Source organism: Streptosporangium sp. NPDC049046, assembly GCF_040649155.1.
In the GTDB taxonomy this organism is placed as follows: domain Bacteria; phylum Actinomycetota; class Actinomycetes; order Streptosporangiales; family Streptosporangiaceae; genus Streptosporangium.
Genome location: NZ_JBEZEZ010000021.1, coordinates 88,239 through 145,909 on the forward strand (window position 1 = coordinate 88,239; position 57,671 = coordinate 145,909).

At 71.4% G+C, this 57,671-nt stretch carries 46 protein-coding genes and 1 tRNA gene (1 of these 47 only partly in view); 29 read left to right on the forward strand and 18 right to left on the reverse strand.

The genetic code is table 11. The features are described from left to right. The 6 genes from AB0B96_RS27635 to AB0B96_RS27660 form a co-directional block, all read left to right on the forward strand. Positions 1–1,253: WD40 repeat domain-containing protein (locus AB0B96_RS27635; protein WP_362903172.1), on the forward strand; the 1,253-nt coding region annotated here is incomplete at its 5' end. Between the two features lie 199 nt (positions 1,254–1,452). Next, on the forward strand, positions 1,453–2,271 hold the full coding sequence (locus tag AB0B96_RS27640; protein WP_350949079.1) for a PIG-L family deacetylase: 819 nt from the start codon (positions 1,453–1,455) through the stop codon (positions 2,269–2,271). A 167-nt stretch (positions 2,272–2,438) separates the two neighbouring features. Then, a complete protein-coding gene (locus AB0B96_RS27645; protein WP_362903174.1) occupies positions 2,439–4,067 on the forward strand; it encodes a penicillin-binding transpeptidase domain-containing protein in 1,629 nt (542 codons plus the stop codon). Positions 4,068–4,105: 38 nt separating this feature from the next. Then, entirely contained in the window at positions 4,106–4,696 is a 591-nt protein-coding gene (locus AB0B96_RS27650) for a phosphoribosylanthranilate isomerase (RefSeq protein WP_362903176.1), read from the forward strand. A gap of 147 nt (positions 4,697–4,843) precedes the next feature. Next, positions 4,844–5,416, forward strand: a complete 573-nt coding sequence (locus AB0B96_RS27655) for a carboxymuconolactone decarboxylase family protein (protein WP_362903178.1) — start codon at positions 4,844–4,846, stop codon at positions 5,414–5,416. Positions 5,417–5,486: 70 nt separating this feature from the next. Then, positions 5,487–6,047 (forward strand): DUF4396 domain-containing protein, encoded by a 561-nt coding sequence (locus AB0B96_RS27660; RefSeq protein ID WP_362903180.1) that lies wholly within the window; start codon positions 5,487–5,489, stop codon positions 6,045–6,047. A gap of 65 nt (positions 6,048–6,112) precedes the next feature. On the opposite strand, the gene AB0B96_RS27665 is transcribed toward AB0B96_RS27660, so the two are convergent. Next, positions 6,113–6,715, reverse strand: coding sequence for a class I SAM-dependent methyltransferase (locus AB0B96_RS27665; protein ID WP_362903182.1), 603 nt, complete (start codon positions 6,713–6,715; stop codon positions 6,113–6,115). Between the two features lie 184 nt (positions 6,716–6,899). Between AB0B96_RS27665 and AB0B96_RS27670 the strand changes: the two genes are divergently transcribed. Both AB0B96_RS27670 and AB0B96_RS27675 read left to right on the forward strand, forming a co-directional pair. Beyond that, on the forward strand, positions 6,900–7,694 hold the full coding sequence (locus AB0B96_RS27670; protein WP_362903184.1) for an SDR family oxidoreductase: 795 nt from the start codon (positions 6,900–6,902) through the stop codon (positions 7,692–7,694). Positions 7,695–7,707: 13 nt separating this feature from the next. Then, positions 7,708–9,633 (forward strand): FUSC family protein, encoded by a 1,926-nt coding sequence (locus AB0B96_RS27675; RefSeq protein ID WP_362903186.1) that lies wholly within the window; start codon positions 7,708–7,710, stop codon positions 9,631–9,633. A 39-nt stretch (positions 9,634–9,672) separates the two neighbouring features. Here the strand turns inward: AB0B96_RS27675 and AB0B96_RS27680 are convergent, their stop codons facing one another. From AB0B96_RS27680 to AB0B96_RS27690, 3 genes are all read right to left on the reverse strand, one after another. Then, positions 9,673–11,046, reverse strand: coding sequence for a gluconate:H+ symporter (locus AB0B96_RS27680; RefSeq protein WP_362903188.1), 1,374 nt, complete (start codon positions 11,044–11,046; stop codon positions 9,673–9,675). Further along, a complete protein-coding gene (locus tag AB0B96_RS27685; protein ID WP_362903190.1) occupies positions 11,043–11,678 on the reverse strand; it encodes a gluconokinase in 636 nt (211 codons plus the stop codon). The genes AB0B96_RS27680 and AB0B96_RS27685 overlap by 4 nt, the downstream gene beginning before the upstream one ends. 436 nt (positions 11,679–12,114) lie before the next feature. Then, on the reverse strand, positions 12,115–12,930 hold the full coding sequence (locus AB0B96_RS27690) for an SAM-dependent methyltransferase (RefSeq protein WP_350949070.1): 816 nt from the start codon (positions 12,928–12,930) through the stop codon (positions 12,115–12,117). Positions 12,931–13,545: 615 nt separating this feature from the next. On the opposite strand from AB0B96_RS27690, the gene AB0B96_RS27695 reads away from it, so the two are divergent. Continuing rightward, positions 13,546–13,881, forward strand: coding sequence for a YciI family protein (locus AB0B96_RS27695; RefSeq protein ID WP_362903193.1), 336 nt, complete (start codon positions 13,546–13,548; stop codon positions 13,879–13,881). A gap of 48 nt (positions 13,882–13,929) precedes the next feature. After that, positions 13,930–16,101, forward strand: a complete 2,172-nt coding sequence (locus AB0B96_RS27700) for a sigma-70 family RNA polymerase sigma factor (protein ID WP_362903276.1) — start codon at positions 13,930–13,932, stop codon at positions 16,099–16,101. 24 nt (positions 16,102–16,125) lie between these two features. On the opposite strand, the gene AB0B96_RS27705 is transcribed toward AB0B96_RS27700, so the two are convergent. Beyond that, on the reverse strand, positions 16,126–17,094 hold the full coding sequence (locus tag AB0B96_RS27705; protein ID WP_362903195.1) for an aldo/keto reductase: 969 nt from the start codon (positions 17,092–17,094) through the stop codon (positions 16,126–16,128). Positions 17,095–17,485: 391 nt separating this feature from the next. Here AB0B96_RS27705 and AB0B96_RS27710 point away from each other — a divergent pair, with 391 nt between their 5' ends. Continuing rightward, positions 17,486–18,799, forward strand: a complete 1,314-nt coding sequence (locus tag AB0B96_RS27710) for a hypothetical protein (protein ID WP_362903197.1) — start codon at positions 17,486–17,488, stop codon at positions 18,797–18,799. 230 nt (positions 18,800–19,029) lie between these two features. On the opposite strand, the gene AB0B96_RS27715 is transcribed toward AB0B96_RS27710, so the two are convergent. Continuing rightward, positions 19,030–19,485, reverse strand: coding sequence for a MerR family transcriptional regulator (locus AB0B96_RS27715; RefSeq protein ID WP_362903199.1), 456 nt, complete (start codon positions 19,483–19,485; stop codon positions 19,030–19,032). 100 nt (positions 19,486–19,585) lie between these two features. Here AB0B96_RS27715 and AB0B96_RS27720 point away from each other — a divergent pair, with 100 nt between their 5' ends. Further along, on the forward strand, positions 19,586–20,635 hold the full coding sequence (locus AB0B96_RS27720) for an aldo/keto reductase (protein WP_362903201.1): 1,050 nt from the start codon (positions 19,586–19,588) through the stop codon (positions 20,633–20,635). A 223-nt stretch (positions 20,636–20,858) separates the two neighbouring features. On the opposite strand, the gene AB0B96_RS27725 is transcribed toward AB0B96_RS27720, so the two are convergent. From AB0B96_RS27725 to AB0B96_RS27750, 6 genes are all read right to left on the reverse strand, one after another. Further along, positions 20,859–22,388, reverse strand: coding sequence for an N-acetylmuramoyl-L-alanine amidase (locus tag AB0B96_RS27725; protein WP_362903203.1), 1,530 nt, complete (start codon positions 22,386–22,388; stop codon positions 20,859–20,861). Positions 22,389–22,555: 167 nt separating this feature from the next. Continuing rightward, entirely contained in the window at positions 22,556–22,789 is a 234-nt protein-coding gene (locus tag AB0B96_RS27730) for a zinc-ribbon domain-containing protein (protein WP_350949062.1), read from the reverse strand. Between the two features lie 95 nt (positions 22,790–22,884). Beyond that, complete coding sequence (locus tag AB0B96_RS27735) at positions 22,885–23,772, reverse strand: carbohydrate ABC transporter permease (RefSeq protein ID WP_362903206.1); 888 nt, start codon at positions 23,770–23,772, stop codon at positions 22,885–22,887. Further along, positions 23,772–24,881, reverse strand: coding sequence for a sugar ABC transporter permease (locus AB0B96_RS27740; RefSeq protein ID WP_362903208.1), 1,110 nt, complete (start codon positions 24,879–24,881; stop codon positions 23,772–23,774). The genes AB0B96_RS27735 and AB0B96_RS27740 overlap by 1 nt, the downstream gene beginning before the upstream one ends. A gap of 69 nt (positions 24,882–24,950) precedes the next feature. Then, a complete protein-coding gene (locus AB0B96_RS27745) occupies positions 24,951–26,222 on the reverse strand; it encodes an extracellular solute-binding protein (protein ID WP_350949059.1) in 1,272 nt (423 codons plus the stop codon). A gap of 51 nt (positions 26,223–26,273) precedes the next feature. Continuing rightward, the gene (locus AB0B96_RS27750) at positions 26,274–27,488 is read right to left on the reverse strand and encodes a LacI family DNA-binding transcriptional regulator (protein ID WP_350949058.1); all 1,215 of its coding nucleotides are present in this window, start codon (positions 27,486–27,488) and stop codon (positions 26,274–26,276) included. A gap of 176 nt (positions 27,489–27,664) precedes the next feature. On the opposite strand from AB0B96_RS27750, the gene AB0B96_RS27755 reads away from it, so the two are divergent. Further along, the gene (locus AB0B96_RS27755; RefSeq protein WP_362903211.1) at positions 27,665–29,809 is read left to right on the forward strand and encodes a glycogen debranching N-terminal domain-containing protein; all 2,145 of its coding nucleotides are present in this window, start codon (positions 27,665–27,667) and stop codon (positions 29,807–29,809) included. 195 nt (positions 29,810–30,004) lie between these two features. Here the strand turns inward: AB0B96_RS27755 and AB0B96_RS27760 are convergent, their stop codons facing one another. Then, positions 30,005–30,934 (reverse strand): dienelactone hydrolase family protein, encoded by a 930-nt coding sequence (locus AB0B96_RS27760; RefSeq protein WP_362903213.1) that lies wholly within the window; start codon positions 30,932–30,934, stop codon positions 30,005–30,007. A gap of 367 nt (positions 30,935–31,301) precedes the next feature. On the opposite strand from AB0B96_RS27760, the gene AB0B96_RS27765 reads away from it, so the two are divergent. The 6 genes from AB0B96_RS27765 (at position 31,302) to nrfD (ending at position 39,355) form a co-directional block, all read left to right on the forward strand. Next, entirely contained in the window at positions 31,302–32,291 is a 990-nt protein-coding gene (locus AB0B96_RS27765) for an AraC family transcriptional regulator (RefSeq protein WP_362903215.1), read from the forward strand. Between the two features lie 231 nt (positions 32,292–32,522). Then, entirely contained in the window at positions 32,523–33,746 is a 1,224-nt protein-coding gene (locus AB0B96_RS27770; RefSeq protein WP_362903217.1) for a styrene monooxygenase/indole monooxygenase family protein, read from the forward strand. A gap of 9 nt (positions 33,747–33,755) precedes the next feature. Next, positions 33,756–34,250 (forward strand): flavin reductase family protein, encoded by a 495-nt coding sequence (locus AB0B96_RS27775; protein WP_362903219.1) that lies wholly within the window; start codon positions 33,756–33,758, stop codon positions 34,248–34,250. Positions 34,251–34,288: 38 nt separating this feature from the next. After that, positions 34,289–37,480, forward strand: coding sequence for a formate dehydrogenase (gene fdh / locus AB0B96_RS27780; RefSeq protein ID WP_362903221.1), 3,192 nt, complete (start codon positions 34,289–34,291; stop codon positions 37,478–37,480). Continuing rightward, complete coding sequence (locus AB0B96_RS27785) at positions 37,473–38,264, forward strand: 4Fe-4S dicluster domain-containing protein (protein ID WP_362903223.1); 792 nt, start codon at positions 37,473–37,475, stop codon at positions 38,262–38,264. The genes fdh and AB0B96_RS27785 overlap by 8 nt, the downstream gene beginning before the upstream one ends. After that, positions 38,261–39,355: an NrfD/PsrC family molybdoenzyme membrane anchor subunit gene (gene nrfD / locus AB0B96_RS27790; protein ID WP_362903225.1), complete on the forward strand. Its 1,095-nt coding sequence runs from the start codon at positions 38,261–38,263 to the stop codon at positions 39,353–39,355. The genes AB0B96_RS27785 and nrfD overlap by 4 nt, the downstream gene beginning before the upstream one ends. Positions 39,356–39,487: 132 nt before the next feature. Here nrfD and selD read toward each other — a convergent pair whose 3' ends face one another. After that, on the reverse strand, positions 39,488–40,534 hold the full coding sequence (selD, locus tag AB0B96_RS27795; protein ID WP_362903227.1) for a selenide, water dikinase SelD: 1,047 nt from the start codon (positions 40,532–40,534) through the stop codon (positions 39,488–39,490). Positions 40,535–40,619: 85 nt separating this feature from the next. Between selD and AB0B96_RS27800 the strand changes: the two genes are divergently transcribed. After that, a tRNA-Sec gene (locus AB0B96_RS27800) sits at positions 40,620–40,712 on the forward strand. Between the two features lie 110 nt (positions 40,713–40,822). On the opposite strand, the gene AB0B96_RS27805 is transcribed toward AB0B96_RS27800, so the two are convergent. After that, complete coding sequence (locus AB0B96_RS27805) at positions 40,823–44,125, reverse strand: glycoside hydrolase N-terminal domain-containing protein (RefSeq protein ID WP_362903229.1); 3,303 nt, start codon at positions 44,123–44,125, stop codon at positions 40,823–40,825. Positions 44,126–44,591: 466 nt separating this feature from the next. On the opposite strand from AB0B96_RS27805, the gene selA reads away from it, so the two are divergent. From selA to fdhA, 3 genes are all read left to right on the forward strand, one after another. Further along, positions 44,592–45,890 (forward strand): L-seryl-tRNA(Sec) selenium transferase, encoded by a 1,299-nt coding sequence (selA, locus tag AB0B96_RS27810; protein WP_362903231.1) that lies wholly within the window; start codon positions 44,592–44,594, stop codon positions 45,888–45,890. Between the two features lie 12 nt (positions 45,891–45,902). After that, positions 45,903–47,936 (forward strand): SelB C-terminal domain-containing protein, encoded by a 2,034-nt coding sequence (locus AB0B96_RS27815; RefSeq protein ID WP_362903233.1) that lies wholly within the window; start codon positions 45,903–45,905, stop codon positions 47,934–47,936. 174 nt (positions 47,937–48,110) lie between these two features. Continuing rightward, entirely contained in the window at positions 48,111–49,334 is a 1,224-nt protein-coding gene (fdhA, locus tag AB0B96_RS27820; RefSeq protein ID WP_362903235.1) for a formaldehyde dehydrogenase, glutathione-independent, read from the forward strand. A 152-nt stretch (positions 49,335–49,486) separates the two neighbouring features. Here the strand turns inward: fdhA and AB0B96_RS27825 are convergent, their stop codons facing one another. Further along, the gene (locus AB0B96_RS27825; protein ID WP_362903237.1) at positions 49,487–49,972 is read right to left on the reverse strand and encodes a ribosomal protein L7/L12; all 486 of its coding nucleotides are present in this window, start codon (positions 49,970–49,972) and stop codon (positions 49,487–49,489) included. A gap of 402 nt (positions 49,973–50,374) precedes the next feature. On the opposite strand from AB0B96_RS27825, the gene AB0B96_RS27830 reads away from it, so the two are divergent. The 4 genes from AB0B96_RS27830 to AB0B96_RS27845 are packed head-to-tail and all read left to right on the forward strand — an operon-like array spanning position 50,375 to position 55,320. Then, positions 50,375–51,484 carry a BMP family ABC transporter substrate-binding protein gene (locus tag AB0B96_RS27830; protein ID WP_362903239.1) on the forward strand — a complete coding sequence of 370 codons (1,110 nt, stop codon included), beginning with the start codon at positions 50,375–50,377 and terminating at the stop codon, positions 51,482–51,484. 1 nt (position 51,485) lies between these two features. Beyond that, the gene (locus AB0B96_RS27835) at positions 51,486–53,216 is read left to right on the forward strand and encodes an ABC transporter ATP-binding protein (RefSeq protein WP_362903241.1); all 1,731 of its coding nucleotides are present in this window, start codon (positions 51,486–51,488) and stop codon (positions 53,214–53,216) included. Further along, positions 53,213–54,397 carry an ABC transporter permease gene (locus AB0B96_RS27840; RefSeq protein WP_362903243.1) on the forward strand — a complete coding sequence of 395 codons (1,185 nt, stop codon included), beginning with the start codon at positions 53,213–53,215 and terminating at the stop codon, positions 54,395–54,397. Before AB0B96_RS27835 ends, AB0B96_RS27840 begins: the two co-directional genes overlap by 4 nt. After that, positions 54,394–55,320, forward strand: a complete 927-nt coding sequence (locus AB0B96_RS27845) for an ABC transporter permease (protein ID WP_362903245.1) — start codon at positions 54,394–54,396, stop codon at positions 55,318–55,320. Before AB0B96_RS27840 ends, AB0B96_RS27845 begins: the two co-directional genes overlap by 4 nt. 41 nt (positions 55,321–55,361) lie before the next feature. On the opposite strand, the gene AB0B96_RS27850 is transcribed toward AB0B96_RS27845, so the two are convergent. Next, complete coding sequence (locus AB0B96_RS27850; protein ID WP_362903247.1) at positions 55,362–55,796, reverse strand: metalloregulator ArsR/SmtB family transcription factor; 435 nt, start codon at positions 55,794–55,796, stop codon at positions 55,362–55,364. A 163-nt stretch (positions 55,797–55,959) separates the two neighbouring features. On the opposite strand from AB0B96_RS27850, the gene AB0B96_RS27855 reads away from it, so the two are divergent. After that, positions 55,960–56,154 carry a DUF1918 domain-containing protein gene (locus AB0B96_RS27855; protein ID WP_350949038.1) on the forward strand — a complete coding sequence of 65 codons (195 nt, stop codon included), beginning with the start codon at positions 55,960–55,962 and terminating at the stop codon, positions 56,152–56,154. Between the two features lie 75 nt (positions 56,155–56,229). Continuing rightward, the gene (locus AB0B96_RS27860; protein WP_362903249.1) at positions 56,230–57,207 is read left to right on the forward strand and encodes an aldo/keto reductase; all 978 of its coding nucleotides are present in this window, start codon (positions 56,230–56,232) and stop codon (positions 57,205–57,207) included. Between the two features lie 35 nt (positions 57,208–57,242). Here the strand turns inward: AB0B96_RS27860 and AB0B96_RS27865 are convergent, their stop codons facing one another. Beyond that, positions 57,243–57,671 carry the 3' portion of a BTAD domain-containing putative transcriptional regulator gene (locus AB0B96_RS27865; protein ID WP_362903251.1) on the reverse strand. 3,120 nt of this gene lie beyond the right edge of the window, so only the last 429 of its 3,549 coding nucleotides appear in the window; the start codon falls outside the window, past its right edge; its stop codon occupies positions 57,243–57,245.

The window sequence follows — 57,671 nt, forward strand, 5'->3', positions numbered from 1 at the left end:
GGGAGGCCGACGGTGGTGAGCGGGCCGCTCTGACGGGGCATGCGGGGGTGGTTCGTCAGGTGGTGATCTCTCCCGACAGCACCTGGCTCGCCGCCTGCTCTGACGAGGGGACGATCCGGATCTGGCAGTCGGAGCGCGCCCCGAGGCAGAGCCGCAGGGGGAGGACCGGGACGGTCCGCCAGGTGACGATCTCTCCCGAGGGGAGCTGGGTCGCCACCCACTCCGGTGACGGATCGGTGAAACTCTGGAACGAGGACAGGATAGAGGAGGCGACCCTCGCCGTTCCCTTGGAAGACGGCCACCACGGCGTGGTCTCACCGGACAAGACGTGGCTCGCCGTCTGGTCCACCGATCACGTCGTGCGGATACGCGGGGCCGGTGGCCGCAGGCGAGCCATCCCGACGGGGCACGCCGGACGCCTGCGGGGGGTGGCGATCGCCCCCGACAGCACCTGGCTCGCGACCTGGTCGGCCGATCGGGCCGTACGACTGTGGGGTGCGGGCGGCAGCAGGAGGGCGGTGCTGAACGGTCACACCGGGCCGGTGCGCGAGGTGGTGATCGCTCCCGACAGCACCTGGCTCGCCACCTGCTCCGAAGACGGCACCGCCCGCGTGTGGTGGGCCGACGGCACCGAGCGCGCCGTCCTGGTCGCGAACATCAGGGCGACGGCACACCTCCTCGTCTCCCCGGACGGCGGCTGGCTCGCCACGCTGTCCATCTACGGGAAGATCCAGCTCTGGAAGCCGGACGGTGCCAGGTACGCCACGCTGAGAAGCAGGGTGGAGGCGATCGAGGAGATCACCGTGGCGCCGAACGGCAGGTGGTTCGCCATCTTCTCCGCCAACGGCACGGCCGGCCTGTGGGGAGCCGACGGCAAGTCGCGGGCCTCGCTCAAGGGATGCCCCGGCCCCGCCCGGGGGGTGACGATCGCCCCCGACGGCACCTGGCTCGCCGCCTGCTTCGACGACGGCGGCGCCCGCGTCTGGTCGGCGGGTGGCACGGAGCGGGCGAGGCTGTCCGGCGGCGAGGGAAGGATCCGCGCGGTGGCCATCTCGCCCGACAGCAACCTGCTCGCCACCTGCTCCGACGACGGCACCATCCGGGTGTGGGACAGGTACGGCGACTCGTTCGCCGCCGGGGCACGGGTCGAGGCGGGCCTCAACTGCCTCGCCTGGTTTCCCACCGGGTTCGCCATAGCCGCCGGCGGCGATCAGGGCCTGTACGGGTTCGACCTCTACCCCCCGCCCGGATAGCGGCCGGCGCGGCGTACCCGACGAGGGTGGACCCGCGACGCGGGACGCGGGGTGGGCCGCTCGCCCAGGAGTGTTCAGGGTCTGGACGCCTCCCGCCCGGAGACGTCGTTCCAGGTGATCCGCCTGTCGTGCTCGGCCTCTCGGCGGCGGTCGTAGAGTGGGCCGGTCCGCATGGCTTTTTGCGAATAGGTGGAAAATCATGGATGAGAAGTTGACGCTGATGGCCGTGCACGCCCATCCCGACGACGAGGTGATCAGCACCGGCGGGATCCTCGCCAGATACGCGGACGAGGGTGTCCGTACCGTATTGGTGACCTGCACGAACGGCGAGCAGGGCGACGGTCCCGGCGGGGTGAAGCCGGGGGAGGCCGGCCACGACGCGGAGGCGGTGAGAGCGTTGCGGCTGGAGGAGCTCCGCGAGTCGGCGACCCATCTGGGGATCTCCCACGTCGAGCTGCTCGGCTACCAGGACTCGGGCATGGTCGGCTGGGCGGCCAACGAGGCGCCGGACTCCTTTGCCAACGTGCCTTTCGAGCAGGCCGTCGGCAGGCTCGTCGAGCTGATGGAGCGCTATCGCCCGCAGGTCGTCGTCACCTACGACGAGAACGGCGGTTACGGCCACCCCGACCACATCCAGGCCCACCGGATCGCGGTGGCCGCCACCGAGGCGAGCGGCATTCCCCGCAAGCTCTACTACACCGCCGTGCCCCGGGAGCGGACGGCCGAACTGTTCGCGTATCTCCGCTCGATCGGCGCCGGTCCCGAGGACGTCGAGCTTCCCGACGACTTCGGCGTTCCCGAGGAGCAGATCACCGCCGTGGTCGACGTGTCCTCCCAGGTGGAGCGCAAGCGCAAGGCGCTGGAGGCGCACGCGAGCCAGGGCGACAGCATCTTCCTGCTGCGCATGCCCGCGGAGGCGCAGCACCAGGTGTTCGCGCAGGAGGCCTTCATCCGTCACATCAACCACGTTCCCGCCGCGGGCGATCGAGAGGACGACCTTTTCGACGGTCTCCGTTAGGGAGAGGGCCCCGGCAGGGGAGAGGTGACCTGTCGTGGAGCTCCCCCGATTGCGCCGTGGGATACGGTGTCATACCGAAGTCGGGAAAAATCTGGTTCGCCGCTTCTTGTCGCCTTTACGATCTTTTCTCTGGTATGCAACTCTGCACACCCGGGGGAGTAGACGGTATGCGTGATCGACGGCTCCTCGCACTGGTCATCTCGGCGGCCACGATCCTCCTCTTCGGCGTGTACGCGGTGGTGGCCGCGCCGGGTGCCGTCGTTGCCTCACCGCCCTCGCCGGCCGGTGACCCCGACGTCAGGACGAACGCGGTACGGGCGGGGGAGTCGCCCAACCCGGTGCCCGCCTCACCGCCGGCGAACCTGGTCACGCTGACCCCGGCCACACCGAACCCGAACAGCGGTCCCGAGACGACCGCGACGAACTATCTCACCGCCTGGCAGGGGGGTGACCTCGCCGCGATGGAGGGCATGGTCGTCGACCCCCCGGCCGACTTCGGCCCGCGGCACCGCGGCTTCGACGGCGACCTGCGGATCTCCTCGCTCTCCCTCACCCCCGGCGACCTGCGTCACCGAGGTGAGGACGCGGCCGAGATGTCCTTCAACGGGGTACGGCAGGTCACGGGGCTGGGCGAGTGGCCGTTCGCCTCCGTCCTGCATTTGGAGTCGCGGTTCGGGGTGTGGAAGGTGCGCTGGACCCCCGAGACGATGCACCCCTCGCTCAAGAACGGCGGGAGCGTGCGGTTGGAGGAGACCGAGGTCCGGCGGCCGGCCACGGTGACCCGTGAGGGAGTGCCGTTCCCCCAGGACAGCAGGGCGGAGGACTACTTCACCGGGCTGGGCGACACGGCGGTCATCCTGAAAGTCCGGGAGGAGCCTTCCGGCCAGGTGCTGCGGGAGTCACCGCTCCCGCCGACCTCGGGGAAGAAGACCACGATCTCCCAGCCCGTGCAGGCGGCCGCGGCCCGTGCCCTGGACGGTGTCCCCCAGCCCGCCGCGATCGTGGCCGTGGACGTCGGGACGGGCCAGGTGCGAGCGGTGGCGGACACGCTGGACGGGCGGGAGGCGTTCAACGGGCTCTACCCGCCAGGCTCGACGTTCAAGGTCGTGACCGCCGCCGCGCTGCTTCGCGGTGGCCTCACCCCCGACTCCCAGGTCGCCTGCCCCGCCGGCTACACGATCCCCAACGGCAGGAGCTTCAGCGACTCCGACGGCGTCGACCACGGCGGCGTGGCCTTCACCACGGCCTTCGCGCTCTCGTGCAACACCACCTTCGCCCAGCAGGCGTACGAGCGGCTGCGCGACGGCCAGCTGCGCGCCGAGGCGGCCGACCGGTTCGGTTTCCGGGAGAAGCCAGGGCTGAGCTCCTGCCGGATCCAGCCGCCCGGAAACCCGGACGAGCTGGGCTCCGACGCCATCGGCCAGAACTCGGTGCAGGCGAGCCCGCTCTGCATGGCCGAGGTCGCCGCCGCGGTGGCGAGCGGTGTCTGGAAGCCCGCGATCACGACCGACGAGCCTCCCGCGGACTCGCCCGCCCCGGTGCCGCTGGACGAGGGGGTGGCCGCGGGGCTGCGGACGATGATGAGCGCCGTGGTCGCCCGGGGAACGGCCGCCCAGGCCGGGCTCCCGCCGGACACCGCGGGCAAGACCGGCACCGCCGAAGTCGCCGGCGGCGGGGACCACGCCTGGTTCATCGGCTACCGGGGTTCCCTCGCCTTCGCGGTCTTCATCCGGCACGGCGGTGCGGGAGGCAAGGTCGCGGCGCCGATCGCCGCGAGGTTCCTGAACGCCCTCTGAGGCGTTCCGGGTGGGGGAGACGGGCTACCGTACACAGGGTGTACGTGAAGATCTGCGGGCTGCGCGAGCCCGGACATGTGACGGCCGCCGTCGAGGCGGGGGCCGACGCCATCGGGTTCGTCCTCACCAGGAGCTCGCGGCGGGTCACCCCCGCGCGGGCGAGGGAGCTGGCCTCGGCGGTGCCCCCGCACGTGCTGACCGTCGGGGTCTTCGCCGGAGAGCCCTCCGAGGAGGTGAGGGCGGCCACCCTGGAGGCGGGACTGCGCGCCGTCCAGTTGCACGGTGACCACCCGCACGAGGACTTCACCGCGTTGAAGGACCTCGGCGTCACGCTGGTCCGCGCCGGGGCCGCGAGCACCGACCTGCGCTGCGGCGCCCTCGACGAGGACCTGCTCATCGTCGACGCGCCCAGGCCCGGTTCGGGGGAGCCGTGGGACTGGGCGGCCGTGCGCGGGCGCCCGGCGGGCCGCTGGATGCTGGCCGGGGGACTGGCCCCGTCGAACGTGGCCGAGGCGATCGTCGCCGCCCGGCCCTGGGGAGTCGACGTGTCGAGCGGTGTGGAGGTCGCGCCAGGGGTGAAGGACCCCGGCCTCATCAGGGACTTCATCACCGCCGCCCGCGGCGGCTGAGCCTCGCGGGCCCGCGTCCGGGGGCGGTCGTTGCCAAAGTCGTCAACCTCGTTTACTATATAGACAACCACGTTGACGATGCCGCCGTGACGTGCGATCGCCGAACCCGTGTTCCGAGGGCTCGGAACACCCAGAGAGAAGGCTCCCGTGACCACTGACGTCCACCCCCTCTTCCCCACCCACACCGCCGAGAGCGCTCCGGCCGACGCCCGCTCCACCGTCGAGAACGTGAAGCGGAAATTCGGCTACGTCCCCGCGCCGGTCGGCCGGATGGCCACCTCCCCGCAGTTGCTCAAGGGATTCCTGGCGGCGAGCGCCACCTTCGAGCAGACCACCCTCGATCCGATCGACCGCGAGATCGTCGTCATGACGGTCGCCACCCGCAACGGCTGCCACGTCTGCGTGGCGATGCACACCGCCACACTGGTCAGGTTGGAGGCCCCGTCCGAGGTCGTCGAGGCGCTCCGTGCCGGGAAGCCGCTCCCGGACGGGCGCGCCGAGGCGCTCCGGTCGTTCACCCTCGCCGTCATGGACCATCACGGCGCGGTCGGCGACGAGGAGACGCGGGCGTTCCTCGACGCGGGCTACAGTGCGCAAAACGCCCTTGAGGTCGTCCTCGGCGTCGGCGCGTACACGATCTCGACCTTCGCCAACCGTCTGATCGACGCGCCCCTCGACCCGCCGTTCCACGCCTTCGCCTGGGACGGCGACGACAGATAGGGGCGACCGGTTCGCCCTCCGGGCTCTCTGGCCGTTGTCATATACCCCCTATGGGTATAAATTGAGGCTCTTGCCAGAGAGCTACGAGGAGGTCGTGATGTCCGAACCGGCACGGCACGCGAGTCACGCCGACGACGGGGCCGACCATGGATCCGGCCACGGGTCCGATCACGGGGCCGGCCACCATCCGCCGAAGGCCACCTGGCGGGTCGCCGCGTCGGCGACCCTGCACTGCCTCACCGGATGCGCCATCGGCGAGGTGCTCGGCATGGTGATCGGCACGGCTCTGGGATGGCCGAACGTGTCCACCGTCGTCCTCTCCATCGTGCTGGCCTTCTTCTTCGGCTACGCCCTCACCCTGCTCGGGTTGCGCAGGGCCGGCGTCGACTGGCGCAAGGCCGTACGGCTGGCGCTGGCGGCCGACACCCTGTCCATCCTCGTCATGGAGATCGTCGACAACACCGTCATGATCGCGGTTCCCGGCGCGATGGACGCGGAACTCACCTCCGGCCTCTTCTGGGGCGCCCTCGCCTTCGCCCTCCTGGTGGCCTTCCTGGTCACCACGCCCATCAACAAGTGGATCATCGGCCGAGGCAGGGGACACGCCGTCGTCCACTCCTACCACCACTGAGGGACCGTCTTCGACTCCGGCGCCACTCGGAACCGACGCGACCGCGCCGTATGCCGAGCAACGGGCTAAAGGGGGCGGCGAACTCCGATGACGGTGCTGAGATCACCTGACAGGGGGATGTCGACGGCGCGAAGCGCCGGATGGTCCAGCCAGTGGACACGGGCGGAGTCGGGTCGTCCGAGATGCTCCGGCGGCCAGGTGGCCGACGGTGTGAAGTCGTCGACGACCAGCACGCCGCCGGGGGTGAGCAGCCGTTCGGGGTCGGCGGCGGCCTCGCCGTTCTTACCCTGGCCGCCCCCGTCCAGCACCAGGAGGTCATAGGGCCCGTACGCGTACACCTCGGTCCAGTCGGCGTGCAGGACGCGAACCCCCGGGATGCCGACGAAGATCTCGGCGGCGCTTCTCGCCCTGTGCTCGTCCCGTTCGACACCGATCATCTCGACCCCGGGTCGCGCACCGGTGGCGAGCCACGCCAGACCCACCCCGTACCCCGTGCCCGTCTCGGCGATCCGGCGGGTGGCGCCGCCCGCGAGGGCGCGCAGCAGGCGGCCCTGCTCCGGGAGGCAGGAGAACGCGAATCCGTGCCGCTCGGCCACCGCGACCGCGTGGGCCACCAGCGGTGGAAGACCGGTCTCGCTCCGGTACGCGTCGGTGCCGAACAGGGACATGAGCGCATTATCGGGAAAAGCGTCGTCATGCGGACCGGTTCTCTGCAAATGATCGCTGCCCGCGCGTTCCACCTCGATGGGCGCGGGAACGAACACCGGATCAGCTGGACGACGTATCACCAGGTCGTGATGGTCTCGCCCGCGCCGATGGGCGGCTCCGCACCGGGTTCCAAGGACGTGACGCATGCATATCGATCTCACCGGCAAGACGGCGCTGGTCACCGGGTCCACCCAGGGCATCGGGGCCGCCATCGCCGTCGGTCTCGCGCGGGCGGGCGCGACGGTGGCCGTCAACGGCCGCACACCCGACAAGGTCCAGGCCGCCGGCGAGGCGCTGCGCGCGCAGGTCCCCGGTGCGGAGATCGTCCCGCTCGCGGCGGACCTCGCCAGCGAGGAGGGCGCGGAGCACGCGGTGGACCTCCTGCCGGAGGTCGACATCCTGGTCAACAACCTCGGGATCTTCGGAGCGAAGGACGCCCTGGAGATCACCGACGACGAGTGGCGCCGCTACTTCGAGGTGAACGTCCTGGCGGCGGTTCGCCTCACCCGCGCCTACCTGCCGGGGATGGTGGCACGCTCCTGGGGCCGCGTCCAGTACATCGCCAGCGACTCCGCGATCGTCACCCCCATCGAGATGATCCAGTACGGCATGTCCAAGACCGCGCTCCTGGCCGTCTCACGCGGCTTCGCGAAGAAGGCCGCGGGCAGTGGCGTCACCGTGAACTCCGTCATCGCCGGCCCCACCCACACCGGTGGCGTGGAGGAGTTCGTCTACGAGCTCGTCGACCGTGACCTGCCCTGGGAGGAGGCCCAGCGTGCCTTCATGCGAGAGCACCGCCCGCAGTCGCTCCTGCAACGGCTGATCGAGCCGGAGGAGATCGCCAACATGGTCGTCTACCTCAGCTCACCACAGGCCTCCGCCACCACGGGTGGTGCCCTGCGCGTCGACGGTGGATACGTCGACGCCATCATCCCCTGAGCGACGGCGAGCGATGCCCTCGCTCTTCCGGCGGACCGCCGACCGGCTGGCCGACGCCGCTCCCGGCTGGCTGGTCGAGACGGTCAGGCCCGCACCCGCGCCGCTGCGGTGGTGGCCGATGCTACGCATGGCCGTGGCGGTGACCGGCCCGCTTCTCGTGGCACTCGTCTCCGGGAACGTCGTGGCCGGTCTGCTGCCCGCGATGGGCGCGACGAACGCCGGTCTGGCCGACCGGGGTGGCCCCTACCTGGTCAGGATCGCCAGAATGGGCGCGGCCGGTGTCGCGGGGGCGCTGGGATATCTCATCGGGGCCGCGGCCCACGGCCACGGCTGGTGGACGGTGCCGGTCGTGGTGGCGGTCGCCGTGCTGTCCGCGCTCGTCAGCACGAGCGGGGCGACGGGCTCGGCGGCCGGGCTGCAGCTGCTGGTGATGACCGTGATCGCCACCGGGGTGAAGCTGCCGGGGGCGCCGGGCGCGAACGCGCTGGCGTTCCTGCTGGGCGCGCTCTGGGTGATCGTGCTGGGGGTCGCCGACTGGCCGTTCCACCCCCGGGCGCCGGAGAGGGCCGCCGTGATCGCGGTCTACGAGGCTCTCGACAGGCTGTTCACCGATCACGACACTCTCGCGCTGAGGACGTTCGACACCACTCTCAAGAACGGCTACGACGTCGTGCTCGGCGCCCGCTCCCTGGCCGGAGGGCTGGACCCGGAGCGCACCCGCCTGGTCGCCCTGCTGAACCAGGCCTCGCTGATCCGCAACGCCCTGCTCTCGCTGCGCTACGAGGAACGCGGGCTGCCCGAGCCGCTCGTGCGGCCCGCCTCCGCCCCGGGGGCCGTCGCCGCATCGCTCGCCGGTGGACCCGCGCCCCGGGTGCCGTCGTGTTCCTGCGAACGAGGCGACCCGCCCGTCACGCGCGCCCTGTGTCTCGCGGTGCGGGGGGCCGTCGAGCTGGTGTCCGGCGGTGAGGTCGCGAAGGACCAGCTGCCGTACGAACGGGTCGGCTACCGTTCCCGGCTCCGTGACGTGCTGGAGCAGATGTGGCGGGGCCACCTCGCCCGCGTCTACACGGTCAGGCTCGCGCTGTGCATGGGTGTGGCCACCACGCTCAGCGAGTTCGGCTGGTTCGAGCGGTCCTACTGGATGATGCTCACCGTCGCGTTGGTGCTCAAGCCCGACTTCGGGTCGGTGTTCGCCCGCGCCGTGCAGCGCGTGCTCGGCACCCTCGTGGGGACGCTGATCGGCACCCTCGTACTCGTCCTGGTGCCGTACGGCCCGCTGCTCCTGGCTCCCATCGCGGTGTGCGCGGCGCTCCTGCCCTACGGTCTGCAACGCAACTGGGGCCTGATGTCGGCCTTCCAGGCGCCGCTGGTGCTGCTCCTGGTGGACCTGCTCACCCGCGGGGGACCCGAGCTGGGGAGGATCCGGCTGGTGGACACGCTGGTCGGGTGCGTGATCGTCCTGGTATTGGGCTACCTGCCGTGGTCGTCGAGCTGGGAGGCGCCGGTCGGGCCGAGGTTCGCCGACGCGGTGACGGCCACCGCGAACTACCTGCGGCACGCGTTCGACGGCGGGCACGCAGGCGGGACGCGACTGCACCGCGGGGCGTACGACGCCCTGGCCGACCTGCGGACGGTCTTCCAGCGGGCGCTGTCCGAACCGCCGGTGATCAGCAGGCGTGTCACCACCTGGATGCCCGCGATGGCCGCGCTGGAACAGGTGGCCGACGCGACCGCCACCACCGTCGCGCGCACCGGGCGCGGCGCGCCGCCACCTCCGAAGGAGGCCGTCCGCGCCCTCGCGGACTCCCTGGAGAAGATCGCCCAGGATGTCCGCGAGGGGCGCGAACCGGCCGGTCCCGGGCCCGATGACGAGGAGAGCCTGGAGCGGGTCGCCTCCGCCGTCCGCTGCCTGCGCGACACGGTCTCCGGACACCACTGACCGGTCCCGGGCCGCGCGAAGACCGCGGGTCTCGCGGGACTACAGGAAGAGGCTCAGGATCAGGACGAAGACCAGGCCGGCCACCGAGATGACCGTCTCCATCACCGACCAGGTCTTGATGTTCTGGCCCACGGTGAGCCCGAAGTACTCCTTGACCAGCCAGAAGCCCGCGTCGTTGACGTGGGAGAAGAACAGCGAACCCGCGCCGATGGCGAGCACGAGCAGCGAGGTCTCCCCGACGCTGAGGTTGGCGACCAGCGGGGCGAGGATCCCCGAGGCCGTGACGGTCGCGACGGTCGCCGAGCCCGTGGCCAGCCGGATGAGCACGGCGACCAGCCAGGCGAGCAGCAGCACCGACAGGCCGCTGTTCTCCACCCACGTGGCGATGAGGTCGCCGATCCCGGTGTCGATCAGCGTCTGCTTGAAACCACCGCCCGCGGCGACGATCAGCAGGATGCCCGCGATCGGCGGCAGCGACTGCTCCAGGGACTTCGCGACCGCCTTCCTGTCCATTCCGGCGCCGAGGCCCAGGGTGAACATCGCGACGAGGACGGCGATGAGCAGCGCCACCAGCGGCGTACCGAGGAAGTCGAGCACGGTGCGCAGGACGTTGCGCTCGGCGAGGAGGATGTCGGCGAGGGCCTTGCCCATCATCAGCACGACCGGCAGCAGCACGGTGGCGAGCGTGACGCCGAACGACGGGCGCCGGGTGTCCTCCGCCGAGGGCCGGGCCTCGTAGAGCTCCGGCGCCGGTACGTCCACCCAGCGGGCCGCGTACTTGGCGAACAGCGGCCCCGCGATGGCGACCGTCGGAATGGCGACGAGCACGCCCAGGCCCAGCGTGATGCCGAGGTCGGCGTTGAGCGCGTCGATGGCGACCAGCGGGCCAGGGTGCGGGGGAACGAGCCCGTGCATCACGGAAAGGCCCGCGAGCGCGGGTATGCCGACCCGGATCAGGGAGAGGCCGGAGCGGCGCGAGACCAGGAAGATGACCGGCATCAGCAGGACGAGGCCGATCTCGAAGAACATCGGCAGGCCGATCAGCGCGCCCACCGCGGCCATCGCCCAGGGCAGGGATCGGGGGTTGGACCGGCCGACGATCGTGTCCACGATCTCGTCGGCCCCGCCGGAGTCGGCGAGCAGCTTGCCGAACATCGCGCCGAGCGCGATGAGCGTGCCAACACCGGCCGCGGTGCTGCCGAACCCGTCGCTGAAGGCGGCGATGGTGTCGGTCATCGCGAGGCCCGCGACGGCTCCGACCGCGAGCGAGCCGAGGGTGAGGCTCAGGAAGGGGTGGAGCTTGAAGTACGTGATCAGTACGACGATCAGCGCGATGCCGACGAGCGCCGCCGGGATGAGTCTTCCGGGGGAGGTGTCGGCGGGCGCGGCGAGGGTGGTGAGGAGGGGGCTCACCTCGGGCTCCCGGCCTCGTCGTCCGGGTCTGAGGTCCGGGACGCGGCCGGGGCGGTGGAGTCGGCGGGGGGCGGGTTCGTTTCCGTTCCGGGGGCGGACGTCGTCTGGGCGGTCGCGGCGAGGTAGGCGTCCACGAGTTCGTCCACGGAGGCGGAGAAGTCGAGGACGATCCCCTGCTCGTCGGGCTCCAGGGGCTCCAGCGTCTTGAACTGCGACTCGACCAGCGAGGTGGGCATGAAGTGCCCCGGGCGGCCGGCCACTCTGCGGCGTACGGCGTCCACCTCGCCGTGGAGGTGGACGAAGCTCACCGTCGGCGCGGCCTCGCGCAGGATGTCGCGGTAGCTCCGTTTGAGCGCTGAGCAGCTCGCCACACCGCCGGTGGCGGCGTGCTCGCTGAGCCAGGTGCCGATCGCGCGCAGCCAGGGCAGCCGGTCCTCGTCGTCGAGGGGGATCCCGTCCGACATCTTGGCGATGTTGGCCTCGCTGTGGAAGTCGTCGGCGTCGGCGAACGGCACCCGTAGCCGCTGGCCGAGGGCGGCGCCCACGGTGGTCTTGCCGGAACCGGTCACCCCCATGACGACGATCAGTGCGGCGCCGGGGGGCGGTGAGGCGGGGTCGTGAGCGGGGTTCATGGAGACGACCTCCCATGTCGATCTTCGTTGATCTTCGCGACGGCCTGGCCGGATGAGTGGTGCGCGATCCGGGGTCGGCGTTACAAAAACATCCTTTTGTGGAGATATGTCACTGTTTATCGCAGTTGGTTGCTGCGGGAGGCAACGAGCGGACGACTATGGGACTGCACCGGAGCGTCCTGAATAAACCCGGTTCGGGGGCCGTGTCTGACGATCTCCGCTGAATCTTCTCGCCGGTCGGGCGCCCAGGCTTGGGCACTCCGCCCCCTGGCGGGGGCGCGGGAGGGCTCTCCGTGACGCGCCGCGCCATCGAGGGGGCGCGATCCGGCCCCCACAGGGGACGTACGGGGCGACGTACCGGCAATCGGAGCACCGAAGCCGGTGCGCACCGAGAGGCCGGAAGGACGCAAACGACAAAAAGCCGGAGAAGGACTTGTCAGGGCTTACGGGCGACACCGCAGAACTGGGACACCTCAGGAGAATCGCCCCACGGGGTGCGTTCCGAACGCCAGCGTGAACAGGAGACCACGCCGGGCTCCAGGAGTTCCAGGCCGTCGAAGAACGAGGCGACATGGTGGCGGTCGCGGGCCACGATCGGGGTGCCGCCCCGCTCCATGAACTGTCGCATCGCCTCGTGCATCGCCTCGCCGTGAACCTCGGCGGTGGCGTGCGCGATCACCAGGTGGCTGCCCGAGGGGACGGCGTCGACCAGTTCCCTCACGACCTTTCCCGCCTCCTCGTCATCGGTGAGGTGGTGCAGGATTCCCAGCAGCATCAGCGCGACGGGCCTGGTGAGGTCGAGGGTCTCCGCCGCCGCCCGCAGGATGTGCTGGGGGTCGCGCAGGTCGGCGTCGATGTAGTCGGTGGCACCCTCTGAGTTGCCGACGAGCAGTGCGCGGGCGTGAACCAGGACCAGCGGATCGTTGTCGACGTAGACGACCCTGGACTCCGGGGCGATCCGCTGAGCCACCTCGTGCGTGTTGTCGGCGGTGGGAAGGCCCGTGCCGATGTCGAGGAACTGGCGAATCCCGGCCTCGGCGACGAGATATTGCACGCAGCGGCCGAGGAACGCCCGGTCGGCCCGCGCCGAGTCGACGATGCCGGGGATGAGTTGCTCGACCATGTCCCCGGCCTCGCGGTCGGCGGGATAGTTGTCCTTTCCGCCCAGCCAGTAATTCCAGATACGGGCCGAATGTGGCCGACCGGCATCGAGCTCCACGGGCTGCCAGCCGGATTCGCGAGAGGTGCTCATGGGGGTCAGGTCCGTTCATGAGGAATTCGCATCGAATGAGACAGGAGGTAGTTGATCACAATGGTGATGTTCACGGCAAATCTCCCAGGGATCATAGCGGTCACCGAGGTGATCCACACGATTCCGGAACGCGGGTGACCGGAAGGTGGACGGCACCCTCGCGGCGTCCTCGCTGAGACGGAAACGCGACGATCGTGGGCGGGAATTCGCTCGTCGCGGAACGTGTGCCCGTTTCTGCCGGGCCTCGTCGCGAGGTCCCGTTCTCTCACCGCGGAGGTGCAGGATATCCGGGGAGAATACGCCGATGTCGCGATCGTTAAAAAGCTTATGACTTTATTGAGGTTTCCCTAGGACGAATGCGTGGGCCAGGCGGACCAAGGGGGGAGGCGTTGATTCGCCGGCAGCCGACCGGTGAGCGCGCCGCCGCCCGAGTCGCGAACACGCCGCGAACACGGAATCGGCCCGCGCCTCCCCGTACCGCCGCATCGCATTCCCTGTCACATCCGGGCTACTGTCCTGGTCAGAGGGTGCGTGTCGATTTCCCGCCGATCCGTTCGACGCGTAGCCGAGGACCGGCGAGGATCGGTCACCTGACCACCCGAAGGAGATATGACGATGCGATTTCTGATGACGACCAGGGGCAGCGACGACATGGCACCCCCGACCGAGGCGATGCACGCCGAGATGGCCGCCTTCGTCCAGGAGATGATCCAGGCGGGAGTGGTGCTCGCGACCGGTGGCCTGGACCCGGCCGGCACCCACATCTCCTCCTCCGCCGGGGAGATCACCGTCACCGACGGGCCGTTCACCGAGGCGAAGGAGGCGATCGTCAGCTTCGCGCTCGTCGAGGTGCGCTCCAAGGAGGAGGCGATCGAGTTGTCCCGGCGCTTCTGGAAGATCGTCGGCGACGGCGAGGGAGACATCCAGCAGGTCTTCGGCCCGGAGGACTGATCGGATGCTTGCGTACCCGGCCGGGCGAATGCTCTGATCGAGCGCGTGATGTCCGGGGACGCCCACCGCGCGGTCGACGCGGTCTGGAAAATGGAGTCGGCGAGGATCGTCGCCGGGCTCGTCCGGATGGTGGGCGACGTGGGGATGGCCGAGGAGCTCGCGCAGGACGCGCTCCTGGCCGCCCTCGAACAGTGGCCGGGGGCCGGCGTCCCGGACAATCCGGGCGCCTGGCTCATGGCCGTCGCCAAGCGCCGCGCCGTCGACCACCTGCGCCGGGAGAAGCGGCTCGACCTCAGGCACGAGGAGCTCGCCCACGACCTCGCCACCCGGCAGGACACCGCCGGGGCCGACGTCGACGCGGCCCTCGACGACGAGGTGCGTGACGACGTCCTGCGCCTGATGTTCGTCTCCTGCCACCCGGTACTGCCCGCCGAGTCCCGGGTGGCTCTGACGTTGCGACTGCTCGGGGGCCTGCGCACCGACGAGATCGCGCGTGCCTTCCTCGTCTCGGAATCGACCGTCGCGCAGCGCGTCGTCCGGGCCAAGCGCACCCTCGCCGCCCTCCGGATCCCGTTCGAGGTCCCGGAGGGTCCGGACCGGGCGGCGCGCCTGTCGTCGGTCCTCGAGGTCGTCTACCTGGTGTTCAACGAGGGGTACGCGGCGAGCGCCGGTGACGACTGGATGCGCCAGGACCTCTGCCAGGAGGCGCTGCGCCTCGGCCGCCTGCTGGCCGCACTCGCGCCGGGCGAGGCGGAGGCGCACGGCCTGGTCGCGCTGATGGAGCTCCAGGCATCGCGGTCGGCGGCCAGGACGGGGCCGTCGGGAGAGCCCGTCGCGCTGCACGAGCAGAATCGCGGACGCTGGGACCGTCTCCTCATCGACCGGGGGATCGCGGCCCTGCTGCGCGCCAGGCGGTGTGAGGCGCCTCTCGGCCCGTACGTGCTGCAGGCCGCCATCGCCGTATGTCACGCGCAGGCCCGTACGGCCGAGGAGACCGACTGGCGGCAGATCGCCGCCCTGTACGCGGCGCTCGTCCGGGTGCTGCCCACTCCGGTCGTGCAGCTCAACCGCGCGGTCGCGCTGGCGATGGCCCACGGTCCCGAAGCGGGTCTGGCGCTCGCCGACACGCTCGTCGGAGCACCCGCGCTCAAGGGCTACCACCGCCTGCCCAGCGTGCGCGGCGACCTGCTGGCCAGGCTCGGCCGCCACGAGGAGGCGCGGCGGGAGTTCGAACGCGCCGCGGCCCTCACCCTCAACGTGCCGGAACGCACGATCCTCACGCGACGCGCCGCGGCCTGCGCCGACATCGCCGCACGGAGAACACCCGGAACGGCGGGCTCGCAGGGGGCGGCCGGCACCCCGGCCGGCACATCGGGAGGAGCCGGGCAGAAAGCGGGCCTCACCCTGGCCGAGGCCGCCATCGCCTTCCTCGCCCGTGGCGACCTGGACGCCGCGACCGTCCGCTCCTACCGTCAGACCATGAACCGGCTGCGCCGAGATCTCGGAGACGACATCCCGCTGTCGGACGTGAGCTCCGCGCGGGTCGCGGAGGTCTTCACCGACGCATGGGGCAACGCGGCCCCCGCCACATGGAACCGCCACCGCGGGGCCGTCCGCTCCTTCGGCACCTGGATCGCCGCCCGGGGCACACCGGTCGGTGGGCCGGGGGACGGCCCGGAGTGGGGCCCGCTCGACGGGCCGGATCGCAGGCCGGCCGGTCAGGCGGGCAGCGGGCAGTCCGGCGACCTGACCGGCGGTGTGCCCCGCGACCTGGCCGCCGCGCTCGGGCGCAGGCCCGAGCCCAGGGGACGCACCCGTCCCATCGACAGGCCGCACATCGAGGCGCTCTGGGAGCGCCCGGACATCGCCCCGCGCGAACGCGCCCTGTGGTCACTGCTGTACGAGAGCGGGGCCGGGGCGGGCCCGGCGCTCTCACTCAACGTCGAGGACCTCGACCTGGCGGGGATGCGCGGCAAGGTGACCACCGGGTCCGGCTGGATCCACTGGCGTTCCGGCACCGCCGAACTCATCCCCGCCCTCGTCGCGGGCCGGCGCCGGGGCCCGCTGTTCCTGTCCGACCGCAGACCCGGCCCCGGCCGACCTCCCGCACCCGCCGACCTGTGCCCGGAGACCGGTCGCCGCAGGCTCTCCTACGAACGGGCCGAATACCTGTTCAAGCGGGCCACCGGCTACACCCTCAACCAGCTCAGGACCCGATAGGGCCCCATCCGCGCTCCGTCGCCGTCAGCTCCAGGGCAGTGCGCCGCGCCGCGCCCAGTAGCCTTCGGGGTCCTCCTCCAGGCCGGCGAGCCGCTCGTCCAGCTCCGCGTCCCACTCGATCTCGGCCGCGCCGAGGTTGTCGCGCAGCTGCCCGGCCGAGACCGCGCCGCTCAGCACCACGCCCGCCCACGGCCTGGCGAGTACGGCCGCCAGCGCGAGCGCGTCCGGCGTGGTGTCCCGCTCACGCGCGACGGCCGCGAGCGCGGCGGGTGCCGCGCGAGCGGTCAGCCGGCCGTTCGCCACGCCCTCCTTGACGATCACCCCCATTCCCGCCTCGTGCGCCCGCCCGAGCGCCTCGCCGGCCGAGCGTTCCAGCAGGTTCCACGTCGACTGCACCGTGTCGAAAAGCCCGGCCCCGATCGCCCGCTCGATCGTGTCCGCCTGGCGCGGCCCGCTCGTCGACAGCCCGACCGCGACCCCTTCCGCCCGCAGCGCGCGCAAACCGTCGAGCACGCCCTCGTCGTCGAGCACCCCGCTCTCGATCGTGGCCGAGTGGATCTGGTAGAGCGACAGGTGCTCACCGAGCAGCGCGCGCGTCTGTTCCAGCTGGGCGCGGAGCCGGTCGGCGGTGAGTTCCTTCACCTCGTGCCGCTCGGCGTCCAGCCGCCAGTCGCCGACGTAGGCGTATCCCCACTTCGAGCCGACCACGACGCCTCCCGGGGCGATCCCGCGCTCGCGCAGCCACCCGGCGAGGAACTCCTCGGCCCGCCCGTACGAGCGCGCCGTGTCGAGATAGCGCACGCCCGCCGCCCACGCGGCGTCGAGCACGGCCCAGGTGCGTGACCGCATCGTGGTGACGTCCCGTCCTTCGCCGAGGTCCTCGGCGCGGCCGAGCGTGATGTAGGCGGGACGGCCGAGGGCCGCCAGGCCCAGGCCGAGCGGCGTCACGGACAGGGAGGTCTGGCCCAGAGGGCGTCGGACCAGCGCGTTCATTGCACCCAATATAGCGACCACGGCGCTCGGGGGCTTTCGGAGCGTTCGGGCACGGGGAGTCCACGATCTCCGGCACGCCGCCCCGAACCGCGGCGCACCGGGTCATCGGCCGCCGTCTCCATCGCACCGTGTCGCACCGGCGGCGGTTGTCATCGCCGAGGCCGCCCACGGCTTTATATATCGAAATGGTGTTATATCTTCTTTTTTCCCTTGTGGAGGTTTAGTTGCTTATTGAAAGTCTGTCATCCCGTGGAGTGGGGGAGTCTTGACCTGCTTTCTTTGAAAATCATACGATTTCTAGACTTATAAGGATGTGGGGCCAAAGGCGGAAAACAGTCGGCTCCACAGGGATACGGGGAAATGCTCCGGCCGGAGTGGTTCTGGAGGGCGTATGGGGAAGTGGCGGGCCGCGATCGTCGCGGTGCTGGCGCTGTTGGTCCTGGGCGCGGGAGCGCCGTTCCAGGAGGCGGCCGAGAAGTCGTACGAGGTGTGGCTCGTCGACCAGTCCAATACCAACGGGCTCGTCCACGGTGGCACCGTCAGCGTGTACTCCGGGCGTGACGTCACCAAGCAGTTGTCGTCGGCGCGGCCCGTCCACGTCATAGACCTGGGCGGCGCGACCTCGTCCCTCTGCCTGGCGAGGACCGGCAGCGTGCCCGTACGCCCGCACATGATCGTTTTCAACAAGGCCGACACCCACGCCGCGCTCGCCTTCGTCGCCAGCGGCCACGTGGTCGTCTTCGACGCCCGCACCCGGCAGCCGCTCACCTGCCTGCTCACCGAGGTCGGAGCGGGAGGGGCACGACAGGCTCACGCCCTCTGGCCCACCGAGGACGACAGATACCTGATCGTCTCCAACCAGAACGGCAAGAAGCTGGAGCGCGTCAGCACCGACTACGCCTCGAACACCTTCGTTCAGCAACCTGCCGCGACGATCGACCTGGCCGGTTGCACCACCCCGAACGGCGTGCCGTGCCAGTCGCCCGTGCTCCGGCCGGACAACGCGCCGATCTGCCCGTTCATCGCCTCGGACAACGGCCCGGTCTTCGTCAGCCTGCGGGGCGGCGGGATGCTCGTGGTCGACTGGCACACGACGCCGATGTCGATCGTGGGGGAGTACGACGCGACCAGGATCCCGGCGAACGGATGCGGGTTCATCGAGGCGAAGGGCACCGTCTTCGGCAACGGGGGCGGGGGCACGCCCGCCAACCTCGACCAGTTCAGCGTCTTCAGGTTGCCGATGGGCGGCTACTCGCCCGCCAACCCGCCCAACACCCCGGCGGTCCAGGCGCTCTTCGACGACGACTCGCCCGAGCGCGACGCCCACGGCGTCCTCGCCTCCGCCGGGGAGCGTCACGTGTGGGCCGGTGACCGTGACGCCAACGTCGCGGAGGTCTTCGACGGGGCGAGCGGCGCCCACGTCGGCACCGTCGACCTCGTCTCGCCGTTCAGCGCGGATCCGACGGTCGACCTCTTCGCCGTCTCCCCGGACCACAAGTGGGCCTTCGCCTCAACGCGGGGGCCGAACCCGCTCTCCGGGGACCCGCACTCCTCCCACGGGAGCGACCCGGGGATGCTCATCCTCAAACTGACCGGCAACGGTAAGAAGGGCACGGTCGAGGGCCTGATCCGGATCTCCAACGTGGACGCGGGCGGTGTCCAGCGGGCCGACGCCCACGGCATCCGCGTGCGGCGTACGGACTGACCGGACCCGAGCGGCTCCTCGGCGCGGTGTCGCCGGACGGTCCGGGAGGACGCTCCCGGGGGGGCGTACGCCATCGTGCTCGCGAGCTGTCACGCGCGGGAGGGGCCGAGCCGGGGGGTGGACGTACGCCATCATGCGCGCGAACTCTCACGCGCGGGAGCTGTTCCTCGCCCTGTTTTCCCTTTCCCCGGAATTTCCTCGGAACCGCTCTCCCTCGGAACCGCTCTCCCTCAGGACCGTTCCGCGCGCCCCGGCTTGCTCTCCGGCTTGTTCTCCGATGACGGCGGCGCGACGCACTCGTGGCCGGCGCCTCCCCGGTCGACGATGTCCTCGTACACCCCGACCTTGTGGTTGATCAGGTCCAGGCAGCGGGAGAGCTGGTCGATCTGGGCGGCCACCCGCTCCCGGTGCAGGCACAGGAGGGCGAGCCGCTCCTCCTCGTTTCCGTCTCCCCGCCTCACCATCTCCGTGTACTGGCGGATCGCGGGCAGGGGCATGCCGGAGGCGCGGAGAATGACGCAGAGGGTGAGCCACTCCACGTCGTCCTCGCCGTAGACGCGGCGCCCGCCGGGGTCACGCCGGACGGGATTGGCCAGGATGCCCTCGCGCTCGTAGAAACGCAGCGCGTGAACGCTCAACCCCGTGCGCTCGGCGACCTGCCCGATGCTCAGACCCGTTGTGCCCATGCCGACCAGAATACGGACTTGACCTAGAGTCGACTCTAGATCCTACGATGCGGGGCGTCGCGACACCACGTCCGGAACGACCATCAAGGGAGCACGACCCATGCGTTATCGCGTCCTCGGCGGCACCGGTATCGAGGTGAGCGTCCACTGCCTCGGAGCCATGATGTTCGGCGCCGTCGGCAACCCCGACCACGACGACTGTGTCCGCATCATCCACGCCGCCCTCGAGCAGGGCGTCAACTTCGTCGACACCGCGGACATGTACTCCGCCGGAGAGTCCGAGGAGATCGTGGGAAAGGCGCTCAAGGGGCGCCGTGACGACGTCGTGCTCGCCACCAAGGTGCACTTCCGGATGGGGAAGGGCCCCAACCGGAGCGGCAACTCGCGGCGCTGGATCATCAAGGAGGTCGAGGAGAGCCTCCGGCGGCTGGGAACCGACTGGATCGACCTCTACCAGGTCCACCGCCCCGACCACTCGACCGACATCGAGGAGACGCTCTCCGCGCTGAGCGACCTCGTGCACCAGGGGAAGATCCGCGCCTTCGGCTGCTCGACCTTCCCGGCCGAGGAGATCGTCGAGGCGCACAACGTCGCCGAGCGCCGCGGGCTGCAGCGCTTCAGGACCGAGCAGCCGCCCTACTCGCTGATCGCCCGGGGAGTCGAGGCCGCCGTCCTGCCGGTCTGCCTGCGTTACGGGATGGGGGTGCTGACCTGGAGCCCGCTCGCCTCGGGGTTCCTCACCGGCAAGTACCGGAAGGGGCAGCCCGTCGACCTCTCCACCGGCCGCGCCTCGCTCACGCCCGCCCGTTTCGACCCCTCGATCCCCGAGAACGCCGCCAAGCTCGACGTCGTCGAGAAGCTCGTCGAGCTCGCGACGGACATCGGCTGCTCGCTCCCCGAGCTCGCCGTGGCCTTCGCCGCGGCGCATCCCGCCGTCACCTCGGTGATCACCGGGCCGCGGACCATGGACCAGCTGGAGGGGCTGCTGAAGGGCGCCTCGCTCACCCTCGACGACGCGACCCTCGACCGGATCGACGAGATCGTGCCGCCGGGGACGAACCTGTACCAGCCCGACGGAGCCTGGCGCCCGCCCTCGCTGACCGACACCGCGCGGCGGCGGCGCCCGCTCACGGAACGCGCGGCGGGTTAGCCCCGGACGCGCCCGGGGCGCACCGCTATTGACACGGCAAGGCCGCCGAGCAGTTCAAGACCGAGACGGGCATCGCCGTCACCATTGCTGCGCCGGATCGTCTGGCCGCTGCTGACGCCCCTCACCAACGGCCTCGTGGGAACCGTCAAGGGGTGATCCCTCCCGGGCAGGGCGGCCCACCGCACCGGAGTGGGCCGTCCTGCCCGGGGGAGCCCCGGGGAGTTCAGAGCCGGGTGAGGCGTACGGCGTCGGCGACGATCAGTCCCGTGCCGGAGGTCCAGCGGCTCACCCCGACGGCGTTGTACGTCCCGGCCTTCAGGGCGAACGTCCCGATGCTCCGCCAGGCGCCGCCCCCGGCGCGCTGGTCCACGTAGACCGTCTTGCTGCCGGAGGAGGTGGCGACGATGTACGGGGCGGATACGTTGTGGCCGGGGGCGGCCGGATACCAGACCTCGACCTGGTAGGTGGCCGCGGCGGGGACGGTGAACCGGTACCAGGCGACGTCACTGGAGGTCACCGGCGTGGTCTGGCGGTGGTCGGGGCCGTGGCGCCCGGCCGCCTGGGTGGAGGTGGTCCAGTTCGCGCTCGCGGTGAACGCGCCGGCGGTGGAGTTGTCGACGGTCGCCGACCAGGGCGCGGTGTCCCCGGTGACGTAGCGCATGTACTTGGCCCAGTCCCAGTGGGAGCCGGGGTCGGTGTGCGTGGCGCCGGGAACCTGCTTGTGCCCGATGATGTGCGAGCGGTCCTTGGGAATGCCGTACTTGTCGCAGAGGGCGCGGGTCAGGGCCGCCGAGGCGCGGTACATCGCGTCGGTGAACCAGGAGGCGTTGTTGACGAACCCCTCGTGCTCGATCCCGATCGACCTGGCGTTGTACGAGCTGTTCCCCGCGTGCCAGGCGACGTCCTTGTCGCGGACCATCTGGGTGACGTCACCGTCGGAGGAACGGACGACGTAGTGCGCGGAGACCTTCGCGGCGGGGTTCTGGAACCAGGAGATCGTGCCCGCGTACGCCCCCTGGGTGACGTGGATGACGACTCGATCGATCTTTGAGCTTTTCGGCCTGTTCGCGACGGCCCGGTTGCCGGCGTGGGCGGCCACCCAGCTCGCGGCGGGGTAGTCGGGGCTCGGGGCCTTGGCGGCGAGTTCCCGCACGCCCTCGTAGGCGCCGCGATCCACCTGCAGTTCCACGGCCGCGACCGTGACGACCTCGCCGCCCGCGACGGTGGCCACAAGGCCCTTGCCGAGGAGGTCGTAGACGGTGTCGGCGTACAGCCTGGCCGTCTCCGAACCGGAGGCGTTGCCGTACCTGGCCACGGCCGGGTACCACAGTCCGGCGTCCTTCCTGGCGCCTGCGTCGAGGCCGAGCGCGTCGGCGTAGGAGCGCAGCACCGCGGCGCCGCCGAGGATGTTGGCCGCGTCGTCCCTCTTCAGGGTCGCCGCCGGTGTGCCGGTCAGCTCGGCCGCGCGTTCCAGGACGCGTACGGCGGGGGTGCTGAGAAGGTGCATCACCCCGTACCCGCCGCTCGCGCTCGGCTCGCCGCCGTGCCCGTCGAGGTGCGTCTCCGCGTACGCGAGGGCGACGAGCAGGTCGCGTGGCACGTCGTAGCCGGCGGAGGCTCGGGCGAAGGCGTCCGCCAGGGGGCCCGCGGACCGGGCGCTCGCCGCCTGGGCGGGCGCGAGGAGCAGGAAGGCGAGAACGGCGGACAGGATCGCGGCTGACCGGCGGTGCGGGCGCGGCCGGGCGTTCTGCACGGAGTCTCCTCAGGAATCGGGGGTCCGGGTCCCCTTCGGACACCGGCTGATTCGGCACCGTAAAGCAGAAACGCGACAAGTGTAAATAATTAACACTTCTTTGTTTGTTTCAGACAAATCCCTTCTTTTATCTGATAGGTCGATATATGTGCAGGTGAAGAAGGGGGTCAGTGGGCCGCCAGCCGGTTCGCCTCGTCCTTGGTGATGGCGTACGAGGCCGCGCAGAAGGTGCACTGCATCCCGTATCTCGTCCGTACCGGAAACAGCGGGACGAAGAACAGGCTGAACTTGGTGACCCGACGCGACAGCACCTGCGCCGCCGTGTTGCCGCAGTTGCGACAGGTCAGGGTTACCACCCCGAGCCGATGGGCCACCGTACGCAGACCGAAGATGAGCATCATCCAGACATACCCGGTACGAGCGCGCTATGCCTCCCCGTGTCACCCGACGGAGTCTGCCGGGCGCTCAGGCCCGGCAGACTCCCTGTCCCGCCTCCTCACCCCTTGTCCGCGCCCTCGTTGGCGCCCCGGATGAAGTAACGCTGGAAGATCACGAAGATGATCGCGACCGGGATGGTGGCGAGCACCGCCGCGCCGAGTTTGAGCGGATACTGGCTGCCTTTTCCGAGGGAGCCGCTGACCAGGTCGGCGAGGCCCCGCGGCAGGGTGAACAGGCTGGGATCCTGGACGGCCACCAGGGTGTGCGGGAACTCGTTCCAGCTGCTCTGGAAGGAGATTATCGTCAGGGTGATCACGGCGGGCCGCCCCATCGGCAGCACCACCGACCAGAAGGTGCGGAAACGGCCCGCGCCGTCGATCCGCGCCGCCTCCTCCACGCTCACCGGTATCGACTCGAAGAACTGCTTCATGATGAAGACCCCGGCCGCGTCCGCGATGATCGGCAGGATCAGCGCGGTGTAGCTGTCGTAGATGCCGAGCTGGTTCAGCACCAGGAACTTCGGGATGAACAGCACCACCCCGGGGACCGCCATGATCGCGACGATGGAGGTGAAGAGCGCCTTGCGTCCCCGGAAGCGCAGCCGGGCGAGCGCGTATCCGGCGAGGGAGTCGAAGAACACCCGGCCGACGGTGATGACGACGGTCACCAGCAGCGAGTTGCCCAGCCACAGCGGCATGCCGGTGTCGACGAACACCCGCTCGAAGCCTGCCAGCGTCGCCGGGTCGGGGATCGGCGAGAGCGGGTTCGCCGCGGCGTCGGGCTCGGTCTTGAACGAGTTGGCGACCTGGATGACGAACGGGTAGAGGAAGACCAGCGAGAAGAAGACCAGGACGGCGTACCCGCTGAAGGTGGAGAACAGCGAGCGGAGCACACCCGTCCTCCCCGGATCCTCGGCGCGGGCGGGAGGGGTTCTGGCCGCGGACATCATGCCCTCCTTCGGTGCGGCGCGCGGCGTTTCGCGACCCCGCCGCTCCCGGCGTCCCTGTCGCGCATGACCCACCGCTGGAACGCCGCCAGCACCACGATGAGCACGAAGAGAACGAACGAGATGGCGGCGCCGGAGCCGTAGTCGAGCTCCTTGAAAGCCGTCTGGTACGACAGGAAGGCCGGGGTCAGGGTGGTCTTCGCGGGTTTGCCCTGGCTCATCACGTACACCTGGTCGAAGACCTGCCAGGTGGCGATCAGGCCGAGGGTGAGGACGAGGAACAGGGTCGGCTTGAGCATCGGCAGCGTCACGTAGCGCAGGCGCTGACGGGAGGTGGCGCCGTCCAGCTTGCTCGCCTCCTCCAGGGTCACCGGGATGTCCTGGAGCGCGGCGAGGAACATCAGCATGAACGTGCCCGAGGTGGTCCAGACGACCAGGATGATGATCGTGCACATGGCCACGCTGGGACCGGACAGCCAGTCCCACCACGAGAGCCCGAACGGGCCGCCGCCGGTGAGCGCCTCGGGAGGTGCCTCCGGGTCGACGAGGCCGACGGAGCCCAGCAGCAGGTGCAGTACGCCTCGCGCGTCGGAGAACCACGGGGGCCCGTTCACGCCGGCGAACGCGAGCAGCCTGTTGACCGCTCCGGAGTTGCTGAAGATGAACAGGAACAGGACGCTGATCGCCACCGAGCTGGTCACCGAGGGAAAGAAGAAGGCGGTGCGGAAGAAGGTCTTTCCCCTCAGCATCCGGCGGTTGACGATCAACGCCAGGCCGAGTGCGAGGATCGTCTGGGCGGGCACCACGATCAGCACGTAGTAGAAGTTGTTGCGAAGGCTCGTCATGAAGTTCAGGCGGGTCAGGTTGTCCCGCGCGAACAGCTCGGTGTAGTTGTCCACGCCGACGAACGGCACCTGCGCCCGGAACGGGCTGCCCTGCCCGTTCCAGTCGGTGAGGCTCACCCACAGTGCCATCAGGATCGGCAGCAGCATGAAAAGGGTGAGGATCACTACCACCGGCGCCACGAAGAGCCAGCCCGCGATGTTCTCCCTGGTCCTGTCACCAAGGCGGCGCGCGGGTCGCCGTGATGCGGTCGTTGTCTCGGCCACGTAAGTCTCCCTCATGCCCGGTGCGCGGCCCCGGCCCTGTCCCGGGCCGGGGCCGCGCACCGATCTGACTCAGTCGCCGAGCGCGGCCTGGGTGTTCTTCTGCAGGTTCGCCAGGATCTTCTTGGGGTCACCCGCGGGCAGCTGCTGGATCGCGGTGTCGAAGTCGGCGAGCACGCTGTCCATCTTGGGGGCGTTGACCGGACCCTGGGCGTACTCGGCGCCGTCAACGAACGGCGCGTCGTCGGGGAAGGCCTGGGTGAAGGCGTCCTTGGCCGACTGGCGCGAGGGCATCACGCCGAATGCCTTGGCGAAGGTCATCTGCTGGTCGGCCTTGGTCATCGCCTCGACGAAGGCGATCGCCTGCTCCTTGTATCTGCTCTTGGCGGCGATGCCCCAGCAGGTGGTGAAGGACAGGGTGCCCTTGCCCTTGGGGCCGGCCGGCAACTCGTGGGCGCTGTACTTGACGTCCGGGTAGTCGGCCTTCATCGCGCCCTTGATCCAGTTGCCCTCGATGGTCATCACGGCCTTGGCCTTGCCGAAGGCCTCGCCGCCCCAGCCGGCGTCAACCTGCTTGGGGAACTGGGCGAGCTTGTCCTTCAGCAGACCCCGTACGTAGTTCAGGGCCTCGACGTTCTCGGGGGTGTCGGCGGTCGCCTTCTTGCCGTCGGGGCTCACGATCCAGCCGCCGGCCTCCACCATGAACGCGCCGAGCCGGTCGCGGGTGTCGCCGATGACGAGCGGTGTGACGTCCGGAACCTTCTCCTTGAGCTTCCTGGAGACCGAGGTGAGCTGCTCCCAGGTGGTCGGCACGTCGGCGTCGGTGAGCCCGGCCTTCTTCCACAGGTCGTCGTTGACGATCAGCGCCAGCGTGGAGAAGTCCTTGGGCACGCAGTAGAAGGTGCCGTCGTAGGTGAACGTCTCGCGCAGGCTCGGGTAGAAGTCGGCCGCCTCGGAGATCTTGTCCGCGTACGGCTCCAGGGCTCCGACGCTCGCGTAGTCGGCGAAGCGCGCGGCGTCGACGTAGAACACGTCCGGCGGGTTGCTCCCGGCGAAGGCCTGACCGAGCTGCTGGGTCAGGTCCTGGGCGGGGGTGATCGTCGCGGTGTTGCCCGAGGAGGCCGACCACGCCTGGGCGGCCTCGCGCAACGCGTTCGTCTCCGCGTCGCCGGAGGAGCCGAAGAGCACCTGCAGGTTGGCGGGCCCGCTGCTCTGCGGGGCGCTGCTCTGCCCGGCGGAGTCGTCGAAACCACTGCCGCAGGCGGCCGTGGTGGCGAGGGCGCCCGCGGCGAGCGCGGCGAGCGCCGCGCTCCGGAGGCCGTGTCGCTTGGTCGGCTGTTTCATCGTGCTTTTCCAATCTTTCTGGGGGGGGGGATCCGGAAAGGAGTCAGGTGTTCATCCGGCCGGGTGGTCATGCGGCCACGAGGACTGCCGCAGGACGAGGGACGGCTGGAGCAGGAGGTGCGCGCCGGCCTCGGGGGTGTGGGAGGCCGCGGAGATCACGGAGGCCGCAGAGGTGCCGGGGTCGCCGGGGGAGGGCGGGTCGAACAGCCGGGTGAGCAGGCCCACGCAGCCGGCCGCGGCCTCGGCGAGCGGCTGGCTCACGCTGCTCAGCCCCACCGCCCTCGCCACCGGCGTGTCGTCGAAACCGATCACGCTGACCGGGAGGCCCTCCTCGTCGCCGGCCCGTCCCGCGACCGTGAGACGCCCCTCGGCCGTCAGGCGTCCCGAGGCGATCAGCTGTCCCGAGGCGGTCAGGGAGCGGACGGCGTGCAGCGCGCCCAGGGCGAGCGAGTCGCTGGCGCAGACCAGCGCGGTGATCGGCCGCTCGGCACGCAGCAGTTCACGGGCCGCCTTCTCGCCGTCGGCCACCCCGTCGTCCGTGGCCTGGTCCAGGCCGGCAGGGTCGATCCCGGCGGCGGCGAGGGTCCTCGCCCAGCCGGACCTGCGGTCGTCGCCCACACCGGAGCCTCGCGGCCAGCCGAGGAAGCCGATCCGCCGGTGACCGGCGTCGAGCAGGTGGCGGGTGGCCGCCGCGGTGCCGGCCGCGCCGTCCACGTCCACCCAGGGGTACCCCGGATCCGCGGTCGTCCCGCCGGAAGCGGCGTCGCCGTCCGCCGCGTCTCCCGCGTCTCCCGCGTCTCCCCAGGGCCGTCCGAACGTGACGAACGGCAGCCGCCGCTCGCGCAGCCACGCGGGGCGGCCGTCGCCGTGGTAGGTGCTGGTGAGCACGAAGGCGTCCGGCTCGTGGCTTCCGACCAGCTCGTCGAAGGTGTCGATCTCCGCACGCTCGTCGCCCGCCGCGTACAGCAGGATCCGGTATCCGGCACGGGCCGCCGAGGCGGTCAGCCCGTGCAGAAAGCGGTCCAGGACCGAGCCGTTGATCCCGTCCCGGTCGGGTTCGATACGCGTCGCGATCAGCCGTGATCGGCCGGTTCGCATCTGCCGGGCGGCCTGGCTGGCCCGGTAGCCGAGCGTCTCGATCGCCTCCCGCACCCGGTCGCGGGTCTCCTCGCGGACGAGTTCGGGGCTGTTGAGCACGTTCGACACCGTCTGGCGCGACACCCCTGCACGGCGCGCGACGTCGGTGATCGTCACTTTTGCAGCCATTTGCACCCTTCTAGGGGTTTGAACGTTCAAAGGGGTATGAGGCATGATTGGATCGTTCAAGTAAACGGAGCGTAATGGTTGGATCGTTCAAGTAAAGAGAGTGTTTCGCAATGTGCACCCCCCGGCCGTCTTCTGTCAAGACGTCACCGGCTCGACACGATCTCAGGGAGTCAGTCGTGCTCGACGACGCCTCATCCCCCAGCCCACAGGCGGTCGCGGTGGGCGGCTCCGCCGACGCCTACCGCCTCCAGCCCCTGCTGCACGATCTCGTCAGCACCGTGCTGGCGCCGACCGTCGCGCTGAGCGGCGGCGACGGGCAGATCCGCCCGGCCGGTGTCCAGGGCGTGTTCCACGCGGACTCCCGCGCCCTGTCGCGGGCCGTCCTGACGATCGACGGCCGAGAGCCCGAGGCCGTGGGCCACGCCCAGAGAGGGCCTGGCGCCACCGGGTTCGTCACGCTGGCCCGATGGCTGGGCGACCCCGTCCCCGATCCCACTGTACGGATCGAGCGGTTCCGGCAGGTCACACCGGGTGGCATGGAAGAACGCGTCGAGATAGTCTCCAGCGCGACCGTTCCCGTCGCCGCCGTCGTGAGCCTGGAGCTGGGCTGCGACTTCGCCCCCATCGAGGTGGTCAAGTCCGGCGGCGACACCGCGGAGGCGGCGGCCGAGCGCACCGCGCCCGATCAGATCTCCTGGAACTCCGGCGGCGTCCACGTCGTGGCGACCGGTACGGGCGCGCGGGCCGAGTCCGCCGGGTCCACCGGGTCCGCGCGCACGGCTTTCCTGCGCTGGCCGGTCGAGCTGGCGCCCCGCGCCAGGGTCACCTTGTCGTGGCGGGTCGAGGTGCGCGACCCCCAGGCCGTGGTGACCGCGCCCGATCGCCCCGCCGAGTGGGCGGGCGAGGGAACTCCCCGCGTCGTCGCCGCCGATCACCGGCTGAGCAGGCTCTTCGAGCAGTCCATGGACGACCTGCGCTCGCTGCGACTGGCCGAGACCGCGGCCCCCGGTGACGTCTTCCTCGGCGCCGGAGTGCCCTGGTTCCTCACCCTCTTCGGCCGCGACAGCATCTGGGCCGCCCGCATGCTGCTGCCGCTCGGCACGGAACTGGCGATGGGCACCCTGCGGGTGCTGGCCCGCAGGCAGGGAACCAGGGTGGATCCGGGCTCCGGCGAGGCCCCCGGGAAGATCATGCACGAGCTGCGCCGGCACGACTTCACGGTCGAGGGCAACGACCTGCACCTGCCCGCCGCCTACTACGGCACGATCGACGCCACCCCGCTGTGGATCGCCCTGCTGCACGACGCCTGGCGCTGGGGCGCCCCCGCCACGGAGGTCGCCGCGCTGCTGCCCCACCTGGAGGCCGCCCTCGGCTGGCTCGGCCACCACGCCGACCCCGACGGGGACGGTTTCATCGAGTACATCGACACCAGCGGCCGGGGCCTGGCGAATCAGGGCTGGAAGGACTCCGGCGACGCGCTGCGCTTCCACGACGGCCGCCAGGCCCAGCCGCCGATCGCCCTGGTCGAGGTGCAGGGCTACGCCCACCAGGCGGCCAGGCAGGGAGCCGACCTGCTGGAGGCGTTCGGCCGCCCCGGCGCGGCCCGCTGGCGCGAGCACGCCGCGGCGCTGGCCGAGCGCTTTCGAGCCAGGTTCTGGGTGGAGGGGCCACAGGGCAGGTTCCCCGCCCTCGCCCTGGACCGGGACAAGCGCCCCGTCGACGCGCTCACCAGCAACATCGGGCACCTGCTCGGCACCGGCCTGCTCACCGGGGCGGAGGAGGCGGAGATCGCCGACCTCCTCGTCTCCCCGCAGATGGCCGGTGGCTTCGGCCTGAGGACGATGTCGGCGGACGCGGGCGGCTTCAGCCCGCTGTCCTACCACTGCGGGTCGATCTGGGCGCACGACACGGCGATCGTGGTCGCCGGACTGGCCCGCGCCGGGTTCGCCACGCACGCGGCGACCCTCGCCGAGGGGCTGCTCACCGCGGGCGAGACGTTCGGCTACCGGCTGCCCGAGCTGTTCGGCGGCGACGACCGGTCGGCATTGGGGCGTCCGGTTCCCTACCCGGCGGCCTGCCGCCCGCAGGCGTGGTCCGCCGCCGCCGCGGTGACCGTCGTGCACGCGGCACTCGGCCTCTATCCCGACGTGCCCGAGGGGCGGATGCTGCTGCGCCCGCTCGCCGGTGCCCCCCTGGGCGCGGTCTTCGCGGGAGGTCTGCGGGTCGCCGGAGCGGAGGTGAGCGCGGCCGTCGACCGGGAGGGCGAGGTCGTCGTGACGGGTCTGCCCGAGGGGATCCTCACCGAGCGCGCCTCGACCTGAGCCGAGCGCGCCTCGACCTGAGCCGAGCGCGCCTCGACCTGAGCCGAGCGTGCCTGGACCTGAGCCGGGCGCGTCACCGTACCGCGCAGGCGGGTGGGGACGCGCGGATGGGCGGGACGTGCGGCGGGAGGCTTCCCGGAGAGGGCGTTCGCCGACCGCCGCGGCGCGGGCCCGTCGGCCGCCGGACGGGGACGCTCAGCCCAGGTGGCGGCCGAACCAGTCCAGGACACGCCGATAGGCCTCGGCGGCGGCGCCGGCGTCGTAGCGCGGGCCGGTGTCGTTGAAGAAGGCGTGGCCGACGCCGGGAAACGTGACGATCTCGTGTTCCAGGCACGCCCTTTCCAGGGCGGTTCCGGCCTCCTCGCGGGTGGCGTTGACCCGGTCGTCCCGCTCGGCGTAGATCGCGAGGACGGCGGCCCTCGCCCCTGAGAGGTCGGCGTCGCCGGGAAACGGGCCGTAGAACGGGACGGCCGCCGACAGGCGCGGCTCGTCCGAGGAGAGCAGCAGCCAGGTCATGGCGCCGCCGAAGCAGAAGCCGATGACGCCGAGCCTCTTGCCGGGGGCGCCCCGCTCCAGCTCGCCCAGGGCGGCCTTCATGTCCGCGGCGAGGCGCTCGGGGGAGAGGGCGCCCAGCGCCGCGGTGGCCTGAGCCGGGTCCTCGAAGGAGGCGGTCCCGCCCTCGCGGGAGAGCAGGTCGATGGCGAGCGCACAGTAGCCGTCGGCCGCCAGGTGCCCGGCGACCGACCGGATGTGGTCGGTGAGCCCGCGGTTCTCGTGGATCACCAGCACCGCGCCTCGCGGGTCCGCGGGCGCCGCCCAGGCGCCCCTGAGGGTGACGCCGCTCTCGGTGCCGGGGAAGATGATCTCCTCGGTCGGCAGGGGCGAGGAGATCGGGGGCGGTTCGCCGCCCGGTGGCACGGTGGACGCCGTCGCCGTGTCGGATCCCGTGGCGGACGGCGCGGTCGCGTTCCCTCCGCCGCTTTCCCAGGTCGCGAGCAGGGCGACGGCGGCGGGTGCCTCCAGCCCGAGGAGGGTGAGGCGGTGCAGCGCCTCGTGCCGGGGGACGAGCCCCGCCGCGTGGTCGACCGCGACCTCCTCCGCGAGGTACCGGTGAAAAGACGTCACCAGCACACGGTAGGACCGGCGAATGAAAGCCACGGCAAAGCCGGACCACGTGCCGCCACCCGAAAACCGGGGAGCGCGCGGCCTCCGACGAGGGTCTCCCGAAGGCCTCCTCCGCGGTGACCCACGCGGATTCCACGTGCCCGTGAGGACGCCGCCGGCCTCGCCCGCGAGACCTGTCCACTATTGGACACGCTCCCTCGGGCTTTTGCGTATTTCTCCATGGTCGGCCGGTTCCGATCCGTAGATCATGTGAGGACCGGCCGTGCGCGACCTCGCGTCGTCGTACGCACGCGGCGGCACGTGCGGAGATGCACGAGCACGGATGGTTACAGACGGTTATAGAGGGTTGCGGAGGGTTGGAGGGTCGATGGGCGAGGGTGGAGCGCCGGTCCCGCTCGGTAACCGGCCGGTCTTCGACACCGCGGACCTCGACGAGGCCCGCGAACTGGTGGCCGGAGTGTTCTGCCCCCACCGGCTGGAGCTCACCGGTGGCACCTCCCGGCTGGCCGCGCGGCTCAACTCGGTCCAGCTGGGCACCGTGCGGGTGAACTACCTGGACTACGGGGCGGACGTCCGCATCGAGCCCGGGGAGCTCGAATCCTTCTTCCTGGTGCAGATCCCGCTGGCCGGGCACAGCCTGATCCGGTGCGGCGGCCAGGAGATCGTGTCGACGCCGGGTCTGGCCTCCCTGCCGTCGCCGTCGGAACACCTCGACATGCGCTGGGCGGCCGGCTGCCCCCAGCTGATCGTCAAATTCGACCGGCCGGTCGTCGAGGACGCCATGGAGCGGATGCTCGGGGAGCGGCTCGACCGGCCGATCGTCTTCGACCTGGGCATGGACATGACCGCCGGCTGGGCGAGAGCCTGGAAGGCGATGGCCGACCTGATCGTCAGGGAGGCCGAGTACGGCGACGGGCTCGCCGCGCAGCCGCTCGCGATCGCCCACCTGGAGAACGCCATGCTCTCCTCCCTGCTCACCGGGCAACCGTCCAACTACCTGGAGCGGCTGAACGCCCCTCGGCCCCCCGCCCTGCCCAAGGTGGTGCGCCGGGCGATGCGGTACATCGACGACCACGCCCACCTGCCGCTCACGACGGACGAGGTCGCGAGCGCCGTGGCGGTCAGCGGACGCTCGCTCCAGGAGGGCTTCCGCCGCCATCTCGGCCTGACCCCGATGACCTACCTCAGGGATGTGCGCCTGGGCAGGGTGCACGACGAACTGGCGGCCGGCGATCCGGCCAGGTGCACCGTGACGAAGGTGGCGGCCCACTGGGGCTTCCCGCACCAGGGGCGCTTCGCCGCCCTCTACCGCGCGCGCTACGGCCGGACGCCGTCCCAGACGCTACGCGGTAACTGACGGCACTCGGCCCGGCAGTCGGACGGCCAAGACGTCGAGGTGAGGACGAATCGGGGAGGGGCGGGGGAGGATCCCGCGCCAGACGGATGGAACCCGCGCTGAGCGGATGGCATGGGCGGCGGCGGCCGTCGTACCTTTTCACCAGGCGCCGCTCGATCGTTCCCCGCTTCGGGGAAGCCCTCTCAAGGCTTCCTCGAAGCTCTCGAAACCTCCTCGAAAGGACATCTCACCATGCGCAGAATCCTTGTCGTCGGCGCCGGTCAGGCGGGCCTCCACCTCGCCCTCGGCCTGCTGCGGAACGGCTACGACGTCACCGTCGTCTCCAACCGGACCCCCGAGGACATCCGCGACGGCCGGGTCATGTCCAGCCAGGCCATGTTCGGCACCGCCCTCGGCCATGAGCGTGACCTCGGCCTGGACCTGTGGGCGGACGGCTGCCCGTCGATCGACGGGATCCAGTTCGCGGTGGCCGGCCCCGACGGGGACCCGGCGATCCGCTGGGCCGCCCGGCTCGACGCCCCCGCCCGCTCGGTCGACCAGCGGCTGAAGATGCCCGCCTGGATGGCCGAGGTGGAGCGGCTCGGCGGGAAGATCGTCATCCATGACGCCACCGTGGAGGACCTGGAGGGCTACGCCGCCCAGTACGACCTGGTCATGGTCGCCGCGGGCAAGGGATCGATCGCCTCGCTCTTCGAGCGGGACGCGTCGCGCTCGCCGTACCACGCCCCGCAGCGGGCCCTCGCCCTCACCTACGTCAACGGCCTCACACCGCGGCCCGACCACTCCGCGGTGTGCTTCAACATGATCCCCGGGGTCGGCGAGTACTTCGTGTTCCCCGCCCTCACCGTCACCGGCCCCTGCGAGATCATGGTGTTCGAGGGCGTTCCCGGCGGGCCTATGGACCGCTGGGCGGAGGTCGCCACCCCGGCCGAGCATCTGGCCATGAGCAGGCGGATCCTGGAGACCTTCCTGCCGTGGGAGGCCGAGCGCGCCGCGGACGTCGAACTCACCGACGCCGGCGGTGTCCTGTCCGGCCGCTTCACGCCGGTCGTGCGCAGGCCGGTGGCGACGCTCCCGTCGGGTGCCCCGGTCCTGGGCGTGGCGGACGTGGTCGTGCTCAACGACCCGATCACCGGGCAGGGGTCCAACAACGCCGCCAAGTGCGCGGCCTCCTACCTGTCCGACATCCTGGAGCGCGGCGAGCTGCCGTACGACGGGGCCTGGATGGAGCGGGTCTTCGAGCGCTACTGGCGAGACGCCCGGCACGCCACCACCTGGACGAACGCGCTGCTCGCGCCCCCGCCGCCGCACGTGCTGGAGCTCCTGGGAGCCGCCGGCGAGCTGCCCGAGGTGGCCTCCCGTTTCGTCAACGGCTTCGACGACCCCTCCGACTACGCGGACTGGTTCCTGGACCCGGCCGGCGCGGCCGAGTACCTGGCGCGGGCCGGGAAGTGAGGCGGCGCCATGAGATCCCTGCGCGACGCCCTCGGGCAGTTCGCCACCGGGGTGGCGGTGGTCACCGCCGCCACCCCACGGGGTGACCGGCTGGGCGTGACCGTCAACTCCTTCACCTCGGTCTCGCTCGACCCGCCGCTCGTCCTGTGGTGCCTGTCCCGGCGGGCCCCCAGTGCGCCGGCCTTCGCCGAGGCGGAGCGGTTCGCGGTCAACGTCCTGGCAGCCGGCCAGGAGCACCTGTCACGGCGGTTCGCCACGCCGCTGCCCGACAAGTTCGCCGGGGTGGAGACCCGTCTCGCGCCGGGCGGGGTGCCGGTCCTCGCCGGGACCGTCGCCCACTTCGCCTGCCGCGCGGTGACCACGTACGACGGAGGGGACCATCTGATCTTCGTCGGGGAGGTCGAGCACTTCCGGAGACAGGAGGGCGAGCCGCTGGTCTTCCACTCGGGGAGCTACCGGGCGCTGTCCGCGCCGGACCGCGAGATGGCGCTCTGCGAACCCTGACGGTGATTAGGGCAGGTCAGCCGGGGTAAGCCCCGAGGATGACACGGGGGAGGGGCCTCTCCCGCTGGCCGGTGATCCGGCAGCTGATGGGAGAGGACGGCAGGGGCGACGCCGCGCGTTCGGCGCGCACCGACGTCCTGCGGCCCCGCACCGAGGAGGCCGACGGCGTCGCGCGTTCGGTCTGCCCGTTCTGCGCGGTCGGCTGCGGCCAGCTGGTCTACGTCAAGGACGGCCGGGTCACCCAGATCGAGGGTGACCCCGACTCGCCCATCTCACGCGGGCGCCTCTGCCCCAAGGGAGCGGCGAGCAAGCAGCTCGTCACCCACCCCGGCCGGCAGACCCGAGTCCTCTACCGGCGGCCGCACGGCACGGACTGGGAGCCGCTCGACCTGGAGACGGCGATGGACATGATCGCCGACCGGGTGGTGCGGACCCGCAGGGAGACCTGGCAGCAGGAGTACGAGGGCAGGACGGTCCGGCGCACCATGGGCATCGCGAGCCTGGGCGGGGCGACGCTGGACAACGAAGAGAACTACCTGATGAAGAAGCTCTACACCGCCCTCGGCGCGATCCAGGTGGAGAACCAGGCCCGTATTTGACACTCCTCCACCGTCCCCGGTCTGGGGGCCAGCTTCGGGCGTGGCGGTGCCACGGACTTCCAGCAGGATCTGGCCGAGTCCGACTGCATCGTCATCCAGGGCTCCAACATGGCCGAATGCCATCCGGTGGGATTCCAGTGGGTGGTGGAGGCGAAGGCGCGCGGGGCGAAGGTGTTCCACATCGACCCGCGCTTCACCCGCACCAGCGCGATCGCCGACCGCCACCTGCCGATCCGCGCGGGCAGCGACATCGTGCTGCTCGGCGCGCTGATCAACCATGTGCTCTCCAACGAGCTGGACTTCCGCGAATACGTGGTGGCCTACACCAACGCCTCGGCGATCATCTCCGAGGACTTCGAGGACACCGAGGACCTGGACGGGCTGTTCTCCGGATTCGACCGGGAAAGACGCGCGTACGACCCGTCGAGCTGGGCCTACGAGCGCGGTGAGGAGGATGAGGCGTCCGACGTCGGCGGCGAGCGGATGGAGGGCGGTCCCCGGCACGCCGAGGCGGCGGGCCCCGAGCAGTACGGCTCCGGTGGCGCCGCCGCGCCGTCGAGGCCGCTCACGGATCCGACGCTGCGCCACCCCCGCTGCGTCTACCAGATCCTGCGGCGGCACTTCGCCCGCTACACCCCGCAGACGGTGTCGGAACTGTGCGGCATCTCCCCGGAGGACTTCGCGGAGCTGGCCGAGGCGATCACCGCGAACTCGGGCAGGGAACGCACCACCGCCTGGGCGTACGCGGTCGGCTGGACCCAGCACACCGTGGGCGCGCAGTACATCCGCACGGCCTCGATCCTGCAGCTGCTGCTGGGCAACATCGGCCGCCCCGGCGGCGGGATCCTGGCGCTGCGCGGCCACGCGAGCATCCAGGGCTCCACCGACATCCCCACCCTGTTCAACCTGTTGCCGGGCTACCTGCCGATGCCCCACGCCCACCGGCACGAGGGGCTCGACGACTACCTCGCCAAGGCCGGGGCCGAGACCGGCTTCTGGGGCAGGAAACGCTGCTACCTGGTGAGCCTGCTCAAGGCGTGGTGGGGCGACGCCGCAACCGAGGAGAACGACTTCCGCTTCGACAACCTGCCCCGCGTCACCGGCGACCACGGCCATTTCACCACCGTGATGGGACAGATCGACGGCACCGTCAAGGGCTACTTCGTGGTGGGGGAGAACCCGGCGGTCGGCTCCTCGGGCGGCCGGGCACAGCGTCTGGGCCTGGCCAACCTCGACTGGCTGGTGGTGCGCGACCTGACGCTGGTGGAGACGGCCACCTTCTGGAAGGACGGCCCCGAGCTGGAGACCGGGGAGACGCGCACCGAGGACATCGCCACCGAGGTGTTCTTCCTGCCCGCCGCGAGCCACGTGGAGAAGGACGGCACCTTCACCAACACCCAGCGGCTGCTGCAGTGGCGGGAGAAGGCGGTCGAACCGCCGGGCGACTGCCGCAGCGACCTGTCGTTCTACTACCACCTCGGCAAGCGGATCAGGCGGCGGATGACCGACGACGAGATCGACCGGCCGGTACGCGAGCTCACCTGGGACTACCCGGAGGAGGGCGAACACGCCGAGCCGTCGGCGCGGGCGGTGCTGCGTGAGATCAACGGCACCGGCCCCGACGGGCGGACCCTGTCGGCCTACACCGAGCTCAAGTCCGACGGTTCCACCCGGTGCGGGTGCTGGATCTACTGCGGGGTGTACGCCGACGAGGTGAACCAGGCGGCCCGTCGCAGGCCGGGGAACGAGCAGAACAGGGTCGCGCCGGAATGGGGCTGGGCCTGGCCCGCCAACCGGCGCATCCTCTACAACCGGGCCTCCGCCGACCCCGAGGGCCGCCCGTGGAGCGAGCGCAAGGCCTACCTGTGGTGGGACGAGGAGAAGGGGGAGTGGACCGGGCTCGACGTGCCGGACTTCGAGCGGCACAAGCCGCCCGGATACGTGCCGCCCGAGGGAGCCCTGGCCGAGGACGCGCTGGCCGGGACCGACCCGTTCATCATGCAGCCCGACGGCAAGGGCTGGCTGTTCGCCCCTGCGGGACTGGCGGACGGGCCGCTGCCGACCCACTACGAGCCGCACGAGTCGCCGGTGCGCAACACGCTGTACGGGCAGCGGGCGAACCCGGCGCGCCAGACCTACCCGCGCCCGGAGAGCCCCTACAACCCGCCGGGCTCACCGCGCTTCCCGTACGTGCTCACGACCTACCGGCTCACCGAGCACCACACCGCCGGGGGGATGAGCAGGCCGCTGGCCTATCTCGCCGAGCTGCAGCCGGAACTGTTCTGCGAGGTGTCGACGGAACTCGCCGCGGAGCTGGGGCTCGTCAACGGCGGGTGGGCGACGATCGTGACGTCCCGCACCGCGATCGAGGCCCGTGTGCTGGTGACCTCGCGCGTGCGCCCGCTGCGCCTGCGGGACGCGACGATCCACCAGATCGGCCTGCCCTACCACTGGGGCTGGGGCAGCGGCGGCCTGGTCACCGGCGACGTCGTGAACGACCTGATGCCGCTCGTGCTCGACCCGAACGTCTACATCCAGGAGGGCAAGGCCATGACCTGCGACCTGCGGCCGGGCAGGCGCCCCACGGGCAGGGCGCTGCTCGGCCTGATCGAGGAGTACCGCGATGGCTGAGCGGATGGGCTTCTTCACCGACACGAGCATCTGCATCGGGTGCAAGGCCTGCGAGGTCGCCTGCAAGGAGTGGAACGACGTGCCCGACGACGGGTTCGTCTTCCGCGCCACCTCGTACGACAACACGGGCGGCCTCGGTGCCGACACCTGGCGCCACGTGGCCTTCATCGAGCAGCCGGGCGGGAACGGCGGGCAGGGCATCGAGGGATGGCTGATGTCGTCGGACGTGTGCAAGCACTGCACGCGCGCCGCCTGTCTGGACGTCTGCCCGACCGGGGCGCTGTTCCGCACCGAGTTCGGCACGGTGGTGGTACAGGCCGACGTCTGCAACGGCTGCGGCTACTGCGTGCCCGCCTGCCCGTACGGCGTGATCGACCGCAGGGAGCGCGACGGCCGGGCGTTCAAGTGCACCATGTGCCACGACCGCCAGCTCGGCGGGCTGGAACCGGCCTGTGCCAAGGCGTGCCCCACCGACTCCATCCAGTTCGGGCCGCTGGAGGAGCTGCGGGCCCGCGCCGAGGAACGGGTGGAGCTGCTGCGCGGCGAGGGCAGGCCGCGGGCGCGCCTGTACGGGGCGGACCCCGGCGACGGCGTGGGCGGGGACGGGGCCTTCTTCCTGCTGCTCGACGAGCCCGAGGTGTACGGCCTGCCTCCCGACCCGGTGGTCACGACCAGGGATCTGCCCGCCATGTGGCGCTGGGCGGCCGGGGCGGCGCTCTCCATGGTCGCAGTGGTGGCGGTGTCCTTTTCCGGGTCCTTTTCCGGGCGGAGGTGGTCGCGGTGAGGCGCGGTGAGAAGACGATGGTGCCCGGGGCCGAGTTCCGCTCCTACTACGGGCAGCCGATCATCAAGGCCCCGATCTGGCACGAGCCTCACATGCCGCTCTACCTCTATCTGGGCGGAACCTCCGGTGCCGCGTCGGTGATCTCCGCCGTGGCGACGCTCACCGGGCGTGACCGGCTCGCGCTCACCGCCAGGGTCACCGCGGCCGCCGGTGCCGTGGCCGGCGCCGGTTTCCTCGTCGCCGAACTCGGCAGGCCGGAACGGTTCCTCAACATGCTGCGCGTGTTCAAGCCCACCTCGCCGATGAGCGTCGGCTCCTGGCTCCTGGCCGCCCACAGCGCCCTGACGGCCGTCTCGGCCGCCTCCGCGCTCGTCACCGCCGGCTCCGTCAGGGAGATCCCCGCCCGGTCCATCCCGTGGTTCCCCGCCTGGCCGGCCCTGCGGGTTCCGGCCCGGCCTGTCCCGGGGGGCACCCTTGGGCTCGCCACGCGGTTCCCCGCCCGGTTCGTCCTGCGCATCCCGGTGCTCCCGGTGAAGGTCACCCGTGCCCTGCCCGCGGTCGGCGACGCGGCCGCCTGGGCGGCCGTGGTGACCGGGCCGCTGATGGCGACGTACACCGCCGTGCTCGTCGCCGACACCGCCGTGCCCGCCTGGCACGAGGCCCACCGCGAGCTGCCGTTCCTGTTCGCGGGGAGCGCGCTGGCCGGTGCGGGCGCCGTGGGCATGCTGGCCACCTCGCGCCGTGAGGCGGGCCCGGCCCGCGTCACCGCGATGCTGGGCGCCGCCGTCGAGACGGTCGCGGGCGCGGTGATGGAGCACCGGCTCGGCCTGGTCGGCGAACCCTACCGGCTGGGCAGGCCGGGCCGCCTGATGCGGACGGCCCGAGCCCTCACGGTGGGCGGCGCCCTGCTCGCCACGGTCGCCGGGCGCGGCCGTGCCCTCGGCGCGCTGTCCGGTCTCGCCCTCACCGCGGGCGCCCTCTGCACCCGCTTCGGCGTCCTGGCCGTGGGCAAGGCCTCGGCCGCCGACCCGAAGTACACGGTGGTGCCCCAACGGGAGCGCCTGAGGAGACGGGCGGACGAGAACTCCTGACCGATGACGTCTTTTACCGGGGCTCCCGGTCGCATGGAGAGGCCCCCGTCGTCCGCTCCGGTCCGGTCCGCCCCTGCCTGGTTTAGGCTCGTCTGGCCCTGGCCGGTCTTATCCGGGCCGTGTCCGGGCAGGTCAGCGCAGTCGCAGGGCCGGACCTTCGCGGGGGACGAGCTCGCCGACGACCGGCGCGCCGGGGATCTCACCCGCCACGAGCAGGCCGCCTGAGGTCTGGGCGTCGGCGAGCAGCAGCAGGTCTTCCTCGCCGAAGCGGCCCGGATCCAGGTGCGGTACCACCCACGCCAGGTTGCGCCGGGTGCCGCCGCTGACGTAGCCGTCCCGTACGGCTTCGCGAGCCCCGCTCAGGTACGGCACGGCCGCCACGTCGAGCACCGCCGTGACGCCGCTCGCCCTGGCCAGCTTGTAGAGGTGGCCGAGCAGGCCGAACCCGGTCACGTCCGTGGCGCACCCGGCGCCCGCGGCGAGCGCCGCCCGGGAGGCGTCCCGGTTCAGCGTGGTCATCGTGGCCACCGCCTGCGGGAAGACCTCGCCGGTCGCCTTGTGCCGGGTGTTGAGCACGCCGACGCCGAGCGGCTTGGTCAGGGAGATCGGCAGGCCCGCCCGGCCGCCGTCGATGCGCAGCAGCCGCTCAGGATCGGCGAGCCCGGTGACGGCCATCCCGTATTTCGGCTCGGGATCGTCGACGCTGTGGCCGCCCGCCACGTGGCAGCCCGCCGCCCGCGCCACCTCCAGGCCGCCACGCAGCACCTCCCCGGCGAGCTCCATCGGCAGCACGTCCCGGGGCCAGCCGAGCAGGTTCACCGCCACCAGCGGCTCCCCGCCCACCGCGTACACGTCCGACAGGGCGTTGGCCGCCGCGATCCGCCCCCAGTCGCAGGGGTCGTCCACCACGGGGGTGAAGAAGTCCGCGGTGGCCACGATCGCCCGGCCGCCCTCGACGCGGACCACGGCGGCGTCGTCGCCGTCGTCCAACCCGATGACCAGCTCACCGTGGAGGTCCTGGCGTGGCCCGTTCGCCTCCCGGAGCAGTCCGGCGACGACGGACTCCAGCTCACCGGGAGGGATCTTGCAGGCGCAGCCGCCCCCGTGCGCGTACTGGGTGAGCCGCACCGCGTCCTGCCGGGGAGGAGAGGCGCCTCGCTCCACAGTGCTCTCCGCCATGCCGCGTCTCCCCTGGTAGATCGGCACGCCGCCGTCCGGCACGCCGCCCCGATGCACATACCCGCTCGGGGGTATGTTCTCCCCCGGAGGCGTATGGGCGCCTGGTGGCCCCCGCGGTCTTCAAAATCGTCGAGGCCGAGGTTCTCGGCCTGGCGGGTTCGATTCCCGTCCGCCTCCGCCGTTCAGCGTGCGGGCCTGACGTTTCCGGCATGTCAGGAAGGGCCGCGGGGTGGCCGGGTGTGGCCACGCCGCGGCCCTTCGGTCAGGCTCGGCGGTTGTCCGGGGGTGCTATCCGCCTATCGCGATGGCGAAGATGTGCATGGTCGCGACGCCCGACTGCGCTCTCGCGCTGATGTTCGGCAGGTCGAGGCGGGAGACCTCCTTGTCCTGCAGCGCCACGCCGACGTAGTAGATGGTCGCGGGGGTGTTGAACTGCTGGTTTCCCGGCCGGTTCTGGTAGGGGGCCACGATGGCGGCGTCGCCTTCCGGCCTGGGGGCGCCGTACCAGTCGGGGGAGCTGAGGGTGAAGGTCTGCCTCGTGCCGTCCTTGTAGACGACGGTGGCCGGCCCGGACACCGCGCCGTACGTTCCGGTCAGCAGGAAGCCGAGTTTCGCGCCCGAGCCGCTCAGCTTGATGGACTGGCCGGAGGCGATGGCGTTGTCGGCGGTGCCCACCGGGACATCCGGCCACTTGAAGTCGATCCCGCCCTTGTTGACCGTGCTGCCGGGGGTGACGCCGACCTGGGCCAGTGCCTGGGCGGAGATGCTGCCGCCGTTGCCGTCGAAGGTGCCGACGGCGGTGTTGCCGTTGTCGGTCACGGCGATGTTGGTGAAGTTCTGCTCCAGCGGCGTCTCCCGGCCGTCCCACAGCCGGACCGAGGTCTTGGCGGAGGCGGTCCAGTCACGGCCGGTCGCCTTGGCGGTCAGGACCACGGTGGTCGCCGAGCCGGTCGCGGCGGGGGTGACCTTGAACTCGGCGGTGGCCTCGGAGTCAGGCCGCAAGGGCTTCAACACGACCTGCGCCGGAGTGACGGTCCACCCGTCCGGAACTTCGAGGGACACGCTCGTCCTGGGCGCGATCGGCATGTCGATCGCACGGAGCGTGAAGGTGACCGTCGCCTCCTGGCCCAGCGCGACCTCGGCGGGCGCGTCGAGCTTGACCTTCTGCAAGGCGTACGCGCGGTAGGTGTGACCGGCCTGTCCGGTGATTTCGAGCAGGTCGGGCTCGTCGGTCTGCTTGGTGCGAGCGGTGCCGCCGCGGGTGGCGTCGAGCACCCGGTAGCGTCCGGCGAACATCTGGCCGCGCACCTTGATCGTGCCGTCGCGATCGGGCGTGATCAGGAATTCGTCGGCCTGGGAATCGCTCCACGCCGCGCCGACGGTGTAACCCCCGCGGCCCCGCAGGCCTTCGATCCGCCCGGTCGGCCACGCCTCCGGCAGCGCGGGCAGCAGGTGCAGTTCACCGGCATGGCTCTGCAGCAGCATCTCGGCGATGCCGGAGGTGGCGCCGAAGTTGCCGTCGATCTGGAAGGGCGGGTGCAGGTCGAACATGTTGGGGGCGAGCCTGGCCGGCGTCACGAGGAAGCGGATGAGGTCGTGCGCGCGCTTGCCCTCCTCCATCCGCGCCCAGTAGTTGATCTTCCAGGCGAGCGACCAGCCCGTTCCGTCGTCGCCGCGCAACTCCAGCGTCCGCCGGGCGGCCTGGAACAGTTCCGGGGTGCCGCGCTTGGTGATCTGGTTGCTGGGGTGCAGGCCGTAGAGGTGGGAGACGTGCCGGTGGTTCCGCTCGGTCTCCACCCAGTCGTACAGCCATTCCATGATGTTGCCGCGCGAGCCGACCTTCATCGGCGGCAGCCGGTCCGCGGCGGCCAGGACCTGCGCGCGGAAACTCGCGTCCACGCTGAGGACCTGGCTCGCCTCGGCGCACCCGTGGAAGAGGTCGCGCAGGATCTGGTTGTCCATGGTGGGACCGGCGGCGACGCTGGCGTTCGCGTGGTGGGCCAGTTCAGGAGAGTTGGAGGGGTTCGTGACCAGATATCCGAGCCTCGGCTCCTCCACGAGGGTGTCGAGGAAGAACTGGGCGGCGCCCTTCATGGCCGGGTAGTTCTTCCGCAGGAAGTCGACGTCGCCGGTGAAGTTGTAGTGGTCCCAGATCATGGTGGCCAGCCATGCGCCGCCGGTCTGCCACATGCCCCAGAACGCGCCGTCCACGACCGAGGTGGCCCGCCAGCCGTCGGTGTTGTGGTGGGTGACCCAGCCGCCGGCGCCGTACTGCGCCTGCGCCGTGCGGGCGCCGGTGACCGTGAGGTCGTTGATCATGCTGAACACCGGTTCGTAGCACTCCGACAGGTTCGTCGTGTCGGCGGGCCAGTAGTTCATCGGCAGGTTGGCGTTGATGGTGTACTTCGAGTCCCACGACGGGGACATCGATTCGTTCCAGATGCCCTGCAGGTTGGCCGGTTGCGTGCCGGGACGCGAAGAGGAGATCAGTAGGTACCGGCCGAACTGGAACAGCAGCGCGGAGAACTGCGGGTCGTTGACGGCGTTGTGCTGCGCGATCCGGACGTCGGTCGGCTGGTCGGCCGCCGAGGTGCGTGGGAGTTCGAGATTCGTACGCCCGAACAGCTTCTGGTAGTCGGCGACGTGCCGGCTGCGCAACTCGGCGAAGGTCTTGTCCTGGGCGGCGTTGAGGTGCCCGAGCGCGATGCCCTGGTAGTCGCCGCTCACGTCCTGGTAGTTCACGTAGCTTGAGCCCATGGAGACCAGCACCGTCACGCTGTCGGCGGCGGAGACCTGAAGCGTGCCGCCGGAGCTGGAGACGGTGCCGCCTTCGGCGAAGGCCCGGGCCAGTGCCTGGAACCGGACCGAGCCGGTGATGCCCCGGTGGTTGCCGGACCGGCCGTCGAGCGCGACCGTCGCGCCGTCCGGGCTGGAGCGCGTGTTCTGCTGAGGGCTGTCGAAGGTCGCGGAGAACGTGATCGAGCCGGGCTGGTCGGCGGTCAGGCGGATCGCGATGACCTGGTCCGGGGCGCTCGCGAACACCTCGCGCCGGAAGCGCACCCCGTTCTTGAGGTACGTGGTGGACGTGGTGGCGGTGGTGAGGTCCAGCTGGCGGTTGTACTCCGTCGAGCCGGTGCCGCCGGGGAAGCTCAGCCTGAGGTTGCCGACGGGCTGGTAGGCCAGCTGGCCCACGGGGTTCCCGAGCATCGCCTGGTCGATGAGGTTCTGGGCCTGAGCCCACTGGTCCTCGAAGACCAGCCGCCGGATCTCCGCCAGCGCCGCGGCGCCCCTCGGGTTGCTCTGGTCGTACGGGCCGCCGGCCCACACGGTGTCCTCGTTGAGCTGCAGCCGCTCCTGGTCGACGTTGCCGAAGACCATGGCGCCGAGGCGTCCGTTGCCGATGGGCAGCGCGCGCAGCCAGTCGGTGCCGGCGGACCGGTCGTACCAGAGGGCCAGGTCGTTGGCGGCGAGCACTTCCGGAGGCGCCACCGAAGCGGCTCGGGCCACCGCCGTCCATTGCATGGGGAGCAGCAGAGCTCCGGCTCCGGCTGCGCTGATCGACATCAACTGCCTGCGGGACAGGTCTGGCATGGTGCATCTCCAAGCGTGGTGCAGCCTCGCCGGCAACCGAAATCGCGCATGCGACGACGAACTCGACGACAAGTCAACTCGGGAGTCCGGTCGGATCGGCAGCGTGGTGAGGTTTGGGACTGGGGGGGTTTCGGTCAAGTTAAAAGATTTGATGTATCGCGTCAATAGCCGTAACAAAAGCCAACGAAAATCCGCCCATGCGTCGTTCGTCGCCCCTAGACATCCGACCTATCAAGGTTTCAGAATGAGGACCGAGGGTGTGCGGAGATCGCTGGCGGCAACATTCGGCCATGTGAGGCGCGCTTCACATCATCGAGACCGGAGACGGGAAGTCCTGACCGACGACGCCCAGAGGAGACGCGCTCGCCGGAACGCCCGGCGGCAGGAATGGGAGGCCGGGCTTCAAAGGCCCAGGTCCTCGGCCTGGCGGATTCGATTTCCTCCCGCCTTCGCCTATGTTCGGAGAGTGGACCCACGCAGGCTCGTGCCGCGTACCGACGCCGTCCTCGCCGATCCCCGGCTGGTCGCGGCGGCGGGGCGGCTCGGGCGGACGGTCGTCAAGGACGCCGTGGCGCGGGCACAGCGGCGCGTACGGCAGGGCGTGCTCGATCCGGGAGAGGTCGCGGACGCGGCCGTGGCGGCGCTCCCGCCGTATCCGGCGAGCCCGCGGCAGGTGATCAACATGACCGGGGTGCTGGTCCACACCAACCTGGGCCGCGCGCCGCTCTCGGCCGCGGCGGTGGAGGCCACGGCCGCCGCGGCGGGTTGCACGGACGTGGAGTTCGACCTCGCCACCGGAGCCCGCGCCCGCCGGGGACGGGGCGCGATGGACGCGCTCGCGCGGGCCGTTCCCGCCGCGGAGGGCGTGCACGTGGTCAACAACAACGCCGCCGCGCTCGTGCTCGTCGCCACCGCGCTCGCCGCCGGGCGGGAGATCGTGATCAGCCGCGGCGAGCTGGTGGAGATCGGCGACGGGTTCCGCATCCCCGACCTGCTCGTCTCCACCGGCGCCAGGCTGCGCGAGGTGGGCACCACCAACCGCACCTCCTACGCCGACTACCGGGCGGCGGTGGGACCGGAGACGGGCTTCGTCCTCAAGGTGCACCCGTCGAACTTCCTGGTCGAGGGTTTCACCGGCTCGGTCGAGGTCGCCGAGCTGTCCGCGCTCGGTGTACCCGTGGTGGCCGACATCGGTTCGGGCCTGCTCGCGCGGGAGCCGCTGCTGCCGGGCGAGCCCGACGCGGCGAGCGCCCTGGAGGCCGGAGCCGAACTCGTCACCGCGAGTGGCGACAAACTGCTCGGCGGCCCGCAGGCCGGGCTGCTGCTGGGCCGGCGCGACCTGGTCGAGCGGTGCGCGAGACACCCGCTGGCCCGTGCGCTCCGGGTGGACAAGCTGACACTGGCCGCGCTGGAGGCCACCCTGCGAGGCCCCGCCACCCCCGTCCACCAGGCCCTGTACGCCGATGCCGCGCTGCTCGGCGAGCGTGCCGCCGCGCTCGCGGGCCGGCTGGCCGAGGCGGGGATCGACGCGAGGGCCGTGCCGAGCGAGGCGGCGGTGGGCGGCGGCGGGGCACCGGGCGTGAGGCTGCCGAGCGCCGCGATCAGTCTGCCCGAGCGGTTCGCGGTGCCGCTGCGGGCCGGGCGGGTCCCGGTCGTCGGCCGGGTGGAGGGTCGCCGTCTCCTGCTCGACCTGCGTGCCGTGCCCGCGGACCGGGACGGTGATGTGCTGAGCGCCGTTCTCGGGGCGGAGCACCGCCGTGGGTGACCGTCGGGGCGGTTGCTCGGCACGCGGGGCGTGGGCGGGCGGCTGATGCACGTCGTCGCCACGGCGGGTCACGTCGATCACGGTAAGTCCACCCTGGTGCGGGCGCTCACCGGGATGGAACCCGACCGGCTGGCCGAGGAGCGGCGGCGAGGGCTCACGATCGAGCTCGGTTACGCCTGGACGGAGCTGCCCTCGGGGGAGCGGCTCGCCTTCGTCGACGTCCCCGGCCACGAGCGCTTTCTCGCCACCATGCTGGCCGGGGCCGGTCCGGCGCCCGCCGTCATGTTCGTGGTGGCGGCCGACGAGGGCTGGATGCCGCAGTCCGAGGAGCACCTGGTGGCGCTGGAGACCCTGGGAGTGCGGCACGGCCTGCTCGTGGTGACCCGCGCCGATCTCGCGGAGCCGGCTGCGGCCATGGAGCGGGCGCGGGCCCGTCTGGCGGCGGGTGGCCTGGGCGGTGCCGAGGCGCTGGCCGTGAGCGGGCGCACCGGGCAAGGCCTCGACGAACTGCGCCGGGCACTGGACCGGCTGGTGGCCGGACTGCCCGCCCCCGATCACCGGGCGCCGGTTCGGCTGTGGATCGACCGGGCGTTCACCGTACGCGGCAGTGGCACGGTCGTGACCGGGACTTTGCCCGCGGGCACGATCACCGCGGGGGACGAGCTGGATCTCGACGGCGTGCCCGCGCGGGTGCGGGCGCTGGAGTGCCTGAAGGAGCCGGTGGCCTCGGTGACCGGCGTGGCCAGGGTGGCGCTCAACCTGCGAGGCATGCGCGGCCGGGGCGACCCCTGCCGTGGCCTCGCCCTGGTCACCCCGGACGCGTGGACGTACACCGACCTGGTCGACGTGCGCCTCAGCCCGTCGGGACCCGAGGACGACGGCCCGCGGTGGTCTGGTGAGCCCGAGGTGGACGGCCTCGGAGGCGGTGGCTCGCGCGTGCCCGGCGGGGACACCGGACCGGAGGGCTCCTGGGAACACATCCCCGAGGCGTTCGGAGGCGAGGGGCGTCCCGAGGGCTGGGACGCCGGTGATCTTCCGGGGCGGCTGACCGCGCACATCGGCTCCGCGGCGGTGGTGTGCGACGTGCGGCCGCTCGGTGGGCGGATCGCCCGGCTGCGCCTGGCAGGACGGCTCCCCCTGCACGCGGGCGACGTGCTGCTGCTGCGCGATCCCGGACGCGACCGGGGCGAGGTGCGGGTCCTCGCGCGGGCGAACGTGCTCGATCCTCGCCCGCCCGACCTGCGCCGCCGGGGCGCGGCGCGGGAGCGGGCGGCCGAGTTGGCGGCGGCCCCGCCGGACGCGGCCTCCCTGCTGCGGACCCACCTGCTGCTGCGTACGAGGGATCTGGTGGCGATGGGGTGTGCTCCGGGCAGGCCGGTGTGCGGCGACTGGCACGTCGATCCGGCGCACTGGTCGATGCTGGAGGAACGTCTCCCCGAGGTGGTGCGGCGCCACGCCTCGGCGCATCCGCTGGAGCCGGGCATGCCGGTTGAGGCGGCCCGCCACGAGCTGTCCCTGCCCGACCGTCGGCTGGTCGCGGCGCTCCTGCGCCCGCCGCTCGCCCCGGAGGCCGGGCGGATCGTGAGCGGCTCCTCTGCTCGCCCGGTGCTGCCCGTGCCGGTCGTCCGGGCCGTCGAGCGGCTCGGCGCCGAGCTGTCCGCGCGCCCCTTCCTGGCCCCTGAGGCGGGCAGGCTGGCCGAGCTGGGGCTGGGGCCCCGGGAGCTGGCGGCCGCCGTACGGGCGGGGGCGCTGCTCCGGGTGGCGGACGGGATCGTGCTGCTGCCCGGCGCGGACGTCCTGGCGGGCCGGGTGCTCGCCCGGCTGCCGCAGCCGTTCACGGTCAGTCAGGCCAGGCAGGCCCTCGGCACCAGCCGCAGGGTCGCGGTGCCGCTCCTGGAACACCTCGACGAAAGAGGGCTCACCGAGCGGGTCGACGAGATCCACCGCCGCTGCCGGCCCCACGCGGGACAGGGATCTCGCGGTATCACGCCGGTCACCGGATCCGGCGGAATCGGGAGGCGGATCCCGGAGGGGGATGGCTCCTGATATCGCCGCAACCAGCAGGTATATGGTGAAAAAAGGCGAAAAATCATCTTTGGTTCGGATGCGGTGGTCACCGTTCCCCTCACGTCCCCTCGACCGTCCCCCCGACGGTGGCGGGCCGCTCCGCCGGCGTCACGCGGAAGGGCACACCACGAGGAAACGAACAGGGAGGACGTCATGCCGAGCAACAGGGCCGTCTCGTACCAGGGGACAGGCAAGGTGGAGGTCCGGGACATCGACTATCCCGGGTTCGAGCTCAAGGACGGCCCCGGGGTGAACCCGGCGAACGTGGGCCGCAAGGTGCCGCACGGCGCGATCGTCAAGACCGTCGCGACGAACATCTGCGGCAGCGACCAGCACATGGTCCGTGGCCGCACCACCGCGCCCGTCGGCCTCGTCCTCGGGCACGAGATCACCGGCGAGGTCGTCGAACTCGGCCCGGACGTGGAGTTCGTCAGGAAGGGCGACCTCGTCTCCGTCCCCTTCAACATCGCCTGTGGCCGCTGCCGCAACTGCAAGGAGGGCAAGACCGGGATCTGCGAGAACGTCAACCCCGACCGGCCAGGATCGGCGTACGGCTACGTCGACATGGGCGGCTGGGTCGGCGGGCAGGCGCAGTACGTCCTGGTGCCCTACGCCGACTGGAACCTGCTCACGTTCCCCGACAAAGAGCAGGCGATGGAGAAGATCCTCGACCTCGCCATGCTCACCGACATCTTCCCGACCGGGTTCCACGGCTGCGTCAGCGCCGGGGTGAAGCCGGGATCGACCGTCTACATCGCGGGCGCGGGACCGGTCGGGCTCGCCGCGGGCGTCTCGGCGTTCCTCCTCGGGGCCGCCGTGGTCATCATCGGCGACCTGAACAAGGAACGGCTGGAAAAGGCCCGCGGCTTCGGCTGCGAGACCGTCGACGTGTCGCTGGGCGACCCGAAGGACCAGATCGAGCAGATCCTCGGCGAGCCCGAGGTCGACTGCGGCGTCGACGCCGTCGGCTTCGAGGCGCGCGGCCACGGTGGCGACTCCGACAGGGAACAGCCCGCCACCGTGCTCAACTCGCTCATGGACATCACCCGCGCCGGCGGCGCGCTGGGCATCCCCGGCCTGTACGTGACCGGCGACCCAGGGGCTCCGGACGAGGCGGCCAAGCAGGGGTCGCTGTCCATCAGGCTCGGCCTCGGCTGGGCCAAGTCGCTCGCCTTCACCACGGGCCAGTGCCCCGTCATGCGCTACAACCGCTACCTGATGCAGGCGATCCTGCACGACAGGGTGCAGATCGCCAAGGCGGTCAACGCCGTGCCGATCCCGCTGGAGCGGGCTCCCCAGGGGTACGAGGAGTTCGACCAGGGCGCCGCGTCCAAGTTCGTGCTCGACCCGAACGGCATGCTCGGAACATCCGGCTGACCGCCCGCACCACACCCTGAGGTGTGACAGCGCCCGAATCCTGTTCGCCGGCCTGGGCCGAGGGCTTCACCGCGGGCTGCCCCGGTTCGCAGCGGCCGGAAAAAGAGGGCCGGAGGGACTCGGGGAAGGAGGCTTGAAGGGCTCGGGAAGAGTCAGAGCGCTTCGACGAAGAGCTCGGCCTCGCGCTCGCCCATGCCCGTCTCACCGCGCACCAGGTGGATCGCCTGCTCCGCGCGGCCGGCGGCCTTGAGTTCGCGCACGCGAGTGGCGAGGTCGGGCCCGGTGATCGCGACGGTGCTCGGGGACTCCACGGGATGGGCGGCGCGAACGCGCGCCATGAGGGGATGGCTCCACAGGTCGCGCCCCATGGCCACGGCGTCGACGACATCCTTGGCCTCCTTCAGGCCGAGCCCGGTGTATCGGCGCAGCTCCTTGATCGCCTGGATCTTCTGCCCCTGGCGGGTCAGCCCGGTGACGGTCTCATGCAGCCCCTGGGGCGTCAGCGGCGCGGTGGGCACCCCGCCGGAGACCGCGCGACCGCCCTTCCTGGCCGCCATGACGGCACCGACGACGATCGCCAGGACCACCACGAGCAGGACGGCGACGATCAGCAGCTCAGTGGGCCCGATGTTCGGCATGCCCGCATCGTACGCCGGATCCGCGCGGGTCGTGCGAGGCGATGACGGGTCGGGTGAAGAGGGTGCCGAGGAGCGTCGGGCCCACCTGCCCGAGGATCCGCGCGGGCGGCGTGGGGCGGCGGTGGGGCGGGCGAAGAGGGCGTCGACGAGCGCGTGGCTCGCCTGCCGAGGATGCGCACGGGCCGGGTGGGACGGAACGGGAGGTTTTTCTGCCGAGGAGTTCTCCCTTCTCGGGCAGGCGGTCTTGGGCAGGCGGTGAACACGATGGACGCCGACGGCGGTTAAATGGCAGCGTCCACATGGCAGCGTCCCAACCTGCCCCCAACGAGCCCGTACCCCCTGTCCGCGACCAAGGTTCGTTCCCCACCCGCGCCCCGTGGGCATCGGATCGAGAGGATCGTCATGTCCGCACACCATCGAACGGGCCGGGTCACGGCCACGCTGACCGCCTGTCTCGCCGCGATGGCGCTCACCGGATGCGCGAGCGGCGACGCCACGGCGCCCCGCGCGGCCACCCCCGTCCCGGCGGGTACGGGAGCCGAGACGGACGGCGGCACCGTGCTCCCGGGCCAGCCGGACGTCAACGGCGACGGCCGGGTCGTCATCGGGGTGCTGAGCCCCGGTGACATCAACGACAAGGGCTACTACCAGAGCTTCGTGGACACGGCGGAGGAGTTCGCCACCTCGAAGGGCTGGACGATCATCAAACGCGGTGGCGTCAACACCAGCGAGGCGCTCAACGCCGCGCGAGCGCTGTGCCGCCAGAAGGTCGACATGGTGGCCCTGGGCGCCGCGGACCTCAGGGACGCGATCCCCGCCGCCGAGGAGCCGGTGTGCGCGAACACCGCCTGGTACGTACCCTCCTCGGACAACGTCCCGCAGACGCCGAGGATCATGCTTTCCACCGACGAGGCGGACCAGAGCCTGCTCGCCGCCGGATACGCGGCGGGCCTGCTGATGAAGGAGAAAGGCGAGACCAAGGCCGGGTTCGTGACCGGGCCGGAGGTCGACTTCACCACCGCGGCGGCGAGGGCCTTCAGGGCGGGTATCCGACTGGTGGTCCCCGAGGCCACGCTGACGGTCACCTACAGCGGCGACCTCAACGACTCGGCCAAGGCCAAGGAGGCCACCCAGGCCCAGATCAGCCAGGGCGTCAAGGTCGTCTACCCCTACCTGGGCGGCGCCACCGACGCGTCGGCGGAGCTGGCCGACGCCAACGGCGTGCTCACCCTCACCCCGGGCACCGACCGGTGCGCCTCCACCGCGCCCACCTTCGACATCTCGGTGCTCTTCAGTCCCGGAGACTACTTCAGGGCCGCGCTGGAGGAATTCGCCGCGGCGAAGCTGCGGATGGGCGTGGAGAAGGTCTGGAAGCTCGGCGTCGACCCGTTCCCCACCGTGAGGATCTGCGAGCCCACCCCCGAGCAGAGGGAGAGGCTGGAGACGTTCATCGCCGACGTCGGCAGCGGCAAGATCGACCCCAAGGCGGAAGTGCGGAGGCTCGGCTCCTGAGATGCGGGAAGACGAACAGGCCGGGGAGCTCTCCCCACCGCCGGTGCCCGCGCTGCGGCTGCGGGGAGTGAGCAAGAGCTACGGCCAGGTGGTGGCCTGCGACACCGTGGATCTCGACGTGTACCGGGGAGAGATCCACGGCCTGCTCGGTGAGAACGGGGCCGGCAAGTCGACACTCATGAAGATCCTGCTGGGACTCGTCCGGCGGGACGCCGGAACCGTCCTGCGCGATGACGAGCCCGTCGACATCGGCAGCCCGAGACAGGCCGCGGCGCTCGGCATCGGCATGGTGCACCAGCACTTCAGCCTGATCGAACCGCTCACGGTCTGGGAGAACGTCGTCCTGGGCGACACCGGGAGGATCGACAGGGCCGCCGCCCGTGACCAGGTGCTGGAGATCTCCCAGCGCTACGGTCTGCCGGTCGACCCACTGGCCAGGGTCGCGGGGCTCTCCGCGGGCGAGCGGCAGCGGGTCGAGCTGATCAAGTGCCTGCGCGGGGACCCGTCGGTGCTCATCCTCGACGAGCCGACGTCCGTGCTGACCCGGGCGGAGTCGGCCGAACTGTTCGGCGTGCTGCGCCGCGCGGTCCGTTCGGAGAACCGCGCGGTCATCCTGATCAGCCACAAGCTGGACGAGATCACCGCGGCCACCGACCGGGTGACCGTGCTGCGCGGGGGAAAGGTCGTCTTCCGTGGCGCGACCGCGCGGACGGGTCCCCGGGAGCTGGCCAGGTGGATGGTCGGCAGGGAGGTCTCCCTGGGCGCCGAGGCCGCCGCCCTCGGCGTGCTGCCGGGAACGTACGGGTCCGCGAGGGGTGACGGACCCGGGAAGGCCGCGATGACCGAGACCGGTCCCGAGGCCGGAGCCACAGAAGCCGCGACGGGGGAGGCCGGGCCGGGAAAAGCCACGATGACCGAGCTCAGGCCCGAGGAGCTCAGGGCAGAAAAGATCAAGGCGGACGAGGCGGGCACGGGCGTCCAGGACCCCCCGGCGCCCGCGCTACGGCTGCGCGGCCTCACCCTCACCGTCGACGGCGTGCCCGTCCTGTCCGATCTCGGGCTGGACGTCGCCCCCGGTGAGATCGTCGGCCTGTACGGGGCCGAGGGCAGCGGCCAGTCGAGCCTGGGCGACCTGCTGTCCGGGCTCGCCGTACCGGACTCGGGGACGGTCGAGATCTCCGGCAGACCGGTCGATCCGAACCGCCCGGGTGCGCTGCACGCCGCCGGGCTCGGCATCGTGCCCGAGGACCGGCACGGTTTCGGGCTGGTGCTGGACATGAGCGTCGCGGCGAACCTGGTCATGAAGTCGCTGGACGCCGTGAGCGGCCGGGTGTTCCTCGACCGGAGGAGGATGCACGCCGTCGCCCGCCGCATGGTGGCCGAGTTCGGCATCGTCACCCCGTCGACGGACACCCCGGTGCGCGACCTCTCCGGAGGAAACCGGCAGCGGGTCGTGCTCGCCCGCGAACTCTCGGCCCGCCCGACCGTCCTGGTCGTGGCCCAGCCCTCGCGGGGGCTGGACGTGGGCGCCATCGAGGACATGCACCGGCGGCTACGCGACGCAGCGTCCGAAGGGGTGGCCGTACTGCTGATCTCCACGGAACTGGAGGAGGTCATGACCCTCGCCTCCAGGATCGCGGTGATCTCCGCGGGAAGGATCACCGGCGTCCTCGCCGGCGGGGAGGCCACGGCCGAGCGGCTCGGAATGCTGGTGGGCGGGGCGAGCGTGTGAGAGAAACCCCCCCGAACGCCGGCCGGGACCCGTCCGGGCGCCTGCTCGCCCTCCTCACCCTCGGTCCCGGCGCGTCCGGCTGGAGGACCGGCCTGGCGACCGTCGCGGGCGTGGTCGTGGCGCTCGCCCTGTCGTCGCTGCTGATCGCCGTGACCGGTGGCTCCCCGCTCGCCTCGGTGCGGGCACTCTTCCAGGGCAGTGTGGCCGACCCGACGGCCTGGACCTCCACCCTGCTGTACACGGCGCCGCTGCTGCTCGTCGCCGTGGGCGCGTGCGTCAGCGCCAGGTCCGGCGTGTTCAACATCGGGCAGGAGGGCCAGGTGCTCGTCGGGGCGCTCTTCGCCGCCTGGGTGGGACTGCGCCTCGCGGTCACCGGCCCGGCGCTGCTGGTTGTCGTGCTCACGGTCGCCGCGCTGGCCGGTGGCGCGTGGGCCGGCCTCAGCGCGCTGATGTACCGGCTGCGGGGCGTGAACATCGTGGTCAGCACGCTGCTGATGACCTTCGTCGCCCAGCAGCTCGTCGCGTTCGCGGTGAACACGCCGTGGCTGCTGCAGGAGTCGCGGGTCGGTGACGCCGTCGTCGCGCCGCAGTCCAACCCGCTGCCTCGGAGCGCGCTGCTCGGCTCGTTCGGGGAATACCCGGACCTGCAGGTCAACGGTGGCCTGCTGATCGCGGTGACCGGAGCCGCGATCATCGCGACGGCGATCACCCGCACCCGCTGGGGGTTCCGGCTCACCATGCTCGGACTCAACCCGCTCGCCGCCAGGCACGCGGGCGTACGCGCCGGCGCGCTGGGCGGCGCGGCGCTGGCCGTCTCCGGTGCCTTCGCCGGGCTGGCCGGGGCCGTGCTGCTGACCAGCCCGGTGGGCGTCCACCGGCTGCAGCCGGGCATGGCGATGAACATCGGCTGGGACGGCCTGCTCGTCGCCCTCGTCGCCCGCAACAGGCCGGTGCCGGCCGTGGCGGTCGCCCTGCTGTTCGGCGCGCTGCGCTCCGGCGGCGGCTTCCTCGCCGCGACCGGCGTGCCCTCGTTCGTCGTGGACGTGGTGAAGGCCCTGCTGGTGCTGGCCTTCGTCGCCCCGCCCGTTGTCATCGCCGCGCTCCGGCGCCGCGGGACCGGCGTGCGCGCCGCACGCGACGGGCACGGGGCCGCGCCCGTCGCGGAGAGGACGGCCCCATGATCGGCCCCATGATCGGCACGGACGACGTCTCCACCATCCTGTCCAGCGGGGTACGGCTCACGGTGCCACTCGCCTTCGCGGCGTGCGGGGAGTATCTCGCCGAGCGGGCCGGTGCCATGAACATCTCCGTCGAGGCGATGATGCTGGGCGCCGCGTTCGGCTCGATCGCCACGGCCAGTGCCACCGGCAGCGCCACCGCGGGGCTGGTCGCGGGTGTGCTGGTCGGTCTCCTCATCGGCCTCGTGCACGGCAACCTCTCCCACCGGCTGGAGATCGACACCTTCGTGGCCGGTCTGGTGCTCAACGCCCTCGTCCTCGGGCTGACCGGCTACCTGATCACGGTCAGCGACTTCGACTCCCACCAGGTGTCACAGGTCAGCGTCCCCTGGCTGCGCGACATACCGCTGATCGGCCCCCCGCTGTTCGTCGAGCGCTGGCCGGCCTACCTGCTGGTCGTCGTCGTCCCGCTGACCTGGTGGCTGGTCGAGCGCAGCAGGTGGGGCCTGGAGTTGCGGGCGGTCGGCGAGCGGCCGCGTGCCGCCGACGTCACCGGTATCCGGGTCAACGCGCGCCGCCGTCAGGCACTGCTGTGGTGCGGCGCGCTGGCCGGGCTGGGCGGCGCGTACCTCGCGGTCGGCGAGGTCGGTTCGTTCAACCAGAACATGACGGCCGGACGGGGGTACATCGTCGTCGCGGCGGTGATCTTCGGAGGCTGGCGGCTGGGACGCACCCTGCTCGGCTGCGCGATCTTCGGCCTCGCCGACGCCATGCGCCTGGCGCTGCCCGCGCTGGGGGTGGAGTTGAACGCGCAACTGCTCATCGCGGCGCCGTACCTGCTGGCCCTGCTCGCGATGCTGCTGCTCACGAACCGGAGCCGCGAACCCGGGGCGCTGGGACGACCCTTCGAACGTGGCTCACCCTGAGCCCCCGGGCGGCAGGGGCGGCGGGAGCGGCGCGGCCGGTCTCACGGGCCGGTGTCGGCGCCGGCGCCCGGAGGCGGCGAGGTCAGTGAGGACGGTGAGGACGGCGAGGACGGCGAGGACGGCGAGGACGGCGAGGACTCTGCCTCCCTGACACGACGCTCCCGCTTACCCCGCGCGATCTCGGTGCCCAGGGCGTCGAGGTGCTGGTTCCAGAAGTGCCGGTAGCGGTCGAGCCACCTGTCCACCTCCCGCAGCGGGGCGGGGTCGACGGCGTACAGCCTTCGGGTCCCCTGAGCGCGTACGGTCGCGAACCCGTTGTCCCGCAGCACGCGCAGGTGCTGCGAGACGCCGGGCTGCGAGATCCCGAACTCCTCCTGCACCACGGCGCTGATCTCACCGGCCGCCCGCTCTCCGTCGGCGAGCAACTCCAGGATCCGGCGCCGGACCGGGTCGCCGAGAACGTCGAGCGCGTGCATGGCCTCACTGTCTCAGTATCGACTTATATAAGTAAAGTCTGACGCCGACGGGATGCTCCGGCAGGCTTCAATGTGCCTGCCACCTGGACGAATGCGCCGCAGAGTGATCCCATGGAAAGGGAGGATGGCCACGGGGGCAGCATCCTCCCATCCGGAGGACACTATGAAGGCCACCATAGGCGACAAACTGATCGTGGAGGGCACCCGCAACGGCGATCCTCGTAAGGTCGGTTTGATCATCGAACTGCGCAACGAGGACGGAAGCCCGCCCTACATGGTCCGCTGGGAGGGCGACGAGCACGAAAGCCTCGTCTTCCCCGGTCCCGACGCCCACGTGATACCGAGCGTGTCGCGGTAAGAGGGGGACACCGCACCGCCGGCCTGTCCCGCCCGAGTACCGATGATTCCCGCCGTGCGGGCTACGATCACTGATGTGGAACAGCGCGAATTGGGAAGAACGGGCAGGCAGGTCGGCGTCGTCGGGCTCGGCGCATGGCAACTGGGGGCCGACTGGGGTGAGGTCGGCGAGGACGAGGCCCTGGCCACCCTCGACGCCGCGGTGGAGGCGGGGGTCACCTTCGTCGACACCGCCGACGTGTACGGTGACGGGCGCAGCGAGCGGATCGTCTCGCGGCTGATCAAGGCCAGGCCCGGGCTGACCGTGGCCACCAAGATGGGCCGCCGTGTCGCGCAGGAACCCTCGGCCTACACCCTGGACAACTTCCGGGCGTGGACCGACCGCTCCCGCGCCAACCTCGGCGTCGACACCCTCGACCTGGTGCAGTTGCACTGCCCGCCCACCCCGGTCTACGCGACGGACCGGGTCTTCGACGACCTCGACACGCTCGTCGAGGAGGGCCGCGTGGCCGCCTACGGGGTGAGCGTGGAGACCTGCGACGAGGCGCTCACCGCGATCGCCCGGCCGGGCGTGGCCACCGTGCAGATCATCCTCAACGCCTTCCGGCTCAAGCCGCTGGAGAAGGTGCTCCCGGCGGCGGCCGAGGCCGGGGTCGGCATCATCGCCCGGGTCCCGCTGGCCAGCGGCCTGCTGTCCGGCAAATACGACGAGTCCACCGTCTTCGGCGCGGACGACCACCGCACCTTCAACCGGCACGGCGAGTCCTTCGACGTCGGCGAGACCTTCTCCGGGGTCGACTTCGCCACCGGCCTGGAGGCGGTCCGCCGCCTGGCACCATTGGTGCCGCCGCAGGCCGGCATGGCGCAGTTCGCGCTGCGCTGGATCATCGACCAGCCCGGTGTCTCCGTGGTCATCCCCGGTGCCCGCAATCCCGAGCAGGCCCGCGCCAACGCGGCCGCCGCCGCCGTGGACGCGCTGCCCGAGACGACCCTCGCGAGGGTGCGGGAGATCTACGACGAGCTGATCCGCCCGCAGGTCCACCAGCGCTGGTGAACCGGTGGCCGGTGACCTGACCGTGACCGGCCGGATCAGCTCAGGCGGGCCAGCAACCGCAGGCTCCGCTCCTCCAGGTGGGAGAGGCCGAGCCGCCGGTGCGTCTCGACCGCCTCGCGGGCGTGCTCACGAGCCCGGCCGGCGCGGCCCAGCCGCGCCGCCAGCTCGGCGAGGACCAGATGGGTGGAGCCCCACGCCGTGCTGCCCGTCCCGGCGACGATCAGCTGGTCGCCGTGCGGGGCGAGCCTGTCGTACAGCTCCTCGGGGTCGGGGACGCCGAGCCCGGCGGCGACCAGGCCCCAGACGGGGATGAGGAAGTCGGCGATCCAGTCGTCCGCGACCTCGGTGCCCCAGCGGGCGACCAGCTCGCGGGCGAGATCCGGACGGCCGGAGTCGAGGGCGGCCAGCACCGCGATCGGGCGCAGCGGCACCAGCGACGGGTCCTCCGCCGAGGCGAGCAGCCC

Bases quoted from the DNA above. Each gene is read 5' to 3' on its own strand.
- AB0B96_RS27640 (WP_350949079.1), top strand. From the start codon at position 1,453: ATGGATGAGAAGTTGACGCTGATGGCCGTGCACGCCCATCCCGACGAC.
- AB0B96_RS27645 (WP_362903174.1), top strand. From the start codon at position 2,439: ATGCGTGATCGACGGCTCCTCGCACTGGTCATCTCGGCGGCCACGATC.
- AB0B96_RS27665 (WP_362903182.1), bottom strand. From the start codon at position 6,715: ATGTCCCTGTTCGGCACCGACGCGTACCGGAGCGAGACCGGTCTTCCA.
- AB0B96_RS27670 (WP_362903184.1), top strand. From the start codon at position 6,900: ATGCATATCGATCTCACCGGCAAGACGGCGCTGGTCACCGGGTCCACC.
- AB0B96_RS27675 (WP_362903186.1), top strand. From the start codon at position 7,708: ATGCCCTCGCTCTTCCGGCGGACCGCCGACCGGCTGGCCGACGCCGCT.
- AB0B96_RS27685 (WP_362903190.1), bottom strand. From the start codon at position 11,678: ATGAACCCCGCTCACGACCCCGCCTCACCGCCCCCCGGCGCCGCACTG.
- AB0B96_RS27690 (WP_350949070.1), bottom strand. From the start codon at position 12,930: ATGAGCACCTCTCGCGAATCCGGCTGGCAGCCCGTGGAGCTCGATGCC.
- AB0B96_RS27695 (WP_362903193.1), top strand. From the start codon at position 13,546: ATGCGATTTCTGATGACGACCAGGGGCAGCGACGACATGGCACCCCCG.
- AB0B96_RS27700 (WP_362903276.1), top strand. From the start codon at position 13,930: ATGTCCGGGGACGCCCACCGCGCGGTCGACGCGGTCTGGAAAATGGAG.
- AB0B96_RS27705 (WP_362903195.1), bottom strand. From the start codon at position 17,094: ATGAACGCGCTGGTCCGACGCCCTCTGGGCCAGACCTCCCTGTCCGTG.
- AB0B96_RS27710 (WP_362903197.1), top strand. From the start codon at position 17,486: ATGGGGAAGTGGCGGGCCGCGATCGTCGCGGTGCTGGCGCTGTTGGTC.
- AB0B96_RS27715 (WP_362903199.1), bottom strand. From the start codon at position 19,485: ATGGGCACAACGGGTCTGAGCATCGGGCAGGTCGCCGAGCGCACGGGG.
- AB0B96_RS27720 (WP_362903201.1), top strand. From the start codon at position 19,586: ATGCGTTATCGCGTCCTCGGCGGCACCGGTATCGAGGTGAGCGTCCAC.
- AB0B96_RS27730 (WP_350949062.1), bottom strand. From the start codon at position 22,789: ATGATGCTCATCTTCGGTCTGCGTACGGTGGCCCATCGGCTCGGGGTG.
- AB0B96_RS27735 (WP_362903206.1), bottom strand. From the start codon at position 23,772: ATGTCCGCGGCCAGAACCCCTCCCGCCCGCGCCGAGGATCCGGGGAGG.
- AB0B96_RS27745 (WP_350949059.1), bottom strand. From the start codon at position 26,222: ATGAAACAGCCGACCAAGCGACACGGCCTCCGGAGCGCGGCGCTCGCC.
- AB0B96_RS27750 (WP_350949058.1), bottom strand. From the start codon at position 27,488: ATGGCTGCAAAAGTGACGATCACCGACGTCGCGCGCCGTGCAGGGGTG.
- AB0B96_RS27765 (WP_362903215.1), top strand. From the start codon at position 31,302: ATGGGCGAGGGTGGAGCGCCGGTCCCGCTCGGTAACCGGCCGGTCTTC.
- AB0B96_RS27770 (WP_362903217.1), top strand. From the start codon at position 32,523: ATGCGCAGAATCCTTGTCGTCGGCGCCGGTCAGGCGGGCCTCCACCTC.
- AB0B96_RS27775 (WP_362903219.1), top strand. From the start codon at position 33,756: ATGAGATCCCTGCGCGACGCCCTCGGGCAGTTCGCCACCGGGGTGGCG.
- AB0B96_RS27785 (WP_362903223.1), top strand. From the start codon at position 37,473: ATGGCTGAGCGGATGGGCTTCTTCACCGACACGAGCATCTGCATCGGG.
- selD (WP_362903227.1), bottom strand. From the start codon at position 40,534: ATGGCGGAGAGCACTGTGGAGCGAGGCGCCTCTCCTCCCCGGCAGGAC.
- AB0B96_RS27805 (WP_362903229.1), bottom strand. From the start codon at position 44,125: ATGCCAGACCTGTCCCGCAGGCAGTTGATGTCGATCAGCGCAGCCGGA.
- fdhA (WP_362903235.1), top strand. From the start codon at position 48,111: ATGCCGAGCAACAGGGCCGTCTCGTACCAGGGGACAGGCAAGGTGGAG.
- AB0B96_RS27825 (WP_362903237.1), bottom strand. From the start codon at position 49,972: ATGCCGAACATCGGGCCCACTGAGCTGCTGATCGTCGCCGTCCTGCTC.
- AB0B96_RS27830 (WP_362903239.1), top strand. From the start codon at position 50,375: ATGTCCGCACACCATCGAACGGGCCGGGTCACGGCCACGCTGACCGCC.
- AB0B96_RS27835 (WP_362903241.1), top strand. From the start codon at position 51,486: ATGCGGGAAGACGAACAGGCCGGGGAGCTCTCCCCACCGCCGGTGCCC.
- AB0B96_RS27845 (WP_362903245.1), top strand. From the start codon at position 54,394: ATGATCGGCCCCATGATCGGCACGGACGACGTCTCCACCATCCTGTCC.
- AB0B96_RS27850 (WP_362903247.1), bottom strand. From the start codon at position 55,796: ATGCACGCGCTCGACGTTCTCGGCGACCCGGTCCGGCGCCGGATCCTG.
- AB0B96_RS27855 (WP_350949038.1), top strand. From the start codon at position 55,960: ATGAAGGCCACCATAGGCGACAAACTGATCGTGGAGGGCACCCGCAAC.